At 57.2% G+C, this 57671-nt stretch carries 55 protein-coding genes (2 of these 55 cut by a window edge); 30 read left to right on the plus strand and 25 right to left on the minus strand.

Annotation, left to right across the window (positions count from 1 at the left end; genetic code table 11):
- From ppk1 to purM, 3 genes are all read right to left on the minus strand, one after another.
- A protein-coding gene (gene ppk1, locus IM295_RS04545) for a polyphosphate kinase 1 (RefSeq protein ID WP_193066292.1) crosses the window boundary here: on the minus strand, positions 1-402 show its start. Its footprint begins 1659 nt before the window's first position; only the first 402 of its 2061 coding nucleotides appear in the window; the start codon lies at positions 400-402; the stop codon falls past the left edge of the window.
- Positions 403-585: 183 nt separating this feature from the next.
- Positions 586-1227: a phosphoribosylglycinamide formyltransferase gene (purN, locus tag IM295_RS04550; RefSeq protein ID WP_028014032.1), complete on the minus strand. Its 642-nt coding sequence runs from the start codon at positions 1225-1227 to the stop codon at positions 586-588.
- A complete protein-coding gene (purM, locus tag IM295_RS04555) occupies positions 1224-2261 on the minus strand; it encodes a phosphoribosylformylglycinamidine cyclo-ligase (RefSeq protein ID WP_008501643.1) in 1038 nt (345 codons plus the stop codon). Before purM ends, purN begins: the two co-directional genes overlap by 4 nt.
- A gap of 266 nt (positions 2262-2527) precedes the next feature.
- Here purM and IM295_RS04560 point away from each other — a divergent pair, with 266 nt between their 5' ends.
- The 4 genes from IM295_RS04560 (at position 2528) to IM295_RS04575 (ending at position 6972) form a co-directional block, all read left to right on the plus strand.
- Entirely contained in the window at positions 2528-3958 is a 1431-nt protein-coding gene (locus IM295_RS04560) for a 6-phospho-beta-glucosidase (RefSeq protein WP_193066293.1), read from the plus strand.
- A 217-nt stretch (positions 3959-4175) separates the two neighbouring features.
- The gene (gene upp, locus IM295_RS04565) at positions 4176-4802 is read left to right on the plus strand and encodes a uracil phosphoribosyltransferase (RefSeq protein ID WP_008501641.1); all 627 of its coding nucleotides are present in this window, start codon (positions 4176-4178) and stop codon (positions 4800-4802) included.
- A gap of 82 nt (positions 4803-4884) precedes the next feature.
- Entirely contained in the window at positions 4885-6174 is a 1290-nt protein-coding gene (uraA, locus tag IM295_RS04570) for a uracil permease (protein WP_017692944.1), read from the plus strand.
- A gap of 96 nt (positions 6175-6270) precedes the next feature.
- Complete coding sequence (locus IM295_RS04575) at positions 6271-6972, plus strand: DnaA inactivator Hda (protein ID WP_211438414.1); 702 nt, start codon at positions 6271-6273, stop codon at positions 6970-6972.
- Between the two features lie 76 nt (positions 6973-7048).
- On the opposite strand, the gene IM295_RS04580 is transcribed toward IM295_RS04575, so the two are convergent.
- From IM295_RS04580 to celB, 3 genes are read right to left on the minus strand one after another with little or no spacing between them, the layout of a single operon-like run.
- On the minus strand, positions 7049-8467 hold the full coding sequence (locus tag IM295_RS04580; protein ID WP_028014029.1) for a M17 family metallopeptidase: 1419 nt from the start codon (positions 8465-8467) through the stop codon (positions 7049-7051).
- Positions 8467-9423 (minus strand): N(4)-(beta-N-acetylglucosaminyl)-L-asparaginase, encoded by a 957-nt coding sequence (locus tag IM295_RS04585; protein ID WP_028014028.1) that lies wholly within the window; start codon positions 9421-9423, stop codon positions 8467-8469. The genes IM295_RS04580 and IM295_RS04585 overlap by 1 nt, the downstream gene beginning before the upstream one ends.
- Before the next feature lie 3 nt (positions 9424-9426).
- Entirely contained in the window at positions 9427-10746 is a 1320-nt protein-coding gene (celB, locus tag IM295_RS04590) for a PTS cellobiose transporter subunit IIC (RefSeq protein WP_045261167.1), read from the minus strand.
- Between the two features lie 147 nt (positions 10747-10893).
- On the opposite strand from celB, the gene IM295_RS04595 reads away from it, so the two are divergent.
- Complete coding sequence (locus IM295_RS04595) at positions 10894-11718, plus strand: XRE family transcriptional regulator (protein WP_136343622.1); 825 nt, start codon at positions 10894-10896, stop codon at positions 11716-11718.
- On the opposite strand, the gene arsC is transcribed toward IM295_RS04595, so the two are convergent.
- Together arsC and bepA are read right to left on the minus strand one after the other, a co-directional pair.
- Positions 11715-12071 (minus strand): arsenate reductase (glutaredoxin), encoded by a 357-nt coding sequence (gene arsC, locus IM295_RS04600; protein ID WP_047368071.1) that lies wholly within the window; start codon positions 12069-12071, stop codon positions 11715-11717. The two genes, IM295_RS04595 and arsC, sit on opposite strands and share 4 nt — an antisense overlap.
- Positions 12072-12084: 13 nt before the next feature.
- Entirely contained in the window at positions 12085-13548 is a 1464-nt protein-coding gene (gene bepA, locus IM295_RS04605; protein ID WP_041908772.1) for a beta-barrel assembly-enhancing protease, read from the minus strand.
- Between the two features lie 221 nt (positions 13549-13769).
- Between bepA and IM295_RS04610 the strand changes: the two genes are divergently transcribed.
- Positions 13770-14834 carry an AI-2E family transporter gene (locus IM295_RS04610; protein WP_028014023.1) on the plus strand — a complete coding sequence of 355 codons (1065 nt, stop codon included), beginning with the start codon at positions 13770-13772 and terminating at the stop codon, positions 14832-14834.
- Between the two features lie 95 nt (positions 14835-14929).
- Here IM295_RS04610 and bcp read toward each other — a convergent pair whose 3' ends face one another.
- Both bcp and IM295_RS04620 read right to left on the minus strand, forming a co-directional pair.
- Entirely contained in the window at positions 14930-15400 is a 471-nt protein-coding gene (gene bcp / locus IM295_RS04615; protein ID WP_014171119.1) for a thioredoxin-dependent thiol peroxidase, read from the minus strand.
- The gene (locus IM295_RS04620) at positions 15400-15969 is read right to left on the minus strand and encodes a glycine cleavage system transcriptional repressor (RefSeq protein ID WP_028014022.1); all 570 of its coding nucleotides are present in this window, start codon (positions 15967-15969) and stop codon (positions 15400-15402) included. The genes bcp and IM295_RS04620 overlap by 1 nt, the downstream gene beginning before the upstream one ends.
- Before the next feature lie 145 nt (positions 15970-16114).
- On the opposite strand from IM295_RS04620, the gene dapA reads away from it, so the two are divergent.
- The 6 genes from dapA to ypfH all read left to right on the plus strand — a co-directional run bounded on the left by dapA (position 16115) and on the right by ypfH (position 22569).
- On the plus strand, positions 16115-16993 hold the full coding sequence (gene dapA / locus IM295_RS04625; protein WP_028014021.1) for a 4-hydroxy-tetrahydrodipicolinate synthase: 879 nt from the start codon (positions 16115-16117) through the stop codon (positions 16991-16993).
- A 16-nt stretch (positions 16994-17009) separates the two neighbouring features.
- Positions 17010-18044 (plus strand): outer membrane protein assembly factor BamC, encoded by a 1035-nt coding sequence (bamC, locus tag IM295_RS04630; protein ID WP_028014020.1) that lies wholly within the window; start codon positions 17010-17012, stop codon positions 18042-18044.
- Positions 18045-18153: 109 nt separating this feature from the next.
- Positions 18154-18867, plus strand: a complete 714-nt coding sequence (gene purC / locus IM295_RS04635) for a phosphoribosylaminoimidazolesuccinocarboxamide synthase (protein ID WP_023332985.1) — start codon at positions 18154-18156, stop codon at positions 18865-18867.
- Between the two features lie 120 nt (positions 18868-18987).
- Positions 18988-19854 (plus strand): neutral zinc metallopeptidase, encoded by an 867-nt coding sequence (locus IM295_RS04640; protein ID WP_028014019.1) that lies wholly within the window; start codon positions 18988-18990, stop codon positions 19852-19854.
- On the plus strand, positions 19854-21800 hold the full coding sequence (locus IM295_RS04645) for a tRNA(Met) cytidine acetyltransferase TmcA (RefSeq protein WP_193066421.1): 1947 nt from the start codon (positions 19854-19856) through the stop codon (positions 21798-21800). Before IM295_RS04640 ends, IM295_RS04645 begins: the two co-directional genes overlap by 1 nt.
- Before the next feature lie 73 nt (positions 21801-21873).
- The gene (gene ypfH / locus IM295_RS04650; protein ID WP_028014017.1) at positions 21874-22569 is read left to right on the plus strand and encodes an esterase; all 696 of its coding nucleotides are present in this window, start codon (positions 21874-21876) and stop codon (positions 22567-22569) included.
- Positions 22570-22607: 38 nt separating this feature from the next.
- Here the strand turns inward: ypfH and IM295_RS04655 are convergent, their stop codons facing one another.
- Genes IM295_RS04655 through IM295_RS04665 form a run of 3 tightly spaced genes read right to left on the minus strand, consistent with a single transcriptional unit; the run spans position 22608 to position 24317 of the window.
- The gene (locus tag IM295_RS04655) at positions 22608-22805 is read right to left on the minus strand and encodes a YpfN family protein (protein ID WP_013098222.1); all 198 of its coding nucleotides are present in this window, start codon (positions 22803-22805) and stop codon (positions 22608-22610) included.
- Positions 22806-22829: 24 nt separating this feature from the next.
- The gene (dapE, locus tag IM295_RS04660) at positions 22830-23957 is read right to left on the minus strand and encodes a succinyl-diaminopimelate desuccinylase (protein WP_028014016.1); all 1128 of its coding nucleotides are present in this window, start codon (positions 23955-23957) and stop codon (positions 22830-22832) included.
- Positions 23958-23960: 3 nt separating this feature from the next.
- Positions 23961-24317: an ArsC family reductase gene (locus IM295_RS04665; protein WP_059358551.1), complete on the minus strand. Its 357-nt coding sequence runs from the start codon at positions 24315-24317 to the stop codon at positions 23961-23963.
- Positions 24318-24704: 387 nt separating this feature from the next.
- Between IM295_RS04665 and ypfM the strand changes: the two genes are divergently transcribed.
- A complete protein-coding gene (ypfM, locus tag IM295_RS04670) occupies positions 24705-24764 on the plus strand; it encodes a protein YpfM (RefSeq protein ID WP_015572204.1) in 60 nt (19 codons plus the stop codon).
- A gap of 108 nt (positions 24765-24872) precedes the next feature.
- Here ypfM and acrD read toward each other — a convergent pair whose 3' ends face one another.
- Both acrD and narQ read right to left on the minus strand, forming a co-directional pair.
- Entirely contained in the window at positions 24873-27986 is a 3114-nt protein-coding gene (gene acrD / locus IM295_RS04675; protein ID WP_045261160.1) for a multidrug efflux RND transporter permease AcrD, read from the minus strand.
- Between the two features lie 142 nt (positions 27987-28128).
- A complete protein-coding gene (gene narQ / locus IM295_RS04680; RefSeq protein WP_193066294.1) occupies positions 28129-29823 on the minus strand; it encodes a nitrate/nitrite two-component system sensor histidine kinase NarQ in 1695 nt (564 codons plus the stop codon).
- A gap of 236 nt (positions 29824-30059) precedes the next feature.
- Here narQ and nudK point away from each other — a divergent pair, with 236 nt between their 5' ends.
- Both nudK and IM295_RS04690 read left to right on the plus strand, forming a co-directional pair.
- Positions 30060-30650 (plus strand): GDP-mannose pyrophosphatase NudK, encoded by a 591-nt coding sequence (nudK, locus tag IM295_RS04685; protein ID WP_041908784.1) that lies wholly within the window; start codon positions 30060-30062, stop codon positions 30648-30650.
- Positions 30651-30759: 109 nt separating this feature from the next.
- Positions 30760-31803, plus strand: a complete 1044-nt coding sequence (locus IM295_RS04690; protein WP_193066295.1) for a DUF1176 domain-containing protein — start codon at positions 30760-30762, stop codon at positions 31801-31803.
- Positions 31804-31826: 23 nt separating this feature from the next.
- Here the strand turns inward: IM295_RS04690 and tkt are convergent, their stop codons facing one another.
- Positions 31827-33815: a transketolase gene (tkt, locus tag IM295_RS04695; protein ID WP_059358550.1), complete on the minus strand. Its 1989-nt coding sequence runs from the start codon at positions 33813-33815 to the stop codon at positions 31827-31829.
- 19 nt (positions 33816-33834) lie between these two features.
- Positions 33835-34785 (minus strand): transaldolase, encoded by a 951-nt coding sequence (gene tal, locus IM295_RS04700; RefSeq protein ID WP_028014009.1) that lies wholly within the window; start codon positions 34783-34785, stop codon positions 33835-33837.
- A gap of 246 nt (positions 34786-35031) precedes the next feature.
- On the opposite strand from tal, the gene maeB reads away from it, so the two are divergent.
- On the plus strand, positions 35032-37311 hold the full coding sequence (gene maeB, locus IM295_RS04705; protein ID WP_028014008.1) for an NADP-dependent oxaloacetate-decarboxylating malate dehydrogenase: 2280 nt from the start codon (positions 35032-35034) through the stop codon (positions 37309-37311).
- A 64-nt stretch (positions 37312-37375) separates the two neighbouring features.
- Here the strand turns inward: maeB and hemF are convergent, their stop codons facing one another.
- On the minus strand, positions 37376-38275 hold the full coding sequence (hemF, locus tag IM295_RS04710; protein ID WP_045261157.1) for an oxygen-dependent coproporphyrinogen oxidase: 900 nt from the start codon (positions 38273-38275) through the stop codon (positions 37376-37378).
- Positions 38275-39150: an N-acetylmuramoyl-L-alanine amidase AmiA gene (gene amiA / locus IM295_RS04715; protein ID WP_028014006.1), complete on the minus strand. Its 876-nt coding sequence runs from the start codon at positions 39148-39150 to the stop codon at positions 38275-38277. Before amiA ends, hemF begins: the two co-directional genes overlap by 1 nt.
- A 212-nt stretch (positions 39151-39362) precedes the next feature.
- Between amiA and IM295_RS04720 the strand changes: the two genes are divergently transcribed.
- The 10 genes from IM295_RS04720 (at position 39363) to pdxK (ending at position 47657) form a co-directional block, all read left to right on the plus strand.
- Positions 39363-39788, plus strand: coding sequence for a GNAT family acetyltransferase (locus tag IM295_RS04720; RefSeq protein WP_003861292.1), 426 nt, complete (start codon positions 39363-39365; stop codon positions 39786-39788).
- Positions 39775-40224: a DUF2919 domain-containing protein gene (locus IM295_RS04725; protein WP_041908792.1), complete on the plus strand. Its 450-nt coding sequence runs from the start codon at positions 39775-39777 to the stop codon at positions 40222-40224. The genes IM295_RS04720 and IM295_RS04725 overlap by 14 nt, the downstream gene beginning before the upstream one ends.
- A gap of 63 nt (positions 40225-40287) precedes the next feature.
- Positions 40288-40863, plus strand: coding sequence for an RpoE-regulated lipoprotein (locus tag IM295_RS04730; protein WP_048957147.1), 576 nt, complete (start codon positions 40288-40290; stop codon positions 40861-40863).
- A 92-nt stretch (positions 40864-40955) separates the two neighbouring features.
- Positions 40956-41855, plus strand: a complete 900-nt coding sequence (locus IM295_RS04735; protein ID WP_150144503.1) for a Dyp-type peroxidase — start codon at positions 40956-40958, stop codon at positions 41853-41855.
- A 175-nt stretch (positions 41856-42030) separates the two neighbouring features.
- The gene (locus IM295_RS04740; RefSeq protein WP_047368059.1) at positions 42031-43044 is read left to right on the plus strand and encodes a sulfate ABC transporter substrate-binding protein; all 1014 of its coding nucleotides are present in this window, start codon (positions 42031-42033) and stop codon (positions 43042-43044) included.
- A complete protein-coding gene (gene cysT, locus IM295_RS04745) occupies positions 43044-43877 on the plus strand; it encodes a sulfate/thiosulfate ABC transporter permease CysT (protein ID WP_028014001.1) in 834 nt (277 codons plus the stop codon). The genes IM295_RS04740 and cysT overlap by 1 nt, the downstream gene beginning before the upstream one ends.
- Entirely contained in the window at positions 43877-44752 is an 876-nt protein-coding gene (cysW, locus tag IM295_RS04750) for a sulfate/thiosulfate ABC transporter permease CysW (protein WP_028014000.1), read from the plus strand. Before cysT ends, cysW begins: the two co-directional genes overlap by 1 nt.
- Complete coding sequence (cysA, locus tag IM295_RS04755; protein WP_008501607.1) at positions 44742-45836, plus strand: sulfate/thiosulfate ABC transporter ATP-binding protein CysA; 1095 nt, start codon at positions 44742-44744, stop codon at positions 45834-45836. The genes cysW and cysA overlap by 11 nt, the downstream gene beginning before the upstream one ends.
- Positions 45837-45903: 67 nt before the next feature.
- Entirely contained in the window at positions 45904-46815 is a 912-nt protein-coding gene (gene cysM / locus IM295_RS04760) for a cysteine synthase CysM (protein WP_028013998.1), read from the plus strand.
- Positions 46816-46820: 5 nt separating this feature from the next.
- Positions 46821-47657, plus strand: coding sequence for a pyridoxine/pyridoxal/pyridoxamine kinase (pdxK, locus tag IM295_RS04765; protein ID WP_028013997.1), 837 nt, complete (start codon positions 46821-46823; stop codon positions 47655-47657).
- A gap of 44 nt (positions 47658-47701) precedes the next feature.
- Here pdxK and crr read toward each other — a convergent pair whose 3' ends face one another.
- The 5 genes from crr to cysZ form a co-directional block, all read right to left on the minus strand.
- Positions 47702-48211 carry a PTS glucose transporter subunit IIA gene (gene crr, locus IM295_RS04770; protein ID WP_003861316.1) on the minus strand — a complete coding sequence of 170 codons (510 nt, stop codon included), beginning with the start codon at positions 48209-48211 and terminating at the stop codon, positions 47702-47704.
- Between the two features lie 40 nt (positions 48212-48251).
- Positions 48252-49979, minus strand: a complete 1728-nt coding sequence (ptsI, locus tag IM295_RS04775) for a phosphoenolpyruvate-protein phosphotransferase PtsI (RefSeq protein WP_193066296.1) — start codon at positions 49977-49979, stop codon at positions 48252-48254.
- 44 nt (positions 49980-50023) lie between these two features.
- Positions 50024-50281: a phosphocarrier protein Hpr gene (gene ptsH, locus IM295_RS04780; RefSeq protein ID WP_000487600.1), complete on the minus strand. Its 258-nt coding sequence runs from the start codon at positions 50279-50281 to the stop codon at positions 50024-50026.
- Between the two features lie 317 nt (positions 50282-50598).
- The gene (gene cysK, locus IM295_RS04785; RefSeq protein ID WP_028013996.1) at positions 50599-51570 is read right to left on the minus strand and encodes a cysteine synthase A; all 972 of its coding nucleotides are present in this window, start codon (positions 51568-51570) and stop codon (positions 50599-50601) included.
- 163 nt (positions 51571-51733) lie between these two features.
- On the minus strand, positions 51734-52495 hold the full coding sequence (gene cysZ / locus IM295_RS04790) for a sulfate transporter CysZ (protein WP_193066297.1): 762 nt from the start codon (positions 52493-52495) through the stop codon (positions 51734-51736).
- Positions 52496-52725: 230 nt separating this feature from the next.
- On the opposite strand from cysZ, the gene zipA reads away from it, so the two are divergent.
- The 3 genes from zipA (at position 52726) to IM295_RS04805 (ending at position 56005) form a co-directional block, all read left to right on the plus strand.
- Entirely contained in the window at positions 52726-53703 is a 978-nt protein-coding gene (zipA, locus tag IM295_RS04795; protein ID WP_193066298.1) for a cell division protein ZipA, read from the plus strand.
- A 69-nt stretch (positions 53704-53772) separates the two neighbouring features.
- Positions 53773-55788 (plus strand): NAD-dependent DNA ligase LigA, encoded by a 2016-nt coding sequence (ligA, locus tag IM295_RS04800; RefSeq protein ID WP_028013993.1) that lies wholly within the window; start codon positions 53773-53775, stop codon positions 55786-55788.
- 1 nt (position 55789) lies between these two features.
- A complete protein-coding gene (locus IM295_RS04805) occupies positions 55790-56005 on the plus strand; it encodes a DUF3820 family protein (RefSeq protein ID WP_048959525.1) in 216 nt (71 codons plus the stop codon).
- Here IM295_RS04805 and IM295_RS04810 read toward each other — a convergent pair.
- A complete protein-coding gene (locus tag IM295_RS04810) occupies positions 56002-56997 on the minus strand; it encodes a bile acid:sodium symporter family protein (protein ID WP_193066299.1) in 996 nt (331 codons plus the stop codon). The two genes, IM295_RS04805 and IM295_RS04810, sit on opposite strands and share 4 nt — an antisense overlap.
- An 89-nt stretch (positions 56998-57086) precedes the next feature.
- Between IM295_RS04810 and IM295_RS04815 the strand changes: the two genes are divergently transcribed.
- A protein-coding gene (locus tag IM295_RS04815) for a LysR family transcriptional regulator (RefSeq protein ID WP_041908810.1) crosses the window boundary here: on the plus strand, positions 57087-57671 show its 5' portion. The gene runs 351 nt beyond the window's last position; only the first 585 of its 936 coding nucleotides appear in the window; its start codon is at positions 57087-57089; its stop codon lies beyond the right edge, outside the window.

Genomic DNA, 57671 nt, shown 5'->3' on the forward strand with positions numbered 1-57671 from the left:
GTGCTGGCGCAGGTACTGTTTAAAGTAGTGGCGCAGCCAGTTTTGTTGGTTAACGGAAAGCTGACGTTCGTTAATCAGGAAGATTTGATTGCGCGCCATCTCCAGCAGCAGTTCGTTATACAGGCCGTCAAATTCCTGATCGGCTTTCAGCACGCGGGACTGGATTTTGCCCAGCAGATGCCGCGAGTGCGAGTTTAAGCCCTGTTCTTCGCTGATGATGATGCGTCTTTTCAGCTCGGCAAAGCGAACCTTATAGAATTCATCCAGGTTGTTGGAATAAATGCCTAAAAAACGCATGCGTTCGATCAGCGGGTTACTTTTGTCTGCCGCTTCCTGGAGTACACGTTCGTTAAATGCTAACCAGCTTAGCTCTTTCTCGATATATAACTTTTCCTGACCCATTACAGCTCACACTCCAGTTCAATCACAGGACGTGGTAAATCCGTCTCGTCCTTATTATGGCGAGCATTTCCACGATATGTCCAACAGTGCCAGAAAAGTATGACAGTTATTTTTTTTGTTGGGGAATTTAGCGGGTTGGGGGAGGGAATATCGGGTAAGCGAAGCGCCACCCGACATAGCAAACTACTCTTCGGCCGCATAACCCTGCGGGGGCAACTTCACGCCGTCCAGCCAGGCTGCGCCGTCGCGCATCTCCAGACGCCCGTCGACAAACCAGCTTACCACCAGCGGGTAAATGGCGTGCTCCTGCGTCTGCACGCGTTCGGTCACGTCGTCTTCGTTGTCGCCGTCAAAGACCGGGACTTTCGCCTGCAGGATCACCGGGCCACCGTCCAGCTCGTCGGTCACGAAATGGACGGAGGTACCATGCTCCTCGTCGCCGTTTTCCAGCACCTGACGATGGGTATGCAGGCCGGGATATTTTGGCAGCAGGGAAGGGTGAATATTCAGCAGTCGACCGGCGTAGTGTTCGACGAAGGCCGGGCTCAGAATACGCATATAGCCCGCCAGCACCACGAGGTCGGGCGCGTAGGCGTCAATCTCCTGCACCAGCTCGCGGTCAAAGGCTTCACGTCCGGCGAACTGGCTGGCTTCCAGCGCGTGAGCGGGAATGTTCGCTTCCCGCGCGCGCTCAAGGCCGAACGCGTCGGCCTTGTTGCTGAAAACTGCCCGAATGGTGCCATTGATTTTCTTCTGTTTGCAGGCGTCTATGATGGCCTGCAAATTGCTTCCGTTGCCGGAAATGAGCACCACGATGTTTTTCATTCAATGACCACACGCTGTTCGGAATCGGAGGCTTTAATCGTACCGATTTTCCACGCGTTTTCACCTTTCTCGGTCAGCAGCTTAACCGCTTTATCCGCTTCGCTTGCCGGCAGGGCGATAACCATGCCCACGCCGCAGTTAAAGGTACGGTACATTTCGTGAGAGCTCACGTTGCCTGCAGTCTGCAGCCAGTTAAAGACGGCTGGCCACTGCCATGAGGATTCGTCGATCACCGCCTGGGTGTTGTCCGGCAGCACGCGCGGGATATTTTCCCAGAAGCCGCCGCCGGTCAGGTGGGCAATGGCGTGCACGTCGACGTTCTCGATCAGTTCCAGCACGTTTTTCACGTAGATGCGGGTTGGGGCCAGCAGGTGGTCGGCCAGCGGTTTACCGTCCAGCTCGGTGGTCAGCGGATCGCAGCCGCTTACTTCGAGGATTTTACGCACCAGAGAGTAGCCGTTAGAGTGCGGGCCGCTGGAGGCCAGCGCGATCAGCACATCGCCATCGGCCACTTTGCTGCCGTCGATAATTTCTGATTTTTCTACTACGCCGACGCAGAAGCCCGCGACGTCATAATCTTCGCCGTGGTACATGCCCGGCATTTCAGCGGTTTCACCGCCCACCAGCGCACAGCCGGACTGCAGACAGCCTTCGGCGATACCGTTAATGACGCTGGCTGCGGTATCCACATCCAGTTTGCCGGTCGCGTAGTAATCGAGGAAGAACAGCGGCTCTGCGCCCTGAACCACCAGGTCGTTCACACACATCGCAACCAGATCGATACCGATCGTGTCGTGACGTTTTAAATCCATCGCCAGGCGCAGCTTGGTGCCTACGCCGTCAGTACCCGAGACCAGAACAGGTTCACGATATTTTTGCGGCAGCGCGCACAGTGCGCCGAATCCACCCAGACCACCCATCACTTCCGGGCGGCGGGTTTTCTTCACCACACCTTTGATTCGGTCAACCAGCGCATTACCTGCGTCAATATCAACACCGGCATCTTTGTAGCTGAGAGAAGTTTTGTTGGTCACGGCTTAAATCCCCACGCGATTGCATAGCTAGTAAGAAAAATCGGCGCAATTCTAACAGTCCAGGCAAACGTTTGCGAGCCTATTCTGGACGTGGGGATCTTTTTTTCTGTATAGCCCGTAAATGCAGCCAAACTTGACTCCGTTCACGAAAATGAAACCGGTTTCGGCGATCTGCTTGCAACGAATATCCCCTTTGCACATCATCGAACTGAAACCGGTTTCTGTAATTGTTTTTGCAGAAAATAACGCAGAATGAGGGAAAGCGAATGTCAGGATTCAAAGCAGATTTTCTGTGGGGTGGGGCCGTTGCGGCGCACCAGCTTGAGGGCGGCTGGAAAGAGGGCGGTAAGGGCGTAAGCGTTGCCGACGTCATGACCGCGGGCGCCCACGGCGTGCCGCGTGAAATCACCAACGGCGTGCTGGAGGGGAAAAACTACCCTAACCATGAGGCTATCGACTTCTACCACCGTTATAAAGAAGACATCAAACTCTTTGCCGAGATGGGGTTCAAATGCTTTCGTACCTCCATCGCCTGGACGCGTATCTTCCCGAAAGGCGACGAGCTGGAGCCGAACGAGGCGGGCCTGAAATTCTATGACGATCTGTTCGACGAATGCCTGAAGTACGGCATCGAACCGGTTATCACGCTTTCCCACTTTGAGATGCCGTTCCACCTGGTGACGGAATACGGCGGCTGGCGCAACCGTAAGCTGATCGACTTCTTCGTGCGTTTTGCAAAGGTTGTTTTTGAGCGCTACCAGCATAAAGTGAAGTACTGGATGACCTTTAACGAGATCAACAACCAGGCCAACTTCCACGAAGACTTTGCGCCATTTACCAACTCCGGGCTGAAGTACGCGCCAGGTGAAGACCGCGAGCCGGTGATGTTCCAGGCGGCGCACTACGAACTGGTGGCCAGCGCCCTGGCGGTGAAGGCGGGCCGCGAGATTAACCCGTCGCTGCAGATCGGCTGCATGATTGCCATGTGCCCTATCTACCCGCTGACCTGTGCGCCGGACGACATGATGATGGCGATGAACGCCATGCACCGTCGCTACTGGTTTACCGACGTTCACGTGCGCGGCAAATATCCGCAGCATCTGCTCAACTACTTCGAACGTCGCGGCTTCGCGCTGGATATCACCGAAGAAGATAAAGCCGCGCTCACGCAGGGCTGCGTGGATTACATCGGGTTCAGCTACTACATGTCTTTCGCCACCAAAGCGACGGCAGATAACCCGGCGCTGGACTACGACGAGAGCAAGAGCCTGGTCTCCAACCCGTACGTGCAGAAATCCGACTGGGGATGGCAGATTGATCCGGTCGGGCTGCGCTACTCCCTGAACTGGTTCTGGGATCACTATCAGCTGCCTCTGTTTATCGTTGAGAACGGCTTTGGCGCGATCGACGTGCAGGAGAGCGACGGCACGGTGAACGACCAGTACCGCATCGATTACCTTTCCGCGCACATCCGCGAGATGAAAAAAGCGGTGGTGGAAGACGGCGTGGATCTGATGGGCTATACCCCGTGGGGCTGTATTGACCTGGTGTCTGCCGGAACGGGCGAAATGAAAAAACGCTACGGCTTTATCTTTGTCGATAAAGATAACGAAGGTAAAGGCACCCTGAACCGCAGCAAGAAGAAATCGTTCGACTGGTATAAGCAGGTGATTGCGAGCAACGGCGATAACCTCTAATTGTCGGGTGGCACTAACGCTTACCCGACCTACAATACACGTAGGCCCGCGTAAGCGCAGCGCCATCGGGCAAGACCCCGCACCCAAGCCGGAGCCCAGCCTCCGGTTTTTTTGTTTTTGATTGATATACGTCAAGCAAGTTGGGTATGGCGCAATCCGAAAAAAGCGGTATAATCCCGCGATTTTTTTGCGGATGCCACCTCAGAGGAGAAAGAGAATGAAGATTGTGGAAGTGAAACACCCACTCGTTAAACACAAGTTGGGCCTGATGCGTGAGCATGACATCAGCACGAAGCGTTTTCGCGAACTGGCTTCTGAAGTGGGCAGCCTGCTGACCTACGAAGCAACCTCCGATCTGGAAACAGAAAAAGTGACCATCGAAGGCTGGAACGGCCCGGTGCAGGTTGAGCAGATCAAAGGTAAGAAAATTACCGTAGTGCCTATCCTGCGTGCCGGTCTTGGCATGATGGAAGGCGTGCTGGAGCACGTACCGAGCGCGCGCATCAGCGTGGTCGGTATCTACCGTAACGAAGAGACGCTGGAGCCGGTACCTTACTTCCAGAAGCTGGTCTCTAACATCGACGAGCGCATGGCGCTGGTGGTTGATCCAATGCTGGCGACCGGCGGTTCAATGATCGCCACCATCGATCTGCTGAAAAAAGCGGGCTGCAGCAGCATCAAGGTGCTGGTGCTGGTTGCTGCTCCGGAAGGGATCGCGGCGCTGGAAAAAGCGCACCCGGACGTTGAGCTGTACACCGCCTCTATCGACCAGGGGCTGAACGAGCACGGGTACATTATCCCGGGGCTCGGCGATGCCGGCGATAAGATCTTTGGTACGAAATAATCGAATAACGATAAAAAAGCCGACTTTGATAGTCGGCTTTTTTTTGAATAAAAACCAACAATACTACACAGAGGAAAACACTATGACGCGCCGTGCTATCGGGGTGAGTGAAAGACCGCCGCTTTTACAGACTATCCCGCTTAGTTTGCAGCACCTGTTCGCTATGTTTGGCGCAACCGTGCTGGTGCCAATCCTGTTTCACATTAACCCGGCTACCGTGCTGCTGTTCAACGGCATCGGTACGCTGCTGTACCTCTTTATCTGTAAAGGCAAAATCCCGGCGTATCTGGGGTCGAGCTTTGCTTTTATCTCGCCGGTGCTGTTGCTGCTGCCGCTGGGTTATGAGGTCGCGCTGGGCGGCTTTATCATGTGTGGCGTGCTGTTCTGCCTGGTTTCCTTCATTGTGAAGAAAGCCGGTACCGGCTGGCTGGACGTGATGTTCCCGCCTGCGGCGATGGGCGCCATCGTTGCCGTCATCGGTCTGGAGCTGGCGGGCGTGGCGGCTAATATGGCCGGCCTGCTGCCTGCGGACGGCCAGTCGCCGGACTCCAAAACCATTATCATCTCACTGGTGACGCTGGGCGTGACGGTATTTGGCTCCGTGCTGTTCCGCGGTTTTATGGCGATTATCCCGATCCTGATCGGCGTGCTGGCGGGCTACGCGCTCTCCTTCGTCATGGGCGTTGTGGATACCACCCCGATTGCCGAGGCGCACTGGTTCGCGCTGCCAACTTTCTACACCCCACGCTTTGAATGGTTCGCCATTTTCACCATTCTGCCTGCCGCGCTGGTGGTAATTGCGGAGCACGTTGGCCACCTGGTGGTGACGGCGAACATTGTGAAGCGCGACCTGATCCGCGACCCGGGTCTGCACCGCTCCATGTTTGCCAACGGTTTCTCCACCATCATCTCCGGTTTCTTCGGCTCCACGCCAAACACCACCTACGGTGAAAACATCGGCGTGATGGCGATTACCCGCGTCTACAGTACCTGGGTTATCGGCGGCGCGGCGATCATCGCCATTCTGCTCTCCTGCGTGGGCAAGCTGGCGGCAGCGATTCAGATCATTCCTGTGCCGGTGATGGGCGGCGTTTCTCTGCTGCTGTACGGGGTGATCGGTGCCTCCGGTATTCGCGTGCTGATTGAATCCAAAGTGGATTACAGCAAGGCGCAAAACCTGATCCTGACCTCCGTTATCCTGATCATCGGCGTGAGCGGCGCGAAGGTGCACATCGGTGCGGCCGAGCTGAAGGGCATGGCGCTGGCGACCATCGTGGGCGTGGGCCTGAGCCTGATTTTCAAGCTGATCTCGGTGATCCGCCCGGAAGAGGTGGTCCTGGACGCTGACGAAAGCGAAAAAGCCCCACACTGATCCATTAACTGGGCGAAGGATCGCCCGGTTCTCTCCTGGCAGGTTCCGTGTTAAACTCATCGCCGATTTTATGTAAGATCTCTGGTTGAGGTATTTCTGAACGGACCGGCACAGCTCTCTCTGCCACTCTATCTCCCTGACGACGAAACTTTTGCGAGTTTCTGGCCGGGCGATAACCCCTCTTTACTGGCTGCACTGCAAAACGTGCTGCGTCAGGATCACAGCGGATACATCTATATCTGGTCACGCGAAGGCGCGGGGCGCAGTCACCTGCTGCATGCGGCCTGTGCCGAGCTTTCGGCGCGCGGCGATGCGGTCGGCTACGTGCCGCTGGATAAACGTACCTGGTTTGTGCCTGAAGTGCTTGAGGGCATGGAACATCTCTCGCTGGTCTGCATCGATAATATCGAATGCGTGGCGGGGGACGAGCCGTGGGAAATGGCGATCTTTAACCTCTACAACCGCATTCTGGAGTCGGGCAAAACCCGGCTGCTGATCACCGGCGATCGTCCGCCGCGCCAGCTTAATCTTGGGCTGCCGGATCTGGCGTCTCGTCTGGACTGGGGACAAATCTACAAGCTCCAGCCGCTATCAGATGAAGATAAGCTGCAGGCGTTACAGCTGCGAGCAAAGCAGCGCGGCTTTGAGCTGCCGGAAGACGTGGGCCGTTTCCTGCTCAAGCGTCTGGACCGCGAGATGCGCACCCTGTTTGATACGCTCGATCAGCTCGATCGCGCCTCCATTACCGCCCAGCGCAAGCTGACCATTCCGTTTGTGAAAGATATTCTTAAGCTGTAGTTATGCCGGGTGGCGGCTGCGCCTTACCCGGCCTACATATGGTGCCCGTAGGCCCGGTAAGCGCAGCGCCACTGGGCTAAAGATCCCCCAGCAAGTGCTCCACCAGCAGCGGAATCGGCCTTCCCGACGCCACGCTCCTGCCGTTCTCGCGCCACAGCGCCGTGCCGCTGATGTCCAGATGCGCCCACGGGATCGTCTGCGGGCAAAAATGGTGAAGCAGCCACGCCGCAGAGGCGCTGATTGCAGCATTGTTGGTTGGCGTGTTGCACAGATCGGCAATCGCGCTGTCGGTCTGCTTTTTCAGCCGCGCATCCAGCGGCAGGGACCACACTTCGTCGCCGCTCCGTTTTCCCGCCCCCGTCAACGCTTCACGCAGCGGTTCATCCTGCGTCATCAGCCCGCTCAGCTCATACCCCAGCGCTTTTACCACCGCACCGGTTAAGGTCGCCATATCAATGATATAGCGCGCCTGCGGATGGCGCTGGCTGGCCCAGGCGATGGCGTCCGCCAGCACCAGTCGGCCTTCGGCATCGGTGTTGTTGATTTCAACCGTCATGCCGTTGCAGGCCGTTGCTACCGAGCCGGGCTGCATGGCGTCCGGGCCGATGGCGTTTTCCGCCAACGCCAGCACGCCCATGATGCGTACGGGCAGCGCCAGCTCTGCTACGGTCAGCATCAGCCCCAGCACGTTGGCCGCACCGCACATGTCGTATTTCATGGTGTACATGCCTGCGCCTTCCTTCAGCCACAGGCCGCCGGTATCGAAGGTAATGCCTTTACCTACGTAGCAGCGCACCGGGCCGTCAGAAACGCCGTCGTAATGAATAGCCAGCAGACGTGGCGGGCAGGTCGCCCCTTTGCCGACGGCGTTCAGCAGCCCAAGGCCCTGCTCAACAATAGCCTTTTCGTTCAGCATCTCGCAGCGCAGGGCAGGGTAGGCGGCACACAGTTTTTGCGCCTCTTCGACCATAAACTGCGGCGTACAGCGATCGGACGGTATATCCGCCAGGCGACGCGCTGCGACCATGCCGTGAGCGATGGCCTGCTGCTGGCGGAAAATTGTTTCCAGCTTCGCCTGCTGTTCCGGCAGGCAGAGGGCGGTGATGTGCTTAATACGAACGCACTCACTGGTTTTTTTCAGCTGTAAATCGCTCAGCCTGTGCGCCTGATTAAAGAGAAAACGCAGCACCTGCGCCAGCACCACCTCGTCGATATCCGTCACGTCCAGCACGATATCTGCGCTGACGGGAGAGGCAAACAGCGGTCGCAGGGCGGCAAGCAGGCCTTCAGTGAGCGCGTCATGCCAGAGCGCATCCGGCAGCAGGGTGATGCGCGCAAAGGGCGCACAGCCAAAGCAGGTGTCCGCGATGCCGTCAGAGTCACGCATTTCCGCAACAAGCGCGGTTTGCGGCAACTGCGCACAGGAGACGCGGGCGATTAAATGGCTTCGCGGCTTCGCGTCAGAAAGCGCGGTGATAAACTGATACGCGATCATCATGACTCCTCAATCGGTGCGCGGATCCGCGCGGCGTAGGCCTGCATCCACTCTTCGTCCACGGCGTGATAGTGCGTTTTCTCCCGCAGGCGCTCGGTACGAAAAACGGTGAGGGGCTGACGGGCCGTCGCCACCACAAACGAGAAGGTTTTGATGTTAGTGGCGGCGCCAAATTCGCCCCTGTTGTTCATGCACACCACGGAGAGATCGCCCACGCGACCGAAGCGCGACATCAGCTTGTCTTCCAGCTCGAACACCACGGAGTCTGCCGCCTGCTGCGGCGTCATACCCTGCGCCATGCGACGAACGATTTCGTAGCTCGTGCAGCCTTTCATCAGATCTTCACCGACGCCCGTAGCGGTGGCCGCGCCGGTTTCGCTGTCGCAGTAAAAGCCGGAGCCGATAATCGGCGAATCCCCAATGCGGCCGCGTTTTTTCATAAACAGGCCGCTGGTGGAGGTGGCAACGCTCATCGACCCCTGCTTATCGAGGCCGATAATGCCGACGGTGTCGTGTCCGTCGTACGGGCTTAAGCCTTTATCCAGCGTCTCGCGGCAGCGTTTGCGGTAGTGCTGCATAGCCCGTTCGGTGAGCATGCTTTTGTCGGCAAAGCCCTGACTTAGCGCCCATTCACGCGCGCCCTGGCCGACCAGCAGGCTGTTGTAGCGCTGGCGGCTGAGCGCGTGCGCCACGCGCACCGGGTTGGCGATATCAACCAGGTTCCCCACGGCACCGAACGCCAGCGTGTCGCCGTCCATGAATGCCGCGTCCAACTCGACTTCGCCGTTTTCGGTCGGCAACCCGCCGTAGCCGACGGATTTATAAAACGGAAAGTCTTCGACGGCGGCGACGGCATCAACCACCGCCGTAGCGACCGGTTTTCCCGCCGCCAGGGCAGACGCAGATTCCGTTACCCCTTCAAGCGCCATTCGCCAGGTTGCGATAATTCCCCACATGCTTTACTCCTGTTTTGCAAGGGTGGTGTCGGTTTGCGTAACGGTGGCAATTTCCGCCGCGCGGTACTGTTTGTCCACGATACGCATGAAAGGCAGGTACAGCATGGCGCCAATCAGCAGGTTGATCAGCTGCATCACGCTGCCGCTCAGGTGTCCGGTGACGATAAAACCGCTGATCACTGGCGGCAGCGTCCAGGGGATAAACACCCCGGTGGTGACGGCGACCGCGCCAATCTTCATCGCCGCATACTGCACGGTGACCAGCACCAGCGGCACCAGGTTGAACGGAATAAGCATGATCGGGTTCATGATCACCGGCAGGCCAAACAGAATCGGCTCGTTGATGTTAAACACTGACGCCCCGGCGCCGAGGCGCGCCACTTCGCGCATGTTTTTACTGCGGGCGAAAATCAGCATCGCAATCACCAGCGACAGCGTAGCACCCGCGCCGCCCATCCAGATCATGTCAAAAAACTGTTCCGTGATAATGTGCGGCGGCGTCGTCCCCGCCTGGATCGCGGCGATGTTGTCGGTCTGGTTCTCCATCCACAGCGGACGAATGATGCCGTTAATCATCGAGCCGGAGTTAATGCCCACTGACCAGAGAATGGTGATGCTGAATACCGTCATCAGCGCACCGAAATAGGAGGTGCCGTAGTGGCGCACCGGGGTAGCAACCACTTCATAAATAAACTGGTGGATGGTGTTGTAGTGAGTGTTTTCGAAGACGATGCGGATACCCAGCACCAGAATCATCACCAGCAGGGCGGGGATCAGCGCCGCGAACGACTCCTGCACCGCAGGAGGCACCCCGTCCGGCATTTTAATGACCAGATTTTTGCGCTTCAGCCAGCAGAACAGCTCCGTCCAGAGCAGCGAACCGATCATCGCCACGAACAATCCTTTGCTGCCAATCCACTCCACCGGCATCACGGTAATCCCGCCGTTTTCCGCCACCTTAATAAACGGCGTCAGGATCAGAAACGCGACCAGCGCCAGAATGCCGCAGGAGATGCGGTCCTCGCCGTAGTGTTCCGCCAGGCGGAAGGCGACCAGAAAGCTGATGAACAGCGACATGGTGGAGAACACCGCGTTGAATGGAATTTCAATAATCGCGCTCCAGCTCTCACCAAAGGCCTGAGACATAAACTGCTGATAGGCCTGGTTAGGGAAGGAGGAGATAACCAGCAGAATGGAGCCGACGATAATAAACGGCATGAATGACACGTAGGCACCGCGAATGGCCCCGAGATGACGCTGCTGGGCCGTTTTCGCCGCCAGGGGCATCAGTTTTGCTTCAAGAAATCCCAGAACATTGTTCATTGTGAACTCCGTACAAGATTGAGGGGTGTTGTTTATGTTATGTCTGTGGATTATCAGTGAAGCGCGGCGAGCGAAAGGTGAAACCGGTCACAAAGCAATCGCCTGTGTTATATAAATCTCATATGATTAGTTAACGGAATTGTTGCGATGGAAATTAAACTGCATGCCAATGCGACCACCACGCCGCGTATCCGCCGCTATCTGCAACAGTCAGATAAAAGCGACAGAGAGCTTGCTGTTGAGCTGGGGATCTCGGTCACGACCGTCAGGCGCTGGCGCAACCGCGACCAGGTTTCGGATAACCACACCACGCCAAAAGTGATACACAAAGCGTTGAGACAGGAGCAGGTGGCGCTGGTGAATGCGCTGCGCGACATCTCAGGGGCGCCGTTAGATGAACTGCTGCAGATGGTTAACGACGTGCTGGGGATCCGCGTTTCAAGGGCAACGCTGAATCGCTATCTCAAACCGGCCTCCGCGAAGCTAAAAGGGGGGCCGTTGCAGGGAATAAAAGCGCTGAAGGCTGGCATGCGGCCGCATACGCTGATGCTCCATCATCTGCCTTTATCCCTGCACATGGACGATGGGGGTGAACAACACCTGCTCTGGGCGCGCGAACCGGTGAGCGGCTGGTGTTATGCCCGGCTCTATGCGGGACTGTCGCCCCAGTTGCTCAATACCTGGACGCGGGCGCTGCTTGATGACTGTCCGGCTGATATACAATCTATTGAGACTTTTGGTTTTGAGCTGACGGAGGCTGCAAAAGATGTGGCTGTAAAAACGCATCCCCAAAAACACAACGCGCTTCAGGTAGCGGTGCCATTAGGCGATGTTATTCCTCGCGTGAATGATGAACCGGCGGGAGAGGTGTTGATCGCGCTGTGCGAGTTTTATAACCGGGGCAAAACGCAGAAAAAGCTGGGAGAGAGTACGCCGCAGGCGTTTCTGGAAGCGCTGCGGCGTAGGGACTAGAGAATTTCGAGCACATCTTCCGGCGGACGGCCAATGCGCGCCTTGCCGTTCGCCACCACAATCGGGCGCTCAATCAGCTTTGGATTGTCGACCATCGCCTGTACCAGCTCAGCCTCGGTGAGGCGGTTGTCATCCAGATTAAGCGATTTATACAGATCCTCTTTCTGACGCATCAGTTCGCGCGCGCTGCCCATCCCCAGCATGTGCAGCAGCTCGCGGATCGTCTGCGCGTCCGGCGGCGTCTCCAGATACAGCACCACTTCCGGGTCGATGCCGTTAGATTTCAGCAGGCTGAGGGTGTCGCGGCTCTTGGAGCAGCGAGGGTTATGGTAAATTTGTACCGCGTCTGTCATGACTTCTCCTTTATTACATCTTCTCGTACGGCTTAAAGCGTTGTTGCAGGCCGCGCAGCTGGTCGATACGCGCGTCGTAGCGGGCCTGCTGCAGGCTGCCGAGCTTCACCTGCGAGCTGGCGCTGCTGAGCAGGGAAATAGCCTGATCGAGACGGCCCGCCAGCGCCAGCCCTTCAGCACGCGCCGCCAGTTCCTGATCGCGGTTACCCAGTTGCCCCTGTGCCTGAGCGAGCAGCTCCCAGCCGTTCTGGTCGTCTTTATTGTTAAACGTGTAGCGGTTCAGAATGGTTACGGCCTGCGCAGGCTGACCGCCCTGCAAGTAAGCGTTCGCCAGGTTAAGCTGCAGCACCGGGTTGGTCCGTATGTCTTTCGCCCCTTTCAGGCGGTTAATCGCATCAGTGGCTTTCTTCTGCCCCAGATCGATATCCGTCGAGAGATCGAGATACCACGGATTGTTCGGGTCGGCTGCCAGCAGCGGCTGCAGCGCTTTACGCGCCTCGTCGTATTTACTGGCTTCCATCGCCTGTAGCGCCTGACCATACTGCGCGGCATTTTTTTCCCGCACGTTGCCTTTCGCCAGGGTATCCAGCAGATCGCTGGTGAGCTGGTTACGTCCGGAGTTGTACATGCCGAGCGTTCTTACTTTCGCCATGTAGAAGTCCTGCGAAGACTGCACGACCACCGGGCGCATCTGGTTGGCACGGTTGCGTGCGTCCGAGAGACGGCTTTCCGGCAGCGGGTGGGTGAGCAAAATTTCCGGCGGACGGGAAGAATACCGTGCCTGGTCGAGCAGTTTTTCCAGGAAGCTCGGCATGGCCTGCGGGTCAAAGCCGGAGCGCTGTAAAACCTGAATGCCGATGCGGTCAGCTTCCTGCTCGTTTTGCTGGGTGAAGCTGATCATCCCCTGACGCGTTCCCGCAAGCGTACCGGTCAGGGCCGCCATCCCGGCTTGCGGGCTGGCCATCGCCAGCAGAATAGAGCCCAGTGCGCCCACCCAGGTGAGCGGGGCGTTACGCTTCTGGTCTTCCATTGCACGCGCGAGGTGGCGCTGGGTAACGTGCGAAATTTCGTGCGCCATTACCGAAGCCAGCTGGCTTTCGTTATCTGAGTAACGGAATAACGCCGAATGCAGCACCACGTTTCCGCCGAAGAAGGCGAAGGCGTTGATTTCGTCGTTATTAATCAAATAGAAGTGGAAGGGCGTTTTTACCGAATCGGCGTGCGCCACCAGGCGCATCCCCAGCCCGTTAATGTACTGCACCAGCAAAGGGTCGTTGATCAGCGGGGCGCTGCCGCGCAGCTGGCGCACATAGTAATCACCCATCTGCATCTCTTGCCCGATAGAGAGCGTGCTTCCTGCCGTGGTGCCCATGTCCGGCAATGAATCGGACGAGTCAGCGAAAGCGGGCAACACCTGACCGACCGTCACTGCGGCAATCAGTGTTGCAACCAGTGTTTTTCTCAACTGCCTGAACATAACCACTGTCCTGTATGTTGGAGGTGCTAATTTGACCGATGAACCGGCATATCGTTCATCTCTGCTGCCCTGCGAGTGTAGCCGTGTTACCGCATGAAGAAAATCCCATTCATCAGGCTTTTGCGGATTGTGACAGGGATACAAAAAGCGAAAGTCTTTTTTGTGACAGTTAGATACAATTCACCGTCTCACTCCCGCCAATCGATTCAGGGAAGGGTTGTATGCTCGAAATGTTAATGCAGTGGTATCGGCGTCGGTTCAGTGACCCGGAAGCCATTGCTTTGCTGGTTATTCTGGTTGCCGGGTTCGGTATTCTGTTCTTCTTCAGCGGCCTGCTCGCCCCTCTGCTGGTGGCGATTGTGCTCGCGTACCTGCTGGAGTGGCCAACGGCGCGCCTGGAACATATCGGCTGTTCGCGCCGCTGGGCAACGAGTATCGTGCTGGTGCTGTTTGTCGGCATTCTGCTGCTGATGGCATTTGTGGTGATGCCGGTTGCCTGGCAGCAGGGGATCTACCTGATCCGCGATATGCCCGGCATGTTGAATAAGCTGTCTGATTTCGCCGCCACGCTGCCGCGTCGTTACCCCGCGCTGATGGATGCGGGGATCATAGATGCGATGGCCGAAAACATGCGCGCCCGCATCATGACGATGGGCGATTCGGTGGTGAAATACTCTCTGGCCTCGCTGGTGGGTCTGCTGACGCTGGCCGTCTATCTTGTGCTCGTGCCGCTAATGGTGTTCTTCCTGGTCAAGGACAAAGAGCAAATGCTGAACGCGGTACGCCGCGTGCTGCCGCGCAATCGCGGGCTGGCAGGGCAGGTCTGGCAGGAGATGAACCAGCAGATCACCAACTACATTCGCGGCAAGGTGCTGGAGATGATAGTCGTGGGAGTCGCCACCTGGATTGGCTTCCTGATCTTCGGCCTGAACTACTCGCTGCTGCTGGCGGTGCTGGTCGGATTTTCGGTTCTGATCCCGTATATCGGCGCGTTTGTGGTAACCATTCCGGTGGTGGGCGTTGCGCTGTTCCAGTTTGGGCTGGGTACTGAGTTCTGGAGCTGCTTTGCGGTATACCTGATTATTCAGGGGCTGGACGGTAACCTGCTGGTGCCGGTGCTGTTCTCCGAGGCCGTGAACCTGCATCCGCTGGTGATTATCCTGTCGGTGGTGATTTTCGGCGGGCTGTGGGGGTTCTGGGGCGTGTTCTTTGCCATTCCGCTGGCGACGCTGATTAAAGCGGTGGTGCACGCGTGGCCGGATGTGCCTGCGGTGGAAGAGAAGTAGATTTTGTGCGGCCTGATGCCCTCACCCGACCCTCTCCCACAGGGAGAGGGGGAAAACACTAAAAACGGCAACCTGGGTTGCCGTTTTGCTGTTTATCAGGCGCTTTGTTTCAGCCAGTTCAACACCACGTCGTGGTGGTTGCTGGTTTTGAAGTCGTCAAACACATGTTCAACTTTACCGTCAGCGTCAATCAGGAAGCTGATGCGGTGAATGCCGTCGTAGGTTTTACCCATAAAGGTCTTTTCACCCCAGACGCCGAACTGCTCGCAGACCTGGTGGTCTTCGTCGGAAAGCAGCGTGAAGTTCAGCAGCTCTTTTTCCGCAAATCGTGACAGCTTTTCTGGTTTATCCGTGCTGATTCCCAGCACTTCCACGCCGACTTTCTTCAACTCGTCCATGTTGTCGCGTAAGCCGCAGGCCTGTACGGTGCAGCCGGGGGTCATGGCTTTCGGGTAGAAATAGACCAGAACACGCTGTCCCTGGAAGTCGGTCAAATTTACTTGCTCACCGTCTTGATCCGGTAAGCTAAATTTCGGTGCGATGTCACCGGCTTTCAGTGGATTCATTACTCAACTCCATCCTGTTCGTGCTGCGAATAATTGACGACGCTTATACTGCCCTGCGCGTTTAATTCTGTACAGAGGGCTTTGAACGCTTGCTCGATATTTGACGCATCCTGCGAGGCAGGGCTGTGTGCGGTAATTTGAATAAAGAGCGTGGGAACGGTGCTTTCGTCGCCCGGCTGCGTGCGGGAGACGAGTTCGGCAATGTTCATCTGATGGCTGTCGAACAGCGCGGTAAAGCGCTCAATCAGATGCGGAGAATCAGGGACTTCAACCTGCACCCAGACGGTCGCGGGCATGGCCGGACGCGGGCGCGCGGTGGTGCGCTTCATGACGATCAGCAAATCCAGCTCCGCGCCTTTCAGCGGCAGGGTGGATTCAATAAGGGTAATGGCATTCCATGTTCCGGACAGCAGCATGATAAACGTGAACTCTTCGCCGAGCATCGCCAGGCGGCTGTCTTCGATGTTACAGCCGCAGCTGCTCACGTGACGGGTGATGGTGTTCACGATACCCGGCCTGTCGGCACCCAGCGCGGTGATAACCAGGTAATGTTGTGATGAGGTTGTCAAACCTGTTCTTCCTTTGCATGGTTAAGTCTTCCTAAGGAAAGCATAAAAAAAACGTGCATACAACCGCCAGAGGGCCTCAGGTCGCTTGCTTTTATTACAGTTCCAAACGTACCATTGAGGCTCTTGTTCGCACAGAGGATGGCTCATGTTCACGGGAAGTATTGTCGCGCTTGTTACACCGATGGATGAAAAAGGTAATGTCTGCCGGTCCAGCATGAAAAAGCTGATTGATTACCATGTCGCCAATGGAACCTCGGCGATCGTTTCGGTAGGGACTACCGGTGAATCTGCAACGCTGAGCCACGAAGAGCACGGCGATGTGGTTATGCTGACCCTGGAACTGGCTGACGGACGTATTCCGGTCATTGCGGGGACAGGTGCTAATGCGACCGCAGAAGCGATCAGCCTGACCAAACGTTTTAACGACAGCGGCATCGTGGGCTGTCTGACGGTCACCCCTTACTACAACCGTCCTACTCAGGAAGGTTTGTTCCAGCACTTCAAAGCCATCGCTGAACATACTGACTTGCCACAAATTCTGTATAATGTGCCGTCCCGTACCGGCTGCGATATGCTGCCGGAAACCGTTGGTCGTCTCTCGGAAGTAAAAAATATTATCGGTATTAAAGAGGCGACAGGGAACTTAAGCCGCGTTCATCAGATCAAAGAGCTGGTTTCAGACGACTTTATCCTGTTGAGTGGTGATGATGCGACCTCGCTGGACTTTATGCAGCTTGGTGGTCATGGCGTGATCTCCGTAACGGCAAACGTTGCGGCGCGCGATATGGCTGAAATGTGCAAACTGGCCGCAGCCGGTCACTATAATGAAGCGCGTGTCATTAATCAGCGTCTGATGCCGTTGCACAATAAATTATTTGTCGAACCCAATCCGATCCCAGTGAAATGGGCGTGTAAGGAGTTGGGGCTTGTAGCATCCGATACGCTGCGTTTGCCAATGACACCGATTACCGACCACGGTCGCGACATCGTCAGGGCAGCGCTGAAGCATGCCGGTTTGCTGTAAAGTTTAGGGAGATTTGATGGCTTATTCAGTACAGAAGTCGCGCCTGGCGAAGGTTGCGAGTGTTTCGCTTGTTATGCTGCTCGCTGCCTGTAGTTCAGACTCGCGCTACAAGCGCCAGGTGAGCGGTGATGAATCCTATCTGGATGCGACCCCGCTTGCTGAACTTCATGCACCGGCTGGTATGATCCTGCCGATTCAAAACGGCGATTATAATATTCCCGTGACCAACGGCAGCGGCCTGGTTGGTAAAGCGCTTGATATTCGTCCGCCAGCACAGCCTCTGGCGCTGGTAAGCGGGGCGCGTACCCAGTTCACCGGTGACACGGCGTCTCTGCTGGTTGAAAGCGCGCGCGGAAGCAATCTGTGGCCACAGGTCGTCAGCGTTATTCAGGCGAAGAATTACACCATTGATAAGCGCGATGACGCCAGCCAGACGTTAACCACCGACTGGATCGAGTGGAACCGTCTTGATGAAGATCAGCAGTACCGTGGACGCTATCAGGTCTCCGTGAAACCACAGGGTTACCAGCAGGCGGTTAACGTTAAGTTGTTGAACCTGGAGCAGGCGGGTAAACCGGTTGCGGATGCCGCCTCTATGCAGCGTTACAGCACTGAAATGCTGAACGTGATCGCCGCAGGTCTGGATAAGACCGCTACCGATGCCGCGAACGCCGCGCAGAACCGTAACGGCGTCACTTACGACGTTCAGAGCGGCGCGGATGACACCGGCCTGCCAATGCTGGTGGTGCGTGCACCGTTTAACCAGACCTGGCAGCGCCTGCCAGCGACGCTGGAAAAAGTGGGCATGAAAGTGACCGACAGCACCCGTTCAACCGGCAGCATGACGGCGACCTATAAGCCGCTGTCCGACAGCGCGTGGCAGGAACTGGGCGCCAAAGATCCTCAGCTTGCCTCCGGTGATTACAAGATTCAGGTAGGTGACCTCGATAACCGCAGCAGCCTGCAGTTTATTGATCCAAAAGGTCACACGCTGACCCAGGCGCAGAACGATGCGCTGGTCGCTGTCTTCCAGGCAGCATTCAGCAAATAAATACGAGGGCGGGTTAATCCCGCCCTTTTTATTTTCGTGCTACGCAAACGTGTGCGTGGCATAATATACCCCGTTTTGAACGCAAATTATCACACCAGGAGTAATGAAGATGCAGAAGCAAGCTGAGTTGTATCGTGGCAAAGCGAAGACCGTATACAGCACGGAGAACCCGGATCTGTTGGTGCTCGAGTTCCGCAATGATACGTCAGCAGGGGATGGCGCACGCATTGAGCAGTTCGATCGTAAAGGCATGGTGAACAACAAGTTCAACCACTTCATTATGACCAAACTGGCCGAAGCGGGTATCCCGACCCAGATGGAAGCGTTGCTGTCCGATACGGAATGTCTGGTGAAAAAACTGGATATGGTTCCGGTTGAGTGCGTGATTCGTAACCGTGCGGCAGGCTCCCTGGTGAAGCGTCTGGGCATTGAAGAAGGTATCGAGCTGAATCCACCGCTGTTCGACCTGTTCCTGAAAAACGATGCCATGCACGACCCAATGGTCAACGAATCCTACTGCGAAACCTTCGGCTGGGTGAGCAAAGAGAACCTGGCGCGCATGCAGGAACTGACCTACAAAGCCAACGACGTGCTGAAAAAGCTGTTTGATGACGCGGGCCTGATCCTCGTCGACTTCAAGCTGGAGTTTGGTTTGTTCAAAGGTGAAGTGGTGCTTGGCGACGAGTTCTCCCCGGACGGCAGCCGCCTGTGGGATAAAGAAACCCTGGATAAAATGGACAAAGACCGTTTCCGTCAGAGCCTGGGTGGCCTGATTGAAGCGTACGAGGCGGTAGCTCACCGTTTAGGCGTTAAGCTCGACTAAGTTCCTCAGTTGCCAAAGGATGTTCGCATCCTTTGGCGTCTTACCTTTGTTTCCTATGGTAATCTTGCCGTTAACCGCCTACGATCATAGCTATTATTAATGGAATAGTTCGAGGTGGTTATGCGCTGGCAAGGGCGTCGTGAAAGTGACAATGTAGAAGACAGACGCAGTGATGGTGGCGGCGGTCCTTCAATGGGCGGGCCCGGCTTCCGCTTACCCAGCGGCAAGGGCGGTATCATCCTGCTGATTGTGGTGCTGGTCGCAGGTTACTACGGGGTCGATCTCACCGGTCTGATGACCGGTCAACCGCTGCAGCAGCAACAGTCTCAGCACTCCATCAGCCCGAATGAAGATGAAGCGGCCAAATTTACCTCCGTTATTCTCGCCACAACTGAAGACACCTGGAGTCAGCAGTTCGAGAAGATGGGGCGCACCTACCAGCAGCCGAAGCTGGTGATGTACCGGGGCGCAACCCGCACCGGATGCGGTACCGGGCAATCTGTGATGGGGCCGTTCTACTGCCCGGCAGACGGCACCGTCTATATCGATCTCTCTTTTTACGATGACATGAAACGCAAGCTTGGCGCTGACGGTGATTTTGCTCAGGGCTACGTTATCGCGCATGAAGTCGGCCATCACGTGCAAAAGCTGCTGGGGATTGAGCCCAAAGTGCGCCAGCTGCAGCAGAACGCGTCTCAGGCCGAAGTGAACCGCCTTTCCGTCAAAATGGAACTGCAGGCGGACTGCTTCGCGGGCGTCTGGGGCCACAGCATGCAGCAGCAGGGCGTGCTGGAATCCGGGGATCTTGAAGAGGCATTAAACGCGGCTGAGGCCATCGGCGATGACCGTTTGCAGCAGCAGAGCCAGGGTCATGTCGTGCCGGACAGTTTCACTCACGGTACGTCACAGCAGCGCTACAGCTGGTTCAAGCGCGGCTTTGACAGCGGCGATCCGGCCCAGTGTAATACCTTCGGCAAAGCCATGTGATGGTGTCGTTTGAACATCTGACGCGCGAGCTTGAGCGTACCGGGCACCGCCGTCTGGTGGTGCTCACTGGCGATGAACAATGGACGTTGAGCCAGGCGGCTGGCCTGCGTGATGCCTTGCCGGGAGACTGGCTGTGGCTGGAGGAGAATCCCTCAAAAGCCGTTAGCGGGCTGCTGGGACGCGAATATCTGCACGCCGTTTTTGACGCGCGTGCCGGGTTTGATGTTTCAGCCTTTGCCGCACTCAGCGGGACGCTGCGCGCCGGAAGCCTGCTGGTGCTGCTGGTGCCGCCTCTCGCTGACTGGGCCGACAGGCCCGACGGCGATTCCGTGCGCTGGAGCGACAGCGCGGAACCCATCGCCACCCCGCGCTTCGTTCACCATTTTTGCCGGACGCTTGCCGCCGATGCGGATGCGATCGTCTGGCAACAGCATCTTCCTCTCTCTCTTCCCGCTGCGCCGGATTCGCCCGCCTGGCAGCCAGCCAGCGGCGAGCCGCAGCGCGAGCAGGCGGAGATCCTCGACGCGCTTCTGACCATGCCTGCGGGCGTCGCTGCCGTTACGGCACCGCGGGGGCGCGGAAAGTCAGCCCTCGCGGGGATGCTGCTCAACAGCATTCAGGGGAGTGCGGTGGTCACTGCACCGGCCAAAGGGGCAACGGATGTCATTGCGCGCTTCGCTGGCGAGCGTTTTCACTTTATGGCCCCGGATGCGCTGCTGGCCTCCACGACAGAAGCCGACTGGCTGATTGTTGATGAAGCCGCAGCCATCCCCGGCCCGCTGCTGGACAAGCTGGTGTCGCGCTTTCCCCGCGTGTTGCTGACCACCACGGTCCAGGGTTATGAAGGTACGGGCAGGGGGTTTCTGCTTAAGTTCTGCGCCCGGTTCAGCGGGCTGCGGCGCTATACCTTAACCACCCCCATTCGCTGGGCGGCCGGGTGTCCGCTTGAGCGGATAGTGGCGAATACGCTGCTGTTTGACGACGCGCTTATTGACCGTAAACCGGAAGGTGACGTGCGTTTACGGTCGCTAGAGCCGCGGATGTGGGAGAGCGACCCGGCGCGCGTGGCAAGCGTGTATGAACTGCTGTGTGCCGCGCACTACCGGACGTCCCCGCTCGATTTACGCCGGATGATGGACGCCCCCGGACAGCACTTTGCGGTTGCACACGCGGGGGCGGATATGGCGGGCGCGCTCTGGCTGGTGGAAGAGGGGGGATTGCCCCCCGAACTGAGCCGCGCGGTGTGGGCGGGCTTTCGTCGTCCTCGCGGGAACCTTGTGGCGCAGTCACTGGCGGCGCACGGCGGGTCGCCTCTCGCAGCGACGCTGAAGGGGCGGCGGATTAGCCGCATTGCGGTGCATCCCCACCGTCAACGGGAAGGCATCGGCCAGCGGCTTATTCGCAGCGTCAGCGGTGAAGATTATCTCTCGGTAAGCTTTGGCTATACCGACGAGCTGTGGCGTTTCTGGCGGCAGTGCGGCTTTGTGCTGGTGCGAATGGGCAGCCATCGGGAAGCCAGCAGCGGGTGCTACACGGCGATGGCCTTACTGCCGCATAGCGAGGCCGGGCACCGCCTGTGCGCGCAGGAGCACCAGCGCCTGTGTCGCGATATGCGCGTTCTTTCGGCCTGGAACGGCGAAAAGATCCCGGTGACCGATGCCTGGGAAGCTACCCTTAATAGTGACGACTGGCTGGAGCTGGCGGGGTTTGCCTTTGCGCACCGGGCGTTTTCAACCTCGGTTGCTGCCCTGACGCGGCTGGTGTTAGCTACAGACATGCCGCTTCCGGCGCTGCGCGGGAAAATAGAGGGTAAGACGGAGGAGAAAGGGCGAAAAGCGCTGCTGGCTAAACTGCGGAGTGAAACCGCGCAAGCGCTTGAGAACCTTGATTATTCCCGCTGCCAGCAGCTGAAAGCCGACATTTTGCAATGGCAATTTTTTCAATGACTTCTTCAGTAAAGTGGCATGGTCATTACCCCGCAGAGGCGTAAAATCCTGCTCATCAATTAAGGAGACCGCCATGAAACACGACCATTTTGTTGTTCAAAGCCCTGACAAACCGGCTAAACAGTTACTGCTCCTGTTTCATGGCGTGGGCGATAATGCCGTCAATATGGGACAGATTGGCCGCTGGTTTGCGCCCGTTTTTCCGGAAGCACTGATCGTCAGCATCGGCGGCGTGGAGCCGTGCGGTCCAGACGGACGGCAGTGGTTCCCGGTTCAGGGCGTGACGGAGGAGAACCGTCAGGCGCGCATTGATGCGATCATGCCCACGTTTATCGACATCGTGCGCTACTGGCAGCAGCAGAGCGGCGTAGGCGCTGACGCAACGGCGCTGATTGGCTTCTCGCAGGGGTCAATCATGTCGCTGGAAAGCGTAAAAGCGCAGCCCGGTCTGGCTTCACGCGTCATCGCCTTTAACGGGCGTTATGCAACGCTACCGACAAGCGCGACCACGCAGACCACCATCCATCTCATTCACGGTGGTGAAGATCGGGTGATTGAGCTTTCGCATGCGGTAGCTGCCCAGGAAGCGCTGGTGCGTGAGGGCGGGGATGTGACGCTGGATATTGTTGACGATCTGGGCCACGCGATCGACGACCGCAGCATGCAGTTTGCGCTCGACCATCTGCGCTATACCGTGCCGAAGCACTACTTTGATGAAGCGCTCAGCGGCGGTAAGCCGAATGATGATGATATTGTTGAGTTTATGTGAGGTTATCCCCTCTCCACAGGAGAGGGGATACAGACCGATTACTTCTTCTGGTCTTTCTTTGGCCAGTCGTCGTCATCGTCCCACTTGTCGTTAAAATCACGGTGCGGCGGGAGATCCGGCTTATTAGCGAGAAACTTTTTGTGGTCAACGCGCTTAAGGTCTTTAATCACGTTCAGCAGTACGCCGACCAGAAACACCAGCACCAGAATCCACCAGTACTTTGCAAGCCAATCCATTCGCTATTCCTCTCTGAGCGCTCGTCAGGCGACGAGTTGCTCCATAATACGTTGATACATGCGGGCCAGCAGTTGTAAATCGGCTGCGTTCACACACTCGTTGATTTTGTGAATCGTCGCGTTAACCGGACCCAGTTCGACAACCTGTGCACCCATGCGGGCGATAAAGCGTCCGTCTGAGGTGCCGCCCGTCGTCAGCAGCTGCGGCTTAATTTCATTATAGTGCTCAATGGCGTTCACCACCGCATCCACCAGCTTGCCGCGCTGCGTCAGGAACGGCTGGCCGGAGAGCCACCAGTCAACGGTGTAGCGCAGGTTGTATTTTTCCAGCAGAGCGACAACGCGCGCTTTGATCGTCTCGTCGGTCAGTTCGGTACTGAAGCGAAAGTTGAACTGGACGAAGAAATCTCCCGGGATGACGTTGTTGCTGCCGGTTCCGGCCTTGACGTTGGCGATCTGCATGCTGGTCGGCGGGAAGAACTCGTTGCCTTTATCCCACTCGATGCCTACCAGTTCGTTCAGCATTGGCGCGGCGCGGTGGACCGGGTTATCGGCCAGATGCGGGTAGGCCACATGCCCCTGAACCCCATGTATGGTCAGGTTACAGGTCAGCGAGCCGCGGCGACCATTTTTGACGACATCACCCACCACTTCGGTACTGGACGGCTCGCCGACCAGACAGTAGTCAAGACGTTCATTGCGCGCCATCAGCGCCTCAACGACCTTCACGGTACCGTTATGGGCGCTGGCTTCTTCATCGGAGGTGATCAAGAACGCGAGACGGTTTTTGTGGTTCGGATGCTGAGCCACAAAGCGCTCTGCCGCCACAACCATCGCCGCCAGCGAGCCTTTCATGTCTGCCGCGCCGCGGCCGAAGAGCATGCCATCGCGGATGGTCGGCTCAAACGGCGGATTAATCCAGCGATCGGCGTCACCCGCGGGAACGACGTCAGTGTGCCCGGCAAAGGCCAGCGTTTCGCCCTGGCCACGCCACGCCCAGAAGTTCTGGGTGTCGCCAAAATCCATGCGCTCAACGGTAAAACCGATGGCGCGCAGGCGCTCAATCATTAATGCCTGACAACCTGCGTCGTCCGGGCTAAGGGAGGGACGGCGAATAAGCTGTTGAGTCAGCTCAATGACCGGGCATGACATACACTACACCTCTACGAAAAAGTCAGAATAAAGGGTTTCACTGAAACCCAGCAGCATAGGCTGACCTGGCTTGCAGAGCAATGGGCGTTTGATAATTGCCGGCATGTCGAGCATCAACTTTGCCGCGCTGTCAGCGTCAACGATGCTGGCGCGCACGGATTCGTCCAGCTTACGCCAGGTGGTGCCGCGGGTGTTCAGCAGTGCTTCCCATCCCAGTTCGTTAATGGCTTGATGCAGAAATTCTGCATCAAGCCCGTCGGCACGATAATCGTGGAAGCGGTACTCGACGTTATTAGTTTCCAGCCAGCGGCGTGCTTTTTTGATGGTGTCGCAATTTTTAATGCCGTACATCACAACCATGTTGAATCCTTTTGCTCTTATGGCGATTAAACGTTCAGTAAATTCGAAGATATATCTTTAAGTGGAATATAACACACTCAGGAATGCTCTGGATTTACACTTCTTCTTAATTCAACTCACACTTGTACGCTGAATATACTTTCACCATTTAAGCATAGATGTCCACCGTGTTTAAATTCTGAATAAACTCAGCGCCTAAAATAAAACTCACCCGTTCGTAGGGTTATTTCAAAATATTGCTGGCCGTCACACAAAATTTAAACTCCTCCGTTCATATTTATCATAAATCCCCAACGGTGGCGGGGTACAATCACAGCGATTGGTTAAACAGTCTTCACAATGATGATACGTTTTCGTAGAATGCGCATAATAATAAGAGAGGTTGTTATGATTGAACGTGAACTGGGGAACTGGAAAGATTTTATCGAAGGCATGCTTCGTAAATGACATTCAGTAAGAATTGCAAGAGCACTAAAATAAGTAAAATAACCATAGTGTGAATTAATCACACAATAAAAAGGCGGCCGATTAAGCCGCCTTTTTTATGACTGCGGGTTATTCCTGTCGCTCCCGGAGCGGGAAGCGACGACGCACCAGCACAAAGAACAGCGGCACAAAATAAATCGCTAGGATGGTGGCCGAAATCATCCCCCCCATGACGCCGGTACCCACCGCATGCTGGCTGCTTGAGCCTGCACCCGTGCTGGTTGCCATCGGCAGTACGCCAAAAATAAACGCCAGTGAGGTCATCAGGATCGGACGTAGGCGCTGGCGGCAGGCGTGCAGCGTGGCGGCCATCAGCTCGTGGCCTTTGGCATTCATCTCGTTGGCAAACTCAACGATCAGAATGGCGTTTTTCGCCGACAAGCCGATCACCGTAAGTAGCCCCACCTGGAAGTAAACGTCGTTCTCCAGGCCGCGCATCCAGGTCGCCAGCAGCGCACCGATAACCCCAAGCGGCACCACCAGCATGACCGAGAACGGAACCGACCAGCTCTCATACAGCGCGGCAAGGCAGAGGAAGACCACCAGCAAAGAAAGCGCATAGAGGGCAGGGGCCTGCGCTCCGGAGAGGCGTTCCTGGTAAGACATGGCCGTCCATTCCAGACCAAAACCGGCAGGCAACTGCTGCACCAGTTTTTCCATGGTGTCCATGGCGGTACCGGTGCTGACGCCCGGCGCGGCTTCCCCGACGATCTCAACCGCGGAATAGCCGTTATAGCGCTCCAGGCGCGGTGAACCGCTCTCCCAGCGCGACGTGGCAAAGGCGGAGAAGGGGACCATCCCGCCAGAATTATTACGTACAAACCAGCGATTAATATCATCCGGCAACATGCGGAACGGCGCGGCTGCCTGGACATACACTTTTTTCACGCGGCCGCGATCCATAAAGTCATTTACGTAGCTTGAGCCCCATGCGGTTTGCAGGGTGTCGTTGATATCCTCGATCGACACGCCCAGCGCCTGCGCCTTACGCTGGTCGATATCCACCTGAAGCTGCGGGCTGTCGTCAAGACCGTTGTGACGAACGCGGGTCAGGCCGGGATCTTTCCCTGCTAGTTCTAGCAGCTTATCGCGTGCGGCCATCAGGGCCGAGTGGCCCGCGCCGGCGTGATCCTGCAGCTCCATATCAAACCCGGCGGAACTGCCCAGGCCGCTGATCGCGGGCGGGCTGCTGGCAAAGACGCGCGCCTCTTTAATGCGGGCAAACGCTTTGGTCGCGCGTTCGATGATGGCGAACGAGGTTCCCGTTCTGGCGTCGCGTTCGTCCCAGTCTTTCAGGCGGACAAACATGCGGGCGACGTTCTGCCCGTTCCCGCCCGGGCCGGAGCCGACGGTAGAGAAGACCGAAACAACGTTATTTTTCTCTTTGGTGAAGAAGTACTGCTCAACGTTCTGAACCACCTTCAGCGTCTGCTGCTGGGTGGATCCGCTCGGGAGCTGCACCGAGGTGATGAACATCCCCCGGTCTTCCTGCGGCAGGAACGAAGTGGGAAGATGCAGGAACAGCCACACCATGCCGCCCAGCAGCACAACGTAAATCATCATCCAGCGCAGGCTGCGGTGTAGCACTTTACCGACGGCAGATTCATATCGCTCGGCGTTGCGGTTGAACGTGCGGTTAAACCAGCCGAAGAACCCTTTCTGGCCATGATGTTCCCCTTTGTGCAGCGGCTTAAGGAGGGTGGCGCAGAGCGCGGGGGTGAGGATCAGCGCCACCAGCACGGAGAGCACCATCGCCGAGACGATGGTGATTGAGAACTGACGGTAAATCGCCCCGGTTGTACCGCCAAAGAAGGCCATCGGGATAAAGACCGCCGACAGCACCATCGCGATACCGACCAACGCCCCCTGAATTTGTCCCATCGATTTACGCGTCGCCTGACGCGGGGAAAGCCCCTCTTCGCTCATGATGCGCTCGACGTTTTCGACCACCACGATGGCATCGTCCACCAGCAGGCCAATCGCCAGCACCATGGCAAACATCGTCAGGGTGTTGATGCTGTAGCCGAACGCGTAAAGCACCGCAAAGGTGCCCAGCAGCACCACCGGGACGGCAATGGTGGGGATCAGCGTGGCGCGGAAGTTTTGCAGGAACAGGTACATCACCAGGAACACCAGGGCGATCGCTTCCAGCAGGGTTTTGACTACGTCCTCAATCGAGGCTTTAACGAAGGAGGTGGTTTCATAGGCGACTTTGTACTCCAGCCCGTGCGGAAAATACTGCGACAGCTCATCCAGACGGTCCAATACCAGCTTCGCCGTCGCCATTTCGTTTGCGCCGGAGGCCAGCTTAATTCCCAGTCCAGAGGCCGGGTTGCCGTTAAAGCGGCTCAGGTAATCGTATTTCTCCGCACCCATTTCCACCTTAGCAACGTCGCCCAGACGCACTTCTGAACCATCCTGATTCACGCGCAGGGTGATGTTGCGGAACTGGTCCGGGGTCTGAAGCAGAGATTGCGAATTAATGGTGGCGTTCAGGGCCTGTTTATCGACGGAAGGCGTGCCTCCCAGTTGCCCCACGGCAATTTGGGCGTTCTGTGCTTTGATGGCGTCCGTCACGTCGGTCGCCGTCATCTGATAGCTGTTCAGCTTGTTGGGATCGAGCCAGATACGCATCGAGTACTGTGAGCCATAGGCGTCGATATCCCCCACGCCGTTAATACGGCTGAGCGGGTCCTGAATATTACTGGCGACGTAGTCCGCAATGTCCTGTTTATCCATTGAGCCATCGGTGGAGACAAACGCGATGGTCAGAATGTTGGTATCACCGGTTTTACGCACGGTGACGCCCTGGTTCTGCACGGCCTGGGGCAGTTTACGCATGGCCGACTGCAGCTGGTTTTGTACCTGCTGCACCGCTTCGTCCGGGTCGGTGCCCGCCTCAAAGCTCAGGGTAACCGTAGCCTGTCCCGTGGCGCTGCTTTGGGAGGACATGTACATCAGATTATCCAGACCCGTCATGTTCTGCTCGATAACCTGCGTCACGGTATTTTCCAGCGTTTGTGCGGACGCGCCGGGGTAGTTTGCTGTGACACGCACGTTCGGCGGTGCCAGATCGGGATATTGCTCAACGGGAAGAGAAGTAATCGCCAGGACACCTGTCAGACACAACAGGATGGCAAGCACCCAGGCAAAAATGGGGCGATCGATGAAAAAATTCGCCATGAAAGTGTGACCTCGTTTTGCTGCACGTCATTATTGTTTATTGCCCGCATCACTTTAGCGGTAAGGCCCAGGCCAAACGTGGAGAAATAAAGGAGATAATGTAAATTATCATGCGCTTTTCCCGGCGCTTCACCCTTTACCGTTATTTACCTGTTAACGGCGCGGGTGCGGGGAACGTCACGCTGACCTGCGTGCCGCCGTTTTGCGGCTGCGAGAAGTGCAGCATTCCGCCGAGCCGTTGCGCGCGTTCTCGCATAATGTTCAGCCCGTAGTGTCCCGGCGGCTCGCTGGCCTCGCCAATCCCGATGCCGTTGTCGCGAATGCTGACGCTGTGCGTGCCGTCCACGGCGGTCACGCAGCTGACGGTGATCTCGCTGGCCTGCGCGTGCTTAATTGCATTCAGGACGGCCTCCCGCACGATCTGTAGCAAATGCACTTGCTTCTGCGCGTCAAGCGCCAGGGTGGAGAGGCGGCAGTCGAGGTGCAGCTTCGCCTGCGTCTGGCTCTGCAGGGCATCGAGAGACTCCTGCAGCGCCGCGGGTAAATTCGCATGGTTTAGTGTCAGGCGGAAGGTGGTCAGCAGCTCGCGCAGCTGCTGCCAGGCGTTGTTCAGCTCGCGGGAGAAGTCGGTGATGATCGTCTGCGCGGAGGCATTTTCCGCCGGCACGGCGTGTTTAAGCAGCGTGAGCTGGATCCGCAGATAGGAGAGTACCTGCGCCAGCGAATCATGCAGCTCGCGGGCGATGGTGGCGCGCTCCTCCATCAGCAGCAGCTGCTGGTAATGCTTCTGCGCCTGGTTAAAGTACAGCCCACGTCCGAGCATGGTCGCCACGCTTCTCATCAGCGGAAGAGGAACGCTGCCCGTCTCGCTTTGCCAGCGCAGCTCGCCGTAGAGGGTATCCTGCATCAGCACCGGCAGGGTTTGCAGAGAAATGCCGCTCACCTCTGTTCCTTCACACAGCCGCCAGTCGTCGCTGGTGCGTAGCTCCAGGTAATTCATCTGCGTGTATTCATGCACAATCTGCAAAATATGCCGGAAGCACAGGCTGTCTATCTGCCCGGTATTCAGCGCCTGGGAGCATTTGAACAGCATGTCGAGCTGCTGGTGGGCTTCATGCAAATGCCGCGTCTTTTCCGCGACGGAGGCTTCGAGCGACCGATAGAGAGTATGTAGCTCGCCCGACATATGGTTGAAGGCGCGGGAGAGCTGGCCCAGCTCGTTGGGGAGCGAGGTGTCCGGCGCCGGGGTGGTAAATTCCCCTCGCTCAATGCGTTCGCTGGCGGCCACCAGGTTGTTCAGCGGCAACACCACCTGGCGACGGATGCGCCGCAGGGTAAACAGCGTCAGCAGCAGGATCCCGAGCGCGCCAGCCAGAGAGAGGAGGGTCACCGTCTGGATTTTATTTTCGGTGTAGTGCTGGAGGGCGAGCACAAAGGCATCAATACGGCCGACAAAATCCTCAATGTGAGCGTCATACCATGCGCTGTCGCTGCGGGCGATGTGCTTGTCCATGTCCAGCCAGGCCACATGCAGCTGCTGATAGCGCGCCTTGACGTTGTCCGGGACGTACCAGCGGTTCAGCTTCTCCAGGGAAGGCGCGCTTAACGTTCGCTGCCAGTTCTCACGATGCGCCATAAGGGAGGGGCTGTTGCGCTGCATCTCGTAGCCGAGGCGGTAGCTCTGCATGCGCAGCGAGCCTGCAATGTTGATAGCTTCGGCGTCACGCTGGCTGCTGGCAAGCGTCAGCAGCGCGACGGTGCTGGTCAGCACGGACAGGGCAATGATCGAAAAGAAAGCCCAGGCAAGGCTTCCGGAAACGGGGCGTTTAACGGTCACGGAACGGATCTCTGCATAAAATGGCTCAGCCACAGGTCATGGGCAGTTGTACATTGCCTGATAACGCGGTAGCGAGCAAATAGCTTATTCATACTAAAGATAAGGTTATTGATCCAAAAGCCGCTTTTGGCATTAACCTGAAATCTGGCGAGAAGTAACGCGCCGCCTGAGCCGACGGACGACAAAGCGGGCTTCACGGGGTAGTATAAACAGACTCATTTAGCCGTGGAGCCCGTATGTCCCTGAACATAACCGTTATCAAAGACAAAATCCTTTCTGAAAATTACTTTGTCCTGCGTAACATCACTTACGATTTAACCCGTAAGAACGGTGACGTGATTCGCCACAAACGCGAAGTCTACGACCGGGGCAATGGCGCAACCATTCTGCTGTATAACCGTGAAAAGCAAAGCGTGGTGCTGATTCGCCAGTTTCGGGTCGCGACCTGGGTCAACGGCAATGCGGACGGGCGCCTGATTGAAACCTGCGCCGGCCTGCTTGATGACGATGAGCCGGAAGTCTGCATCCGCAAGGAGGCCGTTGAGGAGACCGGTTTTGAAGTGGGCGAGGTGCAAAAAGTCTTTGAGCTTTTCATGTCCCCTGGCGGGGTGACCGAGCTGGTCCATTTCTTCATTGCGGAATACACCGATGCCCAGCGCACGCATCGCGGCGGCGGTGTGGAGGATGAAGACATTGAAGTGCTGGAAATGCCTTTCACCCAGGCCGTTGAGATGGTGAAAAGCGGCGAGATCCGCGACGGTAAAGCGGTGATCCTGTTACAGTATCTGCAAACCAGCGGCTTAATGAACCCTAAACCGATGTCGTGATAAGGTGTATTTCAGATAAATCTATCCGATAAATCCGATTGAGCCCGCCCGCCCTGGGCACGAAGATACGCCCCAGATTGACCTTTTCGTTTCCGGGGCTGTGCCATTCATGCGCTACTGCGTTTTGCTTTTCTTCATTTTCTGCGTGCTACCCGCACCTCTGGTGTGGGCTGCGCCCGCGCAGCAGTCTTTTTCAGACTGGCAGGTTACCTGCAATAACCAGAATTTTTGCGTGGCGCGAAACACCGGCGAGCATCGCGGTTTGGTCATGACGCTGAGCCGTAGCGCAGGCGCCAAAACGGACGCCAGCCTGCGCATCGATCTTGGCGGGCTTTCGGCCCCGCCGGTTAAAGAGCCTGACATTGCCCCGCGCCTGCTGCTCGACAACGTTCCGTTAAAGCTCAATTCGCAGCACTGGCAGTTAACCCCCTGGCATCTCAAAACTGAAGATGCGGGTACCATCACCACGTTTCTGAAAAACATTCAGGAAGGGCAGGCGCTGACCCTGCGCGGGGGGAAGCAGGCGATCTCGCTGGTCGGTCTGAAGGCGGCGCTGCTGTTTATCGACGCCCAGCAGAAGCGCGTTGGCAGCGAAACGGCATGGATTAAAAAAGGAGATAGCCCGCCGCTGAGCGTGCCTCCTGCACCGGCATTAAAAAAGGTGGCCGTGGTGAACCCGACGCCGACGCCGCTGACGCATAGCGAGCTGAACGATCTGCTGGATTATGGGACGTGGCGGATGAACAACAGCCAATGCTCGCTGGATCCTAACCGTCGTGAAGTACGCGTCACTGCATTAACGGATGACAAAGCGCTGTTGATCGTCAGCTGTGAAGCGGGGGCCTATAACACGGTCGATCTGGCGTGGCAGGTCTCGCGTAAAAAACCGTTCGCCGCCCGTAGCGTCAGGTTACGTCTGCCGTTCACCCCCTCCAGCCAGAGCAGCGATATGGAGCTGATGAACGCCCGCTTTGATGAGAAAACGCGCGAGCTGACGACGCTGGCGCTGGGACGCGGTATTGGAGACTGCGGGATCCAGACGCGCTGGCGTTTTGACGGCCAGCGTTTTCGCCTGGTACGCTACGCGGAAGAGCCAAGCTGCGATAGCTGGAATGGGCCAGACGCCTGGCCCACGCTGTGGATCACTCGCTAGTTTTGCCGGATGGCGCTGTCGCACTACAACACGCTCAGCGCTTTCTCCACCACGTTCTCAACGGTAAAGCCGAAATACGGGAACAGCTTGTCGGCAGGAGCGGATTCACCGTAACCCCGCATGCCCACAATAGCCCCTTTCAGCCCCACGTACTTATACCAGTAGTCGGCAATACCCGCTTCCACCGCCACGCGCGCCGCAACGCTGGAAGGCAGCACCGATTCCCGATACGCCTCGTCCTGGGCGTCAAAAATATCCGTTGAAGGCAGAGATACCACGCGCACCGCGTGACCTTCGGCGGTCAGCTTCTCCGCCGCTTTCACCGTGATTTCCACCTCGGAACCGGTGGCAATCAGGATCACGTCCGGCTTGCCGCCGCTGTCTTTCAGGATGTACCCGCCGCGGGCAATGTTTTTTACCTGCTCCGGCGTGCGCTCGATCTGCGCCAGGTTCTGGCGCGACAGGATCAGCGCCGTAGGTCCGTTATGACGCTCAACGGCCAGCTTCCAGCCCACCGCGGCTTCCACCTGGTCGCAGGGACGCCAGGTGCTGAAGTTTGGCGTCAGGCGCAGGCTTGCCAGCTGCTCTACCGCCTGGTGCGTCGGACCATCCTCACCCAGCCCGATGGAGTCATGGGTGTAGACCATGATCTGCCGGGCCTTCATCAGCGCCGCCATACGCGCCGCGTTTCGGGCGTACTCGACGAACATCAGGAAGGTGGCAGTGTAGGGCACGAAGCCGCCGTGATGGGCGATGCCGTTAGCAATCGCGGTCATCCCGAACTCGCGCACGCCGTAGTGGATGTAGTTCCCGGCAATGTCTTCCTTCAGGGATTTAGAGCCTGACCAGATGGTCAGGTTGCTTGGCGCCAGATCCGCCGAGCCGCCGAGCAGCTCAGGCAGGAGAGGGCCAATCGCGTTCAGGGTGTTTTGCGATGCCTTACGGGTAGCGATTTTCGCCGGGTTGGACTGCAGATTTTCAATCAGCGCCTGGGTTTTATCGTCCCAGTCTTCCGGCAGGCCACCGCTCATGCGGCGGGAAAACTCGGCGGCCAGCTCCGGGTGCGCTTTTTTGTAGGCGGCAAATTTTTCGTTCCAGGCCTGCTGCGCTTTCTCACCGTCTTCGCGGGCATCCCATGCTCTGTAGATCTCTTTCGGGATCTCAAACGGCGGATATTTCCAGCCCAGTTTCTGGCGGGTCAGCGCCACTTCCTCTTCGCCCAGCGCCGCGCCGTGCGCCTCTTCTTTGCCCGCTTTGTTCGGCGAGCCGAAGCCAATGGTGGTACGGCAGATAATCAGGGACGGTTTGTCCTTCACGCTCTGCGCTTCCTGAATCGCTTTTTTCACCGCTTCCGGATCGTGGCCGTCAATCTCGTGCACCACGTGCCAGTGATAGGCCTCAAAGCGTTTTGCCGTGTCGTCGGTAAACCAGCCCTCGGTTTCCCCGTCGATGGAGATGCCGTTGTGGTCATAGAAGCCAATCAGCTTGCCGAGCCCCAGCGTGCCCGCCAGCGAGCAGACCTCGTGGGAGATCCCCTCCATCAGGCAGCCGTCACCCATAAAGACGTAGGTGTAGTGATCGACAATCTCGTGGTCGGGCTGGTTGAACTGCGCGGCCAGCGTACGCTCGGCAATTGCCAGGCCGACGGCATTCGCCAGCCCCTGGCCCAGCGGGCCGGTGGTCGTTTCCACGCCCGGTGTATAGCCGATCTCCGGGTGGCCCGGCGTTTTGGAGTGCAGCTGGCGGAAGTTTTTTAACTCCTCAAGCGGCAGGTCGTAGCCGGAAAGGTGCAGCAGGCTGTAGAGCAGCATCGAGGCGTGGCCGTTGGAGAGAATAAAACGGTCGCGGTCGTACCAGGTTGGGTCAGTGGGGTTGTGCTTCAGGAAGTCGTTCCACAGCACTTCGGCAATATCGGCCATCCCCATCGGGGCGCCAGGGTGGCCGGAATTGGCTTTTTGTACGGCATCCATGCTGAGGGCGCGAATGGCGTTAGCGAGCTCTTTACGGGACATAGTTCACTCCGTGGCAAGGTTAAAGTTTGGCGGCGAGAAGATCTTCGAGTTTTCGCTGGTCGACGGCGAACTGGCGGATGCCGTCCGCCAGTTTTTCCACGGCCATAGGGTCCTGATTGTGCTCCCAGCGGAACTCCGCTTCGGTCATGGCTTTCGGTTTTGGCAGGACGGTAGAGGTCGGCACCAGCTTGCGGATCACCGTTTCGTCGCTCTCCTGCAGCTTTTTCAGCAGGTCAGGGGAGATGGTCAGACGGTCGCACCCTGCGAGCGCCAGGATCTGCTCGGTGCGGCGGAAGCTGGCCCCCATCACAATGGTTTCGTAGCGATGCTGCTTGTAATAATCGTAGATATTACGCACCGACTTCACGCCAGGGTCTTCCTCTACCACGTACGGGTCCATCGGCTGTTTCGCCTGATACCAGTCGTAGATGCGCCCGACAAACGGCGAGATCAGGAACACGCCCGCTTCGGCACAGGCGCGCGCCTGGGCAAAGGAGAACAGCAGCGTCAGGTTGCAGTGGATCCCCTCTTTTTCCAGAACCTCTGCCGCGCGGATGCCTTCCCATGTGGACGCGAGCTTGATCAGAATGCGTGACTTATCGATCCCCTGTTCCTGGTAGAGCTCCACCAGGCGGCGCGCTTTGTTAATACTCTTTTCCTGATCGAATGAGAGGCGGGCATCCACTTCGGTCGACACGCGCCCCGGAATGCTTTTCAGAATTTCCGCACCAAAATTAACCGCCAGCTTGTCGCTGGCTTCAGCAACCTGCTGCTCCTGCGTTTTCCCGCGCTGTTTACCGTAGGCAATCGCGTCGTCAATCAGATGGCTAAAATGGGCAAGCCCCGCCGCTTTCAGAAGCAGCGAAGGGTTGGTGGTCGCGTCCTCTGGCTGATAGTGGCGAATCGACTCGATATCGCCGCTGTCTGCAACCACGGTGGTGAATTGTTTGATGCCGTCTAGCTGGTTCATAAATAATTACTCCTTGGAAATAAAAGAGTTAGATGAGTGCGTTAGTTCACACTTCTGAGAAAATCATGATGGACTTAACAAAAAAGCATAGCAGACGGGGCAGGCATTGCTTTTGAGACGGGTAACATGGCTGTTATAAATTGATAACAATTTTTAATGTGTGATGGCGAGAGTTTGGCAGCCTTCAAAGTTTATGCGCTGCTCAGCGGCGATACTATCTGACCGATACGTAAAAGGAATAACAAGATGGACGATCAGTTAAAACAGAGTGCCCTCGATTTTCACGAGTTCCCTGTCCCCGGTAAAATTCAGGTCTCCCCAACCAAGCCGCTGGCGACCCAGCGCGATCTGGCGCTGGCCTACTCGCCGGGCGTGGCTGCGCCGTGTCTGGAGATCGAAAAAGATCCGCTGGCGGCCTACAAATACACCGCGCGCGGCAACCTTGTCGCCGTTATCTCTAACGGTACGGCGGTGCTGGGCCTGGGCAACATTGGTGCCCTGGCCGGTAAACCGGTGATGGAAGGGAAGGGCGTACTGTTTAAGAAATTCGCCGGTATCGACGTGTTCGATATCGAAGTGGACGAACTCGATCCCGATAAGTTCATCAACGTGGTGGCCGCGCTGGAGCCGACCTTCGGCGGGATCAACCTGGAAGACATCAAAGCGCCGGAATGTTTCTATATCGAGCAGAAGTTGCGCGAGCGTATGAACATTCCCGTGTTCCATGACGACCAGCACGGCACGGCGATTATCAGTACCGCTGCCATTCTCAACGGCCTGCGCGTGGTGGAGAAAAATCTCTCCGACGTGCGCATGGTGGTCTCCGGCGCGGGCGCGGCGGCCATCGCCTGTATGAACCTGCTGGTGGCGTTGGGCATGCAGAAACACAATATCGTGGTCTGCGACTCTAAGGGCGTTATCTACAAAGACCGCGAGCCGAACATGGCGGAAACCAAAGCGGCGTATGCCGTGGAAGATGACGGCAAGCGCACGCTTGAGGACGTGATTGACGGCGCGGATATCTTCCTCGGCTGTTCAGGCCCGAAAGTGCTGACCCAGGAAATGGTGCAGAAAATGGCGCGCGCGCCGATGATCCTGGCGCTGGCGAACCCGGAACCGGAAATCCTGCCGCCGCTGGCGAAGGCGGTGCGCGAAGACGCCATTATCTGTACCGGCCGTTCGGACTACCCGAACCAGGTGAACAACGTGCTCTGCTTCCCGTTCATCTTCCGCGGGGCGCTGGACGTTGGCGCGACGGCGATCAACGAAGAGATGAAGCTTGCCGCCGTTCACGCCATCGCCGAGCTGGCGCACGCTGAGCAGAGCGAAGTGGTCGCCTCCGCGTATGGGGATCAGGATCTGAGCTTTGGCCCGGACTACATCATTCCAAAACCGTTCGATCCGCGCCTGATTGTCAAAATTGCGCCAGCCGTTGCCAAAGCGGCGATGGACTCCGGCGTGGCGACGCGTCCGATTCAGGATTTCGACGCGTACGTCGATAAGCTCACCGAGTTCGTCTACAAAACTAACCTGTTTATGAAGCCGATCTTCTCTCAGGCTCGCGCAGACGCGAAGCGCGTGGTGCTGGCGGAAGGGGAAGAGGCGCGCGTGCTGCACGCCACGCAGGAACTGATCACCTTAGGGCTGGCGAAGCCGATCCTGATTGGTCGTCCGAGCGTGATCGAGATGCGCATTCAGAAGCTGGGCCTGCAGATTAAGCCGGGCGTCGACTTCGAGATCGTTAACAACGAATCCGATCCGCGCTTCAAGGAGTACTGGAACGAATATTACGCGATCATGAAGCGTCGCGGGATCACCCAGGAGCAGGCACAGCGGGCGGTGATCAGCAATACTACGGTCATCGGCGCGATCATGGTCCATCGCGGCGAGGCGGATGCGCTGATCTGCGGCACCATCGGCGATTACCACGAGCATTTCAGCGTGGTGCAGGAGATCTTCGGCTATCGCGACGGCGTGCACACCGCCGGGGCGATGAACGCGCTGCTGCTGCCGAGCGGCAACACCTTTATTGCCGATACCTACGTGAACGACGATCCAACCCCGGACGAACTGGCGGAGATCACCGTGATGGCCGCCGAGACCGTGCGTCGCTTTGGTATTGAGCCGAAGGTGGCGCTGCTGTCGCACTCAAACTTTGGTTCGTCTAAATCCGCGGCGGCGTGCAAAATGCGCCAGACTCTGGAACTGGTGCGTGAGCGTGCGCCGGAGCTGATGATTGACGGGGAAATGCACGGTGATGCCGCGCTGGTGGAGAGCATCCGCAACGAACGTATGCCGGACAGCCCGCTGAAGGGATCGGCGAACATCCTGATTATGCCGAACGTGGAAGCGGCGCGTATCAGTTACAACCTGCTGCGCGTCTCCAGCTCTGAAGGGGTGACCGTAGGACCGGTGCTGATGGGCGTGGCGAAGCCGGTGCATGTGTTAACGCCGATTGCCTCCGTGCGCCGTATCGTGAACATGGTGGCGCTGGCGGTGGTTGAGGCGCAGACGCAGCCGCTGTAAGGGCGCGTGTGCTTACCCGACCTGGGGATTGAGTAGGCCGGATAAGCGCAGCACCATCCGGCAGTTAAATCCAGTCGCGTACTTTAAGGAACTCACTCAAGGCAGCCTCCGGGCTGCCTTCTTTTGGCTCGTAGCTGTACTCCCAGCGCACCAGCGGCGGCATAGACATCAGAATCGACTCCGTGCGTCCGCCGGTCTGCAGGCCGAACAGCGTCCCGCGATCCCACACCAGGTTGAACTCCACGTACCGCCCGCGACGATAAAGCTGGAACTCACGCTCGCGCACGCCGTAGTCGGTGTTTTTACGGCGTTCGACAATCGGCAGGTACGCGTCGGTGAACCCTTCGCCCACCGCGCGCATAAAGCTAAATGCCGTATCAAAATCCGGCGTGTTGAGATCGTCAAAGAACAGCCCGCCGATGCCGCGCTGCTCGTCGCGGTGCTTCAGGTAAAAATAATCGTCGCACCACTTTTTAAATTTCGGGTAGACGTCCTCGCCAAACGGCAGGCAAAGGTCCCGCGCGGTGGTATGCCAGTGCACGGCATCCTCTTCGAAGCCGTAGTAGGGCGTCATGTCGAAACCGCCGCCAAACCACCAGACCGGATCGGCTCCTGGCTTCTCCGCGATGAAAAAGCGCACGTTGGCGTGGCTGGTCGGAACAAACGGGTTATGCGGGTGGATCACCAGCGAGACGCCCATCGCTTCGAAGCTGCGGCCCGCCAGCTCAGGGCGGTGCGCGGTAGCGGACGCGGGCATGGCGTCGCCGTGAACGTGGGAAAAATTCACGCCCGCCTGTTCGAAGATGCCGCCGTTACGCAGCACGCGGCTGCGCCCGCCGCCGCCCGCTTCGCGCTGCCAGCTATCTTCCTGGAATTCACCGCCGTCTGCGGCGGCCAGTTTCTGGCAAATCTCATCCTGCAGCTGCAGCAGGAACGTTTTGACCAGCTGTGCATTAGGTTTCATCAGCGTTTCCTGGAGTGCGCTTTCTGGTTATCGAACCAGTTGAAGTAACTGATAATGCCGGAGGCGATGGCGTTGGCGATCTTCTGGCGAAACGCCGTGGTGCCGAGCAGGCGCTCTTCTTCCGGATTGGTAATAAAGGACGTTTCCACCAGCACGGACGGGATGGACGGTGACTTCAGCACCACAAACGCCGCCTGTTCGGTGCTTTTACTGTGCAGACGGTGCACCGGCTTAATCCGCTTGAGGATATGCGAGCCGAGCGTCAGGCTGTTTTTGATGGTGTCCGTTTGCACGAGATCGAACAGAACCTGCTGCAAGAGATGATCTTTATCCGTGGCCTTCTTCCCGGCTACTTCATCCGCCCGGTTTTCGCGATCGGAAAGGTATTTCGCCATAGCGCTACTGGCGCCGCGGTTGGAGAGGGCAAACACCGACGCGCCCGCGGCGGAAGGGTTTGTGAAGCCATCCGCATGAATGGACATAAACAGGTCGGCGCCGTGCTTGTGGGCAATTTCCACGCGGTCGTACAGTGGAATGAACGTGTCGCCCGTGCGCGTCAGGCGGGCGTCAATGCCGTTGCTGCGTAAAATCGATCGCACATTTTTTGCAATTGCCAGCACGACGTGTTTTTCTTTCGAACCGTTTCGGCCAATGGCGCCGGTATCAATACCGCCGTGGCCCGGATCGAGCATCACCAGACGCTTTGCGCCCGGCTTTTTGGTTTTCGGTTTGCTGTGTCCGTTACTGGTTTTGAGCGTGCTCTCGTCTTTTGCCTGAGCCTGCTTAGCGATGCCCGTTAACGTTAAGGCCGCCAGCCCCGCTTTGAGAACCTGACGACGCGATGTGAGTGCTTTTAATGGTTTGAATGTGCTCATGCGGCCTGAATACTGAAAAATGGGGTCCTGGTGTTATATCGTATCGTGTTTCCCGTTACGACAGTCCTTATTGAGAATTGTTTTACTTTTCATTTCAATACGTGACAAAGTGACATTATGCCAAATTTTGGCGAGATTTTCCCCGGTTATTGGCTAAACGCCCCGTTCACGCCATAATCACTGTTTTTAAACCCGAAAAGGCGGTTAATACCATGGAGATACGCGTTTTTCGCCAGGAAGATTTCGAAGAGGTGATCACCCTTTGGGAGCGCTGCGATCTGCTGCGTCCGTGGAACGATCCGGAAATGGATATCGAACGTAAGGTGAATCACGACGTTAGCCTGTTTCTGGTCGCGGAAGTGAACGGCGAGGTGGTCGGGACGGTAATGGGGGGGTATGACGGCCACCGCGGCTCGGCCTATTATCTGGGCGTCCACCCGGAATATCGGGCGCGTGGCATCGCCAACGCGCTGCTCAATCGTCTGGAAAAGAAACTCATCGCCCGCGGCTGCCCGAAAATCCAGATCATGGTGCGGGAAGATAACGACGTGGTGCTGGGCATGTATGAGCGTCTGGGCTACGAGCACGCCGACGTGCTGACGCTGGGTAAGCGCCTGATCGAAGATGAAGAGTACTGAGATCCACCCGGCTGACTATGACGCGCAGGGCCGCGTCAGGCTGCCGTTTTTGTTCTGGTGCGTTTTGCTCCTCCAGGCCCGTACCTGGGTACTGTTTGTAATGGCCGGTGCGTCGCGCGGGCAGGGCGATACGCTGCTGAATCTCTTTTATCCCGACCACGATGCCTTCTGGCTTGGCTTACTGCCGGGCGTACCGGCGGTGGTGGCTTTTTTGTGCAGCGGTCGACGGCATGTAATCCCGCGTCTGTGGCGTGCGCTTCGCTGGCTGCTGATCCTCGCCCAGATTGCGCTGCTGTTCTGGCAACCCGTGCTCTGGTGGCTGGGTGAACCGCTTTCCGGTATCGGCATCGCGCTGGTGGTGGCGGATATTGTGGCGCTGATGTGGCTGCTGACGAATCCCCGCTTACGCGCCTGTTTTACGCAAGAGTCAGATTAGCGCGGCACTTTTTGCCGATGCCGCACTCCAACAAGCGTTGATTTAATTAGAAAGGACGTTTCAATGAAATCGCTGCGTTTACTTTTATGCGCTCTCCCGCTGGCGTTAACCGGCTGTTCGACGCTCTCCTCCATTAACTGGTCCGCCGCGTATCCGTGGAACTGGTTTGGCTCTTCCACCGAAGTGACCGAGCAGGGCGTGGGAAAAATTACCGCGTCAACGGCGCTCGATCAGGACGCTATTCAGGATGCCCTGAGCAGTGACTATCGCCTGCGTAGCGGGATGAAAACCGAGAATGGCAACATTGTACGTTACTTTGAAGCGTTGAAGGGCGACAAGCTGGCGCTGGTGATTAACGGTGATAAAGGGACGGTGAACCGCATTGCCGTGCTGGACGAAGATATTCCGACCGCCAGCGGCGTAAAGGTGGGCACTCCGTTTAGCGATCTTTATAAACAGGCCTTTGGCAACTGCAGCAGCGCCCCTTCAGACGATGGCGTGGCGGTGGAATGTAAGGCAGAAGGCAGCCAGCACATCAGCTATGTCTTCACCGGAACCTGGAGCGGTCCGGAAGGATTGATGCCCTCTGACGACACGCTGAAGAGCTGGAAAGTGAGCAAAATACTCTGGAAGCAGTAATTTGCGCCTGAACAAACCGCCTCGCTGAAATCTGGGTATAATAGCCGCCATCAATGCCACGCTGACGTGGCATCTTTATTTCAGGAGGAGCGATGTCTCAGGTTCAGAGTGGCATTTTGCCAGAACATTGCCGCGCGGCGATTTGGATTGAAGCCAATGTTAAAGGGGACGTGGAAGCCCTGCGCGCGGCCAGCAAAGTTTTCGTTGATAAACTGGCCACCTTCCAGGCCAAATTCCCGGACGCCCATCTGGGTGCCGTCGTCGCTTTCGGCAATAACGTCTGGCGTCAGCTGAGCGGCGGCGAAGGCGCGGAAGAGCTGAAGGATTTTATCCCTTATGGCAAAGGCCTGGCGCCAGCCACCCAATATGACGTGCTGATCCACATCCTCTCTCTGCGCCACGACGTGAACTTCTCCGTTGCGCAGGCGGCGGTTGAAGCGTTTGGCGACAGCATCGACGTGCAGGAAGAGGTTCATGGCTTCCGCTGGGTGGAAGAGCGCGATCTGAGCGGCTTCGTTGACGGCACCGAAAACCCGGCGGGTGAAGAGGTTCGTCGCGACGTGGCGGTCATCAAAGACGGCCTGGACGCGGGCGGCAGCTACGTGTTCGTCCAGCGCTGGGAGCACAACCTCAAGCAGCTTAACCGCATGAGCGTGCACGACCAGGAGATGATGATTGGCCGCACCAAAGAAGCCAACGAAGAGATCGACGGCGATGCGCGCCCGGTGACCTCGCACCTGTCCCGCGTTGACCTTAAGGAAGACGGCAAGGGGCTCAAAATTGTTCGTCAGAGCCTGCCGTACGGCACGGCAAGCGGCACGCACGGCCTCTACTTCTGCGCCTACTGCGCGCGGCTGCACAATATTGAGCAGCAGCTGCTGAGCATGTTCGGTGACACTGACGGCAAGCGCGACGCCATGCTGCGCTTCACCCGCCCGGTCACCGGCGGCTACTATTTTGCGCCGTCCGTTGAGCGCCTGCTGGCGCTGTAAAACGCTCCCCATACGTAGGCCGGGTAAGCGTTAGCGCCACCCGGCAATTTTCCCCGCACCCTTATTCCCTTTTCTGCTTGTAAATCACCAAACGGTATATAAAACCGTTACTCCTTTCATCCCCGTTATAAATATTATGACTATAAGATAGTCATCACATTTATAAGGGTGCGCAATGGCCGTTACTGTACTGAAAAAAGGAACTCTGGCGCTGGCAGGTTTACTGCTGGTGGCCCAGGCGCAGGCGACCGAGCTGCTGAACAGCTCGTATGATGTCTCCCGCGAGCTGTTTGCCGCCCTTAACCCACCGTTCGAGCAGCAGTGGGCGAAAGAAAACAATGGCGATAAGCTGACCATCAAGCAATCCCACGCCGGTTCATCCAAGCAGGCGCTGGCGATTTTGCAGGGGCTGAAAGCAGATGTCGTGACCTATAACCAGGTGACTGACGTGCAGATCCTGCACGACAAGGGCAAACTGCTCCCGGCTGACTGGCAGAGCCGCTTGCCAAACAATAGCTCGCCGTTCTACTCCACCATGGGCTTCCTGGTGCGTAAGGGCAACCCGAAGAACATCCACGACTGGAGCGACCTGGTGCGTTCCGACGTGAAGCTGATTTTCCCGAACCCAAAAACTTCAGGTAACGCGCGCTACACCTATTTAGCCGCGTGGGGCGCGGCAGACAAGGCTGACGGTAAGGATAAAGCGAAGACCGAGCAGTTCATGACCCAGTTCCTGAAAAACGTCGAAGTGTTTGATACCGGCGGCCGCGGCGCGACCACGACCTTCGCCGAGCGTGGTCTGGGCGACGTGCTGATCAGCTTTGAATCCGAAGTGAACAACATTCGCAAGCAGTACGAAGCGCAGGGCTTCGAGGTGGTTATTCCGAAAACCAACATCCTGGCTGAGTTCCCGGTGGCGTGGGTGGATAAAAACGTGCAGGCGAACGGCACCGAGAAAGCGGCAAAAGCCTATCTCAACTACCTGTACAGCCCGCAGGCGCAGGCCATCATCACCGATTACTACTACCGCGTGAACAACCCCGACGTAATGAACAAACTGAAGGACAAATTCCCGCAGACCGCGCTGTTCCGCGTGGAAGATCATTTCGGCTCCTGGCCTGAGGTGATGAAAACGCACTTTGCCAGCGGCGGTGAGTTAGACAAACTGCTGGCGGCGGGGCGTAAGTAATGTTTGCAGTCTCGACAAAACGCGTGCTGCCGGGCTTTACCTTAAGCCTCGGAACCAGCCTGCTGTTCGTCTGCCTGATCCTGCTGTTGCCGCTCAGCGCGCTGGTGATGCAGCTCTCTGAGATGAGCTGGGCGCAGTACTGGGACGTGGTCACCAACCCGCAGGTGGTGGCGGCCTATAAGGTGACGCTGCTGTCGGCGTTTGTTGCCTCCATTTTTAACGGCGTGTTTGGCCTGCTGATGGCGTGGATCTTAACCCGCTATCGCTTCCCGGGCCGTACGCTGCTTGATGCCCTGATGGATCTGCCGTTTGCGCTGCCGACGGCGGTTGCGGGCTTAACCCTCGCGTCGCTCTTCTCCGTGAACGGGCTGTACGGCGAGTGGCTGGCGAAATTTGACATCAAGGTGACCTATACCTGGCTCGGGATCGCGGTGGCGATGGCCTTTACCAGCATCCCGTTTGTGGTGCGTACCGTGCAGCCGGTACTGGAAGAGCTGGGTCCGGAATACGAAGAAGCGGCGGAAACGCTGGGCGCCACGCGCTGGCAGAGCTTCCGCAAAGTGGTTCTGCCAGAGCTCTCTCCGGCGCTGATGGCGGGCGTCGCGCTGTCGTTTACCCGCAGCCTGGGTGAGTTCGGCGCGGTGATATTTATCGCCGGGAACATCGCCTGGAAAACGGAAGTCACCTCGCTGATGATTTTCATCCGCCTGCAGGAGTTTGATTATCCGGCGGCGAGCGCGATTGCCTCGGTGATCCTCGCGGCCTCGCTGCTGCTGTTGTACTCGATTAACACTCTGCAAAGTCGCTTTGGTCGACGTGTGGTAGGTCACTGATGGCGGAAGTTACGCAATTGAAGCGATACGATGCGCCCCGCATCAACTGGGGTAAATGGTTTCTGATTGGCGTGGGCGTGCTGGTTTCCGCCCTCATTCTCGTCGTGCCGACGATTTATATCTTCGTCCAGGCGTTCAGCAAGGGGCTGATGCCCGCGCTGGAGAACCTGGCGAACCCGGACATGCTGCACGCCATCTGGCTGACGGTGCTGATTGCCCTGATCACCGTGCCGGTGAACCTGGTCTTCGGTACGCTGCTGGCCTGGCTGGTGACGCGCTTTAACTTCCCGGGACGTCAGCTGCTGCTGACCCTGCTGGATATTCCGTTTGCCGTGTCGCCTGTTGTTGCCGGTCTGGTTTACCTGCTCTTTTACGGCTCCAACGGCCCGCTGGGCGGCTGGCTGGATGAACATAACCTGCAGATCATGTTCGCCTGGCCGGGCATGGTGCTGGTGACGATCTTCGTGACCTGTCCGTTCGTGGTGCGTGAGCTGGTGCCGGTGATGTTAAGCCAGGGCAGCAATGAAGACGAAGCGGCCGTTCTGCTTGGCGCATCCGGCTGGCAGATGTTCCGCCGCGTGACGTTGCCGAACATTCGCTGGGCGCTGCTTTACGGCGTGGTGCTGACCAACGCCCGCGCCATCGGTGAGTTTGGTGCGGTGTCGGTGGTATCCGGCTCGATTCGCGGTGAAACGCTGTCGCTGCCGCTGCAGATTGAATTACTGGAACAGGACTACAACACCGTCGGTTCCTTTACTGCCGCAGCGTTGCTGACGCTGATGGCGATTTTGACCCTGTTTTTGAAGAGTGTGGTGCAGTGGCGTTTAGAGAATCAGGAAAAACGTCAGCATCAGGAGGGAAATCATGAGCATTGAGATTGCCAATATTAAGAAGTCTTTTGGTCGCACCCAGGTGCTGAATGATATCTCGCTGGATATCCCTTCCGGACAAATGGTGGCGCTGCTGGGGCCGTCTGGCTCGGGCAAAACGACGCTGCTGCGGATCATCGCCGGGCTTGAGCATCAGACCAGCGGGCACATCCGCTTCCACGGCACCGACGTGAGCCGCCTGCACGCCCGCGATCGTAAAGTGGGTTTTGTCTTCCAGCATTACGCGCTGTTCCGCCACATGACCGTTTTCGACAATATCGCCTTTGGCCTGACGGTGCTGCCGCGTCGTGAACGCCCGGATGCAGCAACCATTAAGGCGAAAGTAACCAAACTGCTGGAGATGGTGCAGCTGGCGCATCTGGCGGACCGTTTCCCGGCGCAGCTTTCCGGCGGGCAGAAGCAGCGCGTGGCGCTGGCGCGCGCGCTGGCCGTTGAGCCGCAAATACTGCTGCTGGATGAACCCTTCGGCGCGCTGGATGCGCAGGTGCGCAAAGAGCTGCGTCGCTGGCTGCGCCAGCTGCATGAAGAGCTGAAATTCACCAGCGTCTTCGTGACCCACGATCAGGAAGAGGCGATGGAAGTCGCGGACCGCGTGGTGGTCATGAGCCAGGGCAACATCGAGCAGGTTGACGAGCCGGAACAGCTCTGGCGCGAGCCGGCGACCCGCTTCGTGCTGGAGTTTATGGGCGAGGTGAACCGCCTGCAGGGCACCATTCGCGGCGGTCAGTTCCACGTCGGCGCGCACCGCTGGCCGCTGGGCTACACCTCCGCGCATCAGGGGCCGGTCGATCTGTTCCTGCGCCCGTGGGAAGTGGACGTCAGCCGCCGTACCAGCCTGGATTCCCCGCTGCCGGTGCAGGTGCTGGAAGCTAGCCCTAAAGGACACTACACCCAACTGGTGGTACAGCCGCTGGGCTGGTATACCGAGCCGCTGACCGTGGTCATGCGCGACGACGTCCCGCCGCACCGGGGTGAGCGCCTGTTTGTCGGGCTGCAGCATGCGCGCATCTATCACGGTAAGGAGCGGATTGAGACGCGCGAGGATATTGCTCTGGCGGAGTCAGCCTGATAGGTTATTGAGTATGTTTTTCGCCCGGTGGCGTGATGCTTACCGGGCTTTTTATTGAGTAAAAATCGTGAATACACTCGAACACACCATCGGCAACACCCCTCTGGTCAAGCTTCAGCGCATGGGATGTGCCAACGGCAGCGAAATCTGGGTCAAACTCGAAGGCAATAACCCGGCAGGGTCGGTGAAAGACCGCGCGGCGCTGTCGATGATTGTCCAGGCCGAGAAACGCGGTGAAATTAAGCCAGGCGATGTGCTGATTGAAGCCACCAGCGGTAACACCGGTATCGCGCTGGCAATGATTGCGGCGCTGAAAGGCTACCGCATGAAGCTGCTGATGCCGGACAACATGAGCCAGGAGCGCCGCGCCGCGATGCGTGCCTACGGGGCCGAGCTGATTCTGGTAACCAAAGAGCAGGGGATGGAAGGGGCGCGAGACTTAGCGTTAGCGATGGCCGAGCGCGGCGAAGGTAAACTGCTCGATCAGTTCAATAACCCGGACAACCCGTACGCGCACTACACCACCACCGGGCCGGAAATCTGGCAGCAAACCGGCGGGCGCATCACCCATTTTGTCTCCAGCATGGGCACCACCGGCACCATTACCGGCGTGTCGCGTTTTTTGCGCGAGCAGGAGAAACCGGTCACCATTGTTGGTCTGCAGCCGGAAGAGGGGAGCAGTATTCCGGGCATTCGCCGCTGGCCTGCGGAGTATATGCCGGGCATCTTTAATGCGCAGCTGGTGGATCGGGTGCTGGATATTCATCAGCGCGAGGCGGAGAATACCATGCGTGAACTGGCCGTGCGTGAAGGCATCTTCTGCGGGGTCAGCTCGGGGGGCGCGGTAGCGGGGGCGTTGCGCGTGGCGCAGGCAAATCCCGGTGCGGTCGTGGTGGCGATTATCTGCGATCGCGGCGATCGCTATTTGTCTACCGGCGTCTTTGGTGAAGAGAGTTATTCGCAGGGGGCGGGGATTTAAGCGTCATGGAGATGATTCTATTCCGGGATAACACCCGGGCGCAGCAAACCGACATTGTCGCGGTGCAGTCGCAGGTGGTTTACGGCAGCGTGGGGAACAGCATTGCTGTACCGAACATTCGTACCCACAGGCTGAACGTTACCGCCGTGCCGACGGTGCTGTTTAGCAACACGCCGCACTACGACACCTTCTACGGCGGGGTGATCCCCGACGAGTGGTTCAGCGGCTACCTGAAGGCGCTGGAAGAGCGCGAGATCCTGCGCGAGCTTAAAGCGGTCACTACCGGCTATATGGGCAGCGCCAGCCAGATCGCGCTGCTGGCGCAGTGGCTGAGGGCGGTCAAAGCGCAGCATCCTGACCTGCTGGTGCTGGTCGACCCGGTTATCGGCGATATCGACAGCGGAATGTACGTGAAGCCGGATATCCCGGAAGCGTACCGGGAACACCTGCTGCCGCTGGCGCAGGGGATTACGCCAAACGTTTATGAGCTGGAAGTGTTAAGCGGTAAGCCGTGCCGGACGCCGGAAAGCGCTATTGCCGCCGCGCAGGGGTTGCTTTCTGACACTCTGAAATGGGTGGCGATCACCAGCGCGCCGGTCGCCGACGACCCGCAAAACATCCACGTGGTGCTGGTGACGCGTGAGGGCGTGACCGTCAGCGCTCATCCCCGCGTAGAAACCGATCTGAAAGGAACGGGGGATCTGTTCTGTTCAGAACTGGTGAGCGGAATTGTTGAGGGGAAAACCGTTGCTGATGCCATTCGCATGGCCGGGGATCGGGTGACTGATGTGATGCTTTATACCCAGTCGAAAGGCTACGACGAGCTTATCCTCCCTGCATAAACAAAAATGGCGCCGGAAGGCGCCATTTTTCTGTGCGGCAAGAATTACTTCTTGATGCGGATAACCGGGGTTTCGCCCACGGTGACGCTGCCAGACAGTTTGATCAGTTCTTTGATTTCGTCCATGTTGGAGATAACAACCGGCGTCAGGGTAGACTTGGCTTTTTCTTCCAGCAGTGGCAGATCGAATTCAATCACCGGGTCGCCAACTTTAACACGCTGGCCTTCTTCCGCGATACGCTTGAAGCCTTCGCCTTTCAGTTCAACGGTGTCGATACCGAAGTGAACGAACAGTTCGATACCGCTATCAGATTCGATAGAGAACGCATGGTTGGTTTCAAAAATTTTACCGATGGTGCCGTCAACTGGAGCAACCATTTTGTTGCCAGTTGGTTTGATAGCAATGCCATCACCAACGATTTTCTCAGCAAACACTACATCCGGCACGTCTTCGATGTTGACGATCTCGCCGGAGAGCGGAGCAACAATCTCAATAGTTCCGGAGTCTTTCTTATCATCAGAAACCAGAGATTTCAGTTTATCGAACAAACCCATGATCTTCTCCTAAGCAGTAATTTGGGCCGCATCTCGTGGATTAGCAGATTGTTTTTTCTTCAATGAACTTGTTAACCAGCGTCATTAACTCGTCCGTTGTCGGTTGAGCAAGAGCCTGCTCTGCTAACACCTTCGCATCTTCGAAGTTCGTGTTACGGATAATCTTCTTAATGCGCGGGATGGAAATGGCGCTCATAGAGAATTCGTCCAGACCCATACCCAGCAACAGAAGTGTAGCACGTTCGTCGCCTGCAAGCTCACCACACATGCCAGTCCATTTACCTTCTGCATGAGAAGCATCAATAACTTGCTTGATCAAGTTCAGTACGGACGGTGACATTGGCTGGTAGAGATGTGAAATCATATCATTACCACGGTCAACTGCCAGGGTGTACTGCGTTAAATCATTGGTACCGATACTAAAGAAATCAACTTCTTTGGCTAAATGACGCGCAATGGTCGCCGCTGCTGGTGTTTCCACCATCACGCCGATCTCAATTGACTCGTCAAATGCTTTACCTTCGTCGCGCAGTTCCTGTTTGTAGATTTCGATCTCTTTCTTCAGTGCACGCACTTCTTCAACAGAGATGATCATCGGGAACATGATGCGCAGCTTACCGAAAGCGGAGGCACGCAGGATAGCGCGAACCTGGTCACGCAGGATCTCTTTACGATCCATCGCGATACGCACGGCACGCCAGCCCAGGAACGGGTTCTCTTCTTTCGGGAAGTTCATGTACGGCAGCTCTTTGTCGCCACCGATGTCCATGGTACGGACGATAACCGCCTGTGAGCCACACGCTTCTGCGACGGCTTTATACGCAGCAAACTGCTCTTCTTCCGTTGGCAGCGCGTCGCGGTCCATGAACAGGAATTCTGTACGATAGAGACCAACACCTTCCGCACCGTTGCGCTCAGCGCCATCAACGTCGCGTACGGTACCGATGTTTGCGCACACTTCTACCTGATGGCCGTCCAGGGTGATGGCTGGCAGGTCTTTCAGCTTAGCGAGTTCCGCTTTTTCAGTCGCAACCTGCTCCTGAACCGCGCGCAGTTTTTCGATCTCTTCGTTAGTTGGGTTGACGTAAACCAGATTGTTTACGGCATCCAGAATCAGATAATCGCCGTTTTTCACCTGCGAGGTGACGCTACCGGTGCCCACGATCGCAGGCAGTTCCAGAGAACGCGCCATGATTGAGGTGTGGGAGGTACGGCCACCCGCGTCGGTGATGAAACCGAGAACCTTTTTCAGGTTCAGCTGTGCGGTTTCAGACGGGGTGAGGTCAGCGGCAACCAGGATCACTTCATCCTGAATCGCACTCAGGTCGATAATGGCCAGGCCCAGGATGTTGCGCAGCAGGCGCTTACCGATGTCACGTACGTCAGCCGCACGCTCTTTCAGGTATTCATCATCCAGCTCTTCCAGGGCAGTTGCCTGACCTTCGATAACTTCATGCGCAGCCGCGTCGGCCGTCATGCCTTTATCTTTAATCAGGGCTATGATTTCCTGCTCCAGCTCCTCATCTTCGAGCAGCATGATATGCCCTTCGAAGATGGCTTCTTTTTCTTCACCGAAAGTTTCGCCAGCTTTAGTTTTGATCGCTTCCAGTTGCGCAGATGCCTTGGCACGACCGCTCAGAAAACGTTCAACTTCCTGATCAACCTTGTCGGCAGAAATTTTTTTCCGGTCGATGAAGATCTCGTCTTCTTTCAGCAGCAGTGCTTTGCCGAAAGCGATACCCGGGGATGCTAAAATGCCTGAAATCATAACCCTACCTTACTTGTGACTGATATTTAAAAGAACCCGGAAACTTACTCGAGCTCAGCCATCAGTTTAACCAGATGCTCAACTGCTTTCTGCTCGTCTTCACCTTCAGCAGAGATGGTAACAACGGTGCCCTGAGTCAGGCCCAGAGTCTGCAGTTTGAACAGGCTTTTTGCGCTAGCGCTTTTGCCGTTGGAAGTTACAGTGATTTCAGAAGTGAAGCCTTTCGCTTCTTTAACAAACTGAGCAGCAGGGCGGGTGTGCAGACCGTTCGGAGCGGTAATGGTAACTTCTTGCTGGAACATTGTATTTCCCCAACTTATAGGTTTAGTGTTGTGGAACTAAAGTCTAGCCTGGCGGCTTAACTTTAGCCTGTATTGTTAGCGCTGACGTTTCAATCGTCATTAAACATTATGCAGCGAAAGGAAGACTTGAACCAAATCATAAAATCGATTCAGCAAGGGTATTTCGTTCACTGATTAATTTCACGCTTCAAAATAATTGCTGGTTTAAATACCAGACACATCGGGGTGAAGCAATGCCAGGAGGGTCAAAAGTTTGAAGCAGGCCACAAAAAAGCACCCGAAAAGGTGCTTTTTTACGCGTTATTAACATACTGGCACTACTGTTGCAGCTCTTTTTCCGTGAACAGATCGGCAAACAGTGCGGTGCTCAAGTAACGCTCACCCGAGGAAGGAAGGATAACCACAATATTCTTATTGGTAAAGGCTTCATCTTCCTGAAGTTTGAGCGCTGCCGCAACGGCCGCACCGGAAGAGATACCCGCCAGAATGCCTTCTTCATCCATCAGACGACGCGCGGTAGAGATGGCCTCTTCGTTCGTGATGGCAACGACTTTATCGATCAGCTTCAGATCCAGGTTACCCGGAATGAAGCCCGCGCCGATGCCCTGAATTTTATGCGGGCCAGGCTTGAGCTCTTCGCCCGCCAGCGCCTGAGCGATAACCGGGGAGTCGGTAGGTTCAACGGCAACGGTAATCAGCTCTTTTTTACCTTTTGTGCCTTTAATATAGCGAGACACGCCGGTCAGCGTGCCGCCGGTGCCGACGCCGGAGATAAATACGTCAACCTGGCCGTCAGTATCTTCCCAGATTTCCGGGCCGGTGGTCTTCTCGTGAATTTCAGGGTTAGCCGGGTTGCTGAACTGCTGCAGCAGAAGATATTTCGCCGGATCGCTGGCCACGATCTCTTCCGCTTTCTGAATGGCCCCTTTCATGCCCTTCGCGCCTTCGGTCAGGACCAGGTTCGCCCCCAGCGCTTTGAGCAGTTTGCGACGTTCGATGCTCATGGTTTCCGGCATGGTCAGGGTCAGCTTGTAGCCGCGTGCGGCAGCAACATAGGCCAGAGCGATACCGGTGTTACCGCTGGTCGGTTCCACCAGCTCAACGCCTGGCTTCAGCACGCCGCGTTTTTCAGCATCCCAAATCATGTTTGCACCGATACGGCATTTTACGCTGAAGCTCGGGTTGCGTGATTCGACCTTCGCCAGAATGCGTCCATTACCGATACGGTTCAGTCGAACCAGGGGCGTATGACCGATAGTCAGCGAGTTGTCTTCATAAATCTTACTCATGGCCTGTCCTTAACTGTATGAAATTGGGATACCGACCCAGCATACCTGCTAAGCAGGTAGGGGGAAGTAAGGAATTCGCATATCTATATACTGCAAGGAAATAATGGGGATCAGTATGGAATAAGGGGTGGCATAAGCCACCCCTGCTTTACACATTTTTGCATTATTTCCATAACGCGTGCTTAGCACGATAACAGTCCACCCACATCGCCGTCGCGCCGCAAACCGCAACTGGCATGATGAACAGGTTAAGGAAGGGAATCATGGTGAACAGGCTGGTCAGCGCGCCGAACTGCATATTGGCGACCTTCCGGGTGCGCAGGGCCGAGCGCATCGCTTTAAACGGCACCTTGTGGTTATCGAACGGATAGTCGCAGTACTGGATGGCCAGCATCCAGGCGCTGAACAGAAACCACAGCACCGGGGCAACCGTCTGGCCAATGCCGGGGACAAAGTAGAGGGCAAGCAGTACAACCGCGCGGGGGAGGTACCAGGCAAACTTCTGCCACTCGCGCTTCATAATGCGCGGGATATCTTTCACGATCCCCAGCACGCCCGTGTCCGGTGGCGTCGCGCCGGTAAGCCGCGCCTCCAGCTGTTCCGCCAGCAGGCCGTTAAACGGCGCGGCTATCCAGTTCGCGATCGTTGAGAATAAATAGCCGAATACCAGCAGCACGGAGATGACCGCCACCGGCCAGAGCAGGTAGTTAAGCCACTGCAGCCAGTCCGGCACGTAGCTCATCAGCGACGGGATCCAGCTTTCGAGCTTTGTAAACAACCACCAGAACGCGCCGCCCATCAGAATAATGTTGATCAGCAGCGGCAGAATGACGAAGCGACGGATACCTGGCAGTGAGACCAGCTTCCAGCCCTGAGAAAAATACCAGACGCCGCTGCGCGGGGGAGAAGACGATGTTGAAACCATAACCAGGCTGTACTCCTTTTTTCACAACCAGTGGAATTGCCCGCCTATATTATCCACTTGCGGACCAATGACCAGTTCGGAAATGTTCGAAAAACCAGCAAAAAGCACGATTTACTTCATCTTTATGCTGCGAATGCTCTGCACACACTTGCACTTGACGTAAACGGCAAATACTCTTAGTGAGTAAATGTTTGCCGTGGTGGCAAGGTGTTAGAACAACAGAGAATATAATGATGCAGGATTTGCGTCTGATATTAATCATTGTTGGCGCGATCGCCATAATCGCTTTACTGGTACATGGTTTCTGGACCAGCCGTAAAGAGCGTTCCTCGATGTTTCGCGATCGCCCACTGAAGCGCATGAAGTCCAGTCGTGATGATGATGACACTGAAGATGACATCACCGGTAGCGACGACGACGGCGTGGGTGAAGTTCGTGTTCATCGGGTCAATACTGCGCCCGGCGCGGCTCATGGGGAGCATGAAGCCCCCCGCGCTCCGCAGCACCAGTATCAACCGCCGTATGCCTCTGCCCAGCCGCGTCAGCCAGCGCCGCAGCCAGTGGAAGAACCTGTACGTCAGCCGCCGCAACCGCCTGTCCAACAGCAGCCCGCTGCGCCACAGCCGGTTCAACAGCAACCTGTGCAGCAGCCCGTGCAACAGCAACCTGTGCACCAGCCGCAGCAGCAGCCTGTTCATGTACAGCCTGCGCCGCAGCCCGCTCCGGCTCCGCACGTTGAGCCAGAGCCGGTCGTCGAGCCTGAACCGGTTGTTGAAAAGCCGCAGCGTAAAGAAGCGGTGATCATCATGAACGTGGCCGCGCATCACGGCAGCCATCTCAACGGTGACGTGTTGCTCAACAGTATTCAACAGGCAGGCTTCAAGTTTGGCGATATGAACATTTTCCATCGCCACCTGAGCCCTGACGGTAGTGGTCCGGCGCTGTTTAGTCTGGCCAATATGGTCAACCCAGGCACCTTTGACCCGGAAATGACCGGTGATTTCGTGACGCCGGGTGTCACTATCTTTATGCAGGTGCCGTCCTACGGCGACGAGCTGCAAAACTTCAAGCTGATGCTGCAGTCCGCTCAGCACATCGCTGATGAAGTGGGTGGTGTGGTGCTCGACGATCAGCGTCGAATGATGACCCCGCAGAAGCTGCGCGAGTATCAGGACCGCATCCGTGAAGTTAAGGAAGCCAACGCGTAATTGTCGCGTTTACTTCAACTCCTCCTCAACCCCCGCCTGTCGGGGGTTTTTTCTCATTGATGGTGCGATATGGACTCAATCGAACAACAACTCACTGAACTGCGAACCACGCTTCGCCATCATGAATATCTCTATCATGTTATGGACGCACCGGAAGTGCCTGATGCGGAGTATGACCGGCTGATGCGCGAGCTGCGCGAGCTGGAGGCGCAGCACCCGGAACTGATTACGCCAGATTCTCCGACCCAGCGCGTCGGCGCCGAGCCGCTGGGGGCTTTCAGCCAGGTGCGTCACGAAGTGCCGATGCTGTCGCTGGACAACGTCTTTGATGAAGAGAGCTTCCTCGCGTTTAACAAGCGCGTGCAGGACCGTCTGAAAAGCAGCGATTCCCTCACCTGGTGCTGCGAGCTGAAGCTCGACGGCCTGGCGGTCAGCCTTCTCTATGAAAACGGCGTGCTGGTGCGCGCCGCCACGCGTGGCGACGGTACGACGGGTGAAGACATCACCACTAACGTGCGAACCATCCGCGCGATCCCGCTGAAGCTGCAGGGTGACAACATTCCCGCGCGTCTGGAAGTGCGCGGCGAGGTGTTCCTGCCGCAGGCGGGATTCGAGAAAATTAACGAAGAGGCGCGTCGCACCGGCGGGAAAGTGTTTGCTAACCCGCGTAACGCGGCGGCAGGCTCTCTGCGCCAGCTTGACCCGCGCATCACCGCGAAGCGACCGCTTACTTTCTTCTGCTACGGCGTCGGTATTCTGGAAGGTGGTGAGTTACCGGATACGCACCTCGGGCGTCTGCTGCAGTTTAAAGCCTGGGGCCTGCCGGTGAGCAACCGCGTTCAGCTCTGCGACTCGCCGGAAGCGGTGCTGGCGTTCTACCACAAAGTTGAAGAGGACCGTCCGACGCTCGGCTTTGATATCGATGGCGTTGTCATCAAGGTCAATTCGCTGGCGCTGCAGGAGCAGCTGGGCTTTGTGGCGCGTGCACCGCGCTGGGCGGTGGCGTTTAAATTCCCTGCCCAGGAGCAGATGACCTTCGTTCGCGACGTGGAATTTCAGGTGGGCCGTACGGGCGCTATTACTCCGGTCGCTCGACTGGAGCCGGTGCAAGTCGCAGGCGTGCTGGTGAGTAACGCTACGCTGCACAACGCCGATGAAATCGAACGCCTCGGCCTGCGCATCGGTGACAAAGTGGTGATTCGCCGCGCGGGCGATGTTATCCCGCAGGTGGTGAACGTTGTTGAGTCAGAGCGTCCTGATGATACGCGCGAGGTCGTTTTCCCGACCCACTGCCCGGTATGCGGCTCTGACGTAGAGCGTGTGGAAGGCGAAGCGGTGGCCCGCTGTACGGGCGGCCTGATCTGCGGCGCGCAGCGTAAAGAGTCGCTTAAGCACTTTGTTTCCCGTCGCGCAATGGACGTTGACGGCATGGGCGACAAGATTATCGATCAGCTGGTTGAGAAAGAGTATGTCCATACGCCAGCGGATCTGTTCAGGCTCACGGCGGGCAAACTGACCGGTCTGGATCGCATGGGGCCGAAGTCAGCCCAGAACGTGGTTAACGCGCTGGAAGCAGCGAAAGAGACGACCTTCGCCCGCTTCCTGTACGCGCTGGGCATTCGTGAAGTCGGCGAAGCGACGGCGGCAGGTTTAGCCGCGTACTTTGGTACGCTGGAGGCGCTGGAAAAGGCAAGCATCGACGAGCTGCAGAAAGTGCCGGACGTCGGCATCGTCGTCGCCACGCACGTCTTTAACTTCTTTGCCGAAGAGAGCAACCGCGAGGTCATCGGCAAGCTGCTGGAAGAGGGCATTAAATGGCCCGCGCCGGTGGTGGTCAACGCCGAAGAAATTGATAGCCCATTTGCCGGTAAAACCGTGGTGCTAACCGGTAGCCTTAGCCAGCTTTCACGCGACGATGCAAAAGCGCGTCTGGTGGCGCTGGGGGCCAAAGTGGCGGGCAGCGTGTCGAAGAAAACCGACCTGGTGATTGCCGGCGAAGCTGCGGGTTCGAAGCTGGCGAAAGCCCAGGAGCTCGGCATTGAGGTTATCGACGAAGCGGAAATGATGCGCCTGTTAGGAGAGTAACGTGGAGAAAGAGCAGCTCGTTGAGATCGCCAATACGGAAATGCCGTTCGGTAAATATAAGGGCCGCAGGCTGATCGATTTGCCGGAGGAGTACCTGCTGTGGTTCGCCCGCAAGGACGAATTCCCCGCCGGGCGCCTGGGCGAGCTGATGGCTGTCACGTTACTGATCAAAACCGAGGGGCTGACCCAGCTGGTGCAGCCCCTGAAGCGTCCTTAAGCCTTCGCGGCGCGGGTCTCTTCCTGCGCCAGCTTTTCTGTCTGGCGCTTGTAGCGACGCGCCAGCACCGCGCAGACCATCAGCTGGATCTGATGGAAAATCATCAGCGGCAGCACCATCATCCCGATCACCGAGGTGGGGAACAGAATGTTCGCCATCGGGATGCCGTTCGCCAGGCTCTTTTTGGAGCCGCAGAAGACGATGGTGATCTCATCGGCTTTGCTGAAGCCGCATTTGCGCGCCACAAAAACGTTCACCGCAATGACAATTGCCAGCAGAACGAGGCTGACCACCACGATAAACAGCAGCGAGCCTGCACCCACCTTATGCCAGATCCCGTTTACGACCGCTTCGCTGAAGGCGGAATAGACCACCAGCAGAATCGACGACTGGTCGGTTTTGGAGATCCATTTCTTATGCTTCGCCACGAACGCCCCGGTCCACGGACGTGAGAGATGGCCCAGGACAAACGGCAGCAGCAGCTGCAGGCAGATTTTGCCGACTTGCTCAAGGTTACCTTCCGCGCCGTGCATGTTCATCAGCAGGCCCACCAGCAGCGGGGAGACGAAAATCCCCAACAGGCTGGATGCCGATGCGGAGCAGACCGCGGCTGCAACGTTCCCTCCGGCAAGAGAGGTAAAGGCAATGGCAGACTGCACGGTGGCCGGGAGAATACAGAGATACAGGAAACCGGTGTAGAGCGCCGGATCGACGTTAACCGGTGCCCACCAGGCAAACAGCACCCCGAGGATCGGGAACAGAATAAACGTGCTGCACATCACCCAGAGGTGCAGTCGCCAGTGGCTACCGCCAGCGATAATCGCTTCGCGGGAGAGCTTTGCGCCGTGCATAAAGAACAGCAGTGCGATGGCGGCTGTCGTCAGTCCCTCAAAAAAAGGGACGAAACCGCCGCGAGCAGGGAAGAACGAGGCCAGTAAAACGGTGGCCACCAGGGTAAGTGTAAACGGATCAAGAATACCAAATAGTTTCATAATGACTCCTGAAAACAGATGTCGCTATTGTGCTTTTTTCCATTTGAGAAATAAAATTGATTTATTGCATCCATTCATGAATTAAACAGATGAATTATTCCCTACGCCAGCTTCGCATTTTCGTCACCGTCGCCCATGCCCGCAGCTTTAGCCGGGCAGGTGAAATGATCGGCCTGAGCCAGTCGGCGGTCAGCCACAGCGTGAAGGAGCTGGAAAACCAGACCGGCGTTAGGTTGCTTGATCGCACCACGCGCGAAGTGGTCCTGACCGAAGCGGGGCAGCAGCTGGCCCTGCGTCTTGAACGGCTGCTTGATGAGCTGAACAGCACGCTCAGAGACGTGGGGAGGCTGGGGCAGCAGCTGTCGGGCACCGTGCGGGTTGCGGCCAGCCAGACGATATCCGCGCACCTTATCCCGCAATGTATTGCCGAGGGAAACCATCGCTATCCTGATATTGATTTTGTCCTGCATGACAGACCGCAGCAGTGGGTGCTGGAGAGCATCCGCCAGGGCGATGTGGATTTTGGTATTGTGATCGATCCTGGCCAGGTGAGCGATCTGGAATGCGAAAGCGTTCTTTCTGAGCCTTTTTTGCTGCTCTGCCGTGACGACGACCCGCTGGCAGCGTTGCTCGAGGTCAGCTGGCAGTCCCTGCAGGGCGCGAACCTGGTTTTA

It is taken from the genome of Enterobacter cloacae complex sp. P14RS (assembly GCF_014895895.1).
GTDB classification, from domain to species: domain Bacteria; phylum Pseudomonadota; class Gammaproteobacteria; order Enterobacterales; family Enterobacteriaceae; genus Enterobacter; species Enterobacter bugandensis.

Coding starts and splice junctions, on each gene's coding strand:
- purN (WP_028014032.1), bottom strand. CDS start 1,227: ATGAAAAACATCGTGGTGCTCATTTCCGGCAACGGAAGCAATTTGCAG.
- IM295_RS04560 (WP_193066293.1), top strand. CDS start 2,528: ATGTCAGGATTCAAAGCAGATTTTCTGTGGGGTGGGGCCGTTGCGGCG.
- upp (WP_008501641.1), top strand. CDS start 4,176: ATGAAGATTGTGGAAGTGAAACACCCACTCGTTAAACACAAGTTGGGC.
- uraA (WP_017692944.1), top strand. CDS start 4,885: ATGACGCGCCGTGCTATCGGGGTGAGTGAAAGACCGCCGCTTTTACAG.
- IM295_RS04580 (WP_028014029.1), bottom strand. CDS start 8,467: ATGATCGCGTATCAGTTTATCACCGCGCTTTCTGACGCGAAGCCGCGA.
- IM295_RS04585 (WP_028014028.1), bottom strand. CDS start 9,423: ATGTGGGGAATTATCGCAACCTGGCGAATGGCGCTTGAAGGGGTAACG.
- celB (WP_045261167.1), bottom strand. CDS start 10,746: ATGAACAATGTTCTGGGATTTCTTGAAGCAAAACTGATGCCCCTGGCG.
- IM295_RS04595 (WP_136343622.1), top strand. CDS start 10,894: ATGGAAATTAAACTGCATGCCAATGCGACCACCACGCCGCGTATCCGC.
- arsC (WP_047368071.1), bottom strand. CDS start 12,071: ATGACAGACGCGGTACAAATTTACCATAACCCTCGCTGCTCCAAGAGC.
- bepA (WP_041908772.1), bottom strand. CDS start 13,548: ATGTTCAGGCAGTTGAGAAAAACACTGGTTGCAACACTGATTGCCGCA.
- IM295_RS04610 (WP_028014023.1), top strand. CDS start 13,770: ATGCTCGAAATGTTAATGCAGTGGTATCGGCGTCGGTTCAGTGACCCG.
- bcp (WP_014171119.1), bottom strand. CDS start 15,400: ATGAATCCACTGAAAGCCGGTGACATCGCACCGAAATTTAGCTTACCG.
- dapA (WP_028014021.1), top strand. CDS start 16,115: ATGTTCACGGGAAGTATTGTCGCGCTTGTTACACCGATGGATGAAAAA.
- bamC (WP_028014020.1), top strand. CDS start 17,010: ATGGCTTATTCAGTACAGAAGTCGCGCCTGGCGAAGGTTGCGAGTGTT.
- purC (WP_023332985.1), top strand. CDS start 18,154: ATGCAGAAGCAAGCTGAGTTGTATCGTGGCAAAGCGAAGACCGTATAC.
- IM295_RS04640 (WP_028014019.1), top strand. CDS start 18,988: ATGCGCTGGCAAGGGCGTCGTGAAAGTGACAATGTAGAAGACAGACGC.
- IM295_RS04645 (WP_193066421.1), top strand. CDS start 19,854: ATGGTGTCGTTTGAACATCTGACGCGCGAGCTTGAGCGTACCGGGCAC.
- ypfH (WP_028014017.1), top strand. CDS start 21,874: ATGAAACACGACCATTTTGTTGTTCAAAGCCCTGACAAACCGGCTAAA.
- IM295_RS04655 (WP_013098222.1), bottom strand. CDS start 22,805: ATGGATTGGCTTGCAAAGTACTGGTGGATTCTGGTGCTGGTGTTTCTG.
- dapE (WP_028014016.1), bottom strand. CDS start 23,957: ATGTCATGCCCGGTCATTGAGCTGACTCAACAGCTTATTCGCCGTCCC.
- IM295_RS04665 (WP_059358551.1), bottom strand. CDS start 24,317: ATGGTTGTGATGTACGGCATTAAAAATTGCGACACCATCAAAAAAGCA.
- acrD (WP_045261160.1), bottom strand. CDS start 27,986: ATGGCGAATTTTTTCATCGATCGCCCCATTTTTGCCTGGGTGCTTGCC.
- nudK (WP_041908784.1), top strand. CDS start 30,060: ATGTCCCTGAACATAACCGTTATCAAAGACAAAATCCTTTCTGAAAAT.
- IM295_RS04690 (WP_193066295.1), top strand. CDS start 30,760: ATGCGCTACTGCGTTTTGCTTTTCTTCATTTTCTGCGTGCTACCCGCA.
- tkt (WP_059358550.1), bottom strand. CDS start 33,815: ATGTCCCGTAAAGAGCTCGCTAACGCCATTCGCGCCCTCAGCATGGAT.
- tal (WP_028014009.1), bottom strand. CDS start 34,785: ATGAACCAGCTAGACGGCATCAAACAATTCACCACCGTGGTTGCAGAC.
- maeB (WP_028014008.1), top strand. CDS start 35,032: ATGGACGATCAGTTAAAACAGAGTGCCCTCGATTTTCACGAGTTCCCT.
- hemF (WP_045261157.1), bottom strand. CDS start 38,275: ATGAAACCTAATGCACAGCTGGTCAAAACGTTCCTGCTGCAGCTGCAG.
- amiA (WP_028014006.1), bottom strand. CDS start 39,150: ATGAGCACATTCAAACCATTAAAAGCACTCACATCGCGTCGTCAGGTT.
- IM295_RS04720 (WP_003861292.1), top strand. CDS start 39,363: ATGGAGATACGCGTTTTTCGCCAGGAAGATTTCGAAGAGGTGATCACC.
- IM295_RS04725 (WP_041908792.1), top strand. CDS start 39,775: ATGAAGAGTACTGAGATCCACCCGGCTGACTATGACGCGCAGGGCCGC.
- IM295_RS04730 (WP_048957147.1), top strand. CDS start 40,288: ATGAAATCGCTGCGTTTACTTTTATGCGCTCTCCCGCTGGCGTTAACC.
- IM295_RS04735 (WP_150144503.1), top strand. CDS start 40,956: ATGTCTCAGGTTCAGAGTGGCATTTTGCCAGAACATTGCCGCGCGGCG.
- IM295_RS04740 (WP_047368059.1), top strand. CDS start 42,031: ATGGCCGTTACTGTACTGAAAAAAGGAACTCTGGCGCTGGCAGGTTTA.
- cysT (WP_028014001.1), top strand. CDS start 43,044: ATGTTTGCAGTCTCGACAAAACGCGTGCTGCCGGGCTTTACCTTAAGC.
- cysW (WP_028014000.1), top strand. CDS start 43,877: ATGGCGGAAGTTACGCAATTGAAGCGATACGATGCGCCCCGCATCAAC.
- cysA (WP_008501607.1), top strand. CDS start 44,742: ATGAGCATTGAGATTGCCAATATTAAGAAGTCTTTTGGTCGCACCCAG.
- pdxK (WP_028013997.1), top strand. CDS start 46,821: ATGGAGATGATTCTATTCCGGGATAACACCCGGGCGCAGCAAACCGAC.
- crr (WP_003861316.1), bottom strand. CDS start 48,211: ATGGGTTTGTTCGATAAACTGAAATCTCTGGTTTCTGATGATAAGAAA.
- ptsI (WP_193066296.1), bottom strand. CDS start 49,979: ATGATTTCAGGCATTTTAGCATCCCCGGGTATCGCTTTCGGCAAAGCA.
- ptsH (WP_000487600.1), bottom strand. CDS start 50,281: ATGTTCCAGCAAGAAGTTACCATTACCGCTCCGAACGGTCTGCACACC.
- cysK (WP_028013996.1), bottom strand. CDS start 51,570: ATGAGTAAGATTTATGAAGACAACTCGCTGACTATCGGTCATACGCCC.
- cysZ (WP_193066297.1), bottom strand. CDS start 52,495: ATGGTTTCAACATCGTCTTCTCCCCCGCGCAGCGGCGTCTGGTATTTT.
- zipA (WP_193066298.1), top strand. CDS start 52,726: ATGATGCAGGATTTGCGTCTGATATTAATCATTGTTGGCGCGATCGCC.
- ligA (WP_028013993.1), top strand. CDS start 53,773: ATGGACTCAATCGAACAACAACTCACTGAACTGCGAACCACGCTTCGC.
- IM295_RS04810 (WP_193066299.1), bottom strand. CDS start 56,997: ATGAAACTATTTGGTATTCTTGATCCGTTTACACTTACCCTGGTGGCC.